Genomic DNA, 57,671 nt, shown 5'->3' with positions numbered 1-57,671 from the left:
GATTCGTTGGCTCCACATGTAAGAACCCGCCAAGATGAAACGTCCGGATAATCCCGAACCGATGACAAAAACCGATTAAATGATAACGATTTTCCAAGGGAACAAGACAGTAGGGATCAATCTGGATGCGTCTTTCTTCATAGGAATTGTAACTATAGTCGGCCAGGATACTGCTTTGCTTCATAATGGCAGCCAATATTTCAGTTAGAAAAGGAGGAAGCTCATCCTGGGGTCCGCTTCTTTCCACCCAGAGCGGTCCTGCTTCTTTATTGGCAGTTTCCATAGTCTCTTCCCTTTCTGCCTTCTGCTTGTAGGCTGCGGCCATTACTTTCTCATAGGCGCTCTCAAAGCCGGGAGGCAGCAAGGGCTTGATATCATCCATCATGTCGCGCAGCTGTGAAAATGCGGCCGATTCTTCATCCGACCAATCCAGAGGATATAGAGCAAAATTTCCTATAAACGTATATCCTTTTCCATGTCCCAAATGGGTTATAGGGATATGCATGGCACTGAGTGCATCCATATCCCGGTATATCGTTCTCTCGCTGTTGCCGCAGCGTTCCGCCAGTTCCCGGGCCAATATTCCAGGCTTGGCTTGTACCAGCGTAATGATGCGCATTAACCGGATCAATCGGTCTGTCATTTTCAGTTCCCCTTGATTTCATGGTAAAATAGACCCATTATTTTTGATAAAATAGTTATATAAGACTATAAATATTGATCTTATAACCGAAATTAATAATTATAATAGAACTATTTTACTATATTACCACATCTATAAATTACACCAGCCGTCAACTAATCCAAGTAAATGTTAATGAAAATTGATCTTATGTATGTACTGGCAGGACTACCATGCAGCCCTATCTTGTAGAAGTCTTCCTCCATACCGGAGTCTCAGCGTCAAGCTGTTTATACACGGTTTCTGCTTCCTTCACAAGCTGCAAATCTCCTGATCTTGCCGCCAGAAGCAGCAGATCATCTGCTTGCCTCCGAAGATGCTCAAGGTCCTTATGTATAAAGCTTTTTGTCTGCTGCCACAGCGTTTCTTCCAGCATTTTTTCGGTCTTAAGCAGTTCCAAGTGCTTTTTCACATGGAAGCAGCATTGTTCAGACAAAACATCTGTATGATTCGAATATTCCATACTCAGTTTTTTCAAGGGTAGCTCGCGAATACGTTCTACAGGAGGCTGCTTATACTGCCACTGTAGCCATAGAGCTTCGTGTAGTCCTGCCGGTTTGGCTGCCATAGCGAATTCTAAGGCGATAAATTTGCGCGATTTGGAATATATTTTCCCAAGACGCAACAGTATCGATCGTCCTTCCCCGGCCTCTGCACTACAGCCATAGCATGTATTGAAGGTCACATGACTCTCCAGCCATATTCTAAGTTCGATCTCACGGGCTACCACCTTCCTGCCTCGCTTACGCGATTCCTCATGCTCTGAAATCCCTTTCCACTCTATGAGCAGAACGACATTTTGGGCTCCGCCGGCTAAAATCCGTTCCTGACTCCATGTAAATATGGGCTGAATACTTGCTTGCATATTTCCACCTCTTTCTTTTTTTGGATCTTCTATTAATGTACCAATATTGGCGGACAACTCCTTGTCATGGAATATATGTTCGGTCCTATAATATCGACAAAAAAGAGGCATTCTCCTGGTAAAACAGAGTGCCTCTTTGTGAATAGTCATTCCTTTGTCTAAATGTGACGAATAATCCCCATAATTTTAGCGATTTGTTGCGTTTCTCCTATTCCGTACCCCATCAAAAAAGAACCCCAGTGCCCATTTCGCACATAACAGCGAGAACACAAAAAACAGGATTGCCCAGGCAATTGCAGGCAGCGGTGTAAGTCTTGCCAGATTGGCTGCATCTCCTGCACGCCCAGGTGTAAATACTGCTGCCGATACCAGAAACAGGGTACCCGTAACGGATTCCTCCAGGGTCAGAAAAGCCAGAAACAAATAATAATATTTACCGGCCTTCGGCCAGACAAACAGCATAATCAAATTCAGCAGGATGAACCCGCTCAGCCATAACATTCCGAAACCACCCCGTACGTACAGGACAAGCATGATCAGGGCAACCGAGGTTGCTATGATCAACCCCCATGTATACCGTCCTATATTATATAAATAGAACAGCAGGAGCGAGAATACAGAAGCCAGCAAGTAACCCGCAAGGGATATGAGAATTGCTTTGCCACCCGCTTCTATGGCTGAATAGGTTACTCCGCTGTGATCCGCGTACAGCTCAATCCGCAGAACACTGCCCGAGAGCACAAGCGTCACCAGCGCATGACCAAATTCATGGAACATAGTATCGAGATTGCGGAACAGGGAGGAGAAGGGTATCCATCGCGTTAGTAGTGCAGAACCTGCTAGAAACAACAGGGTTTTGAGCCATTTATTCATTGCATACAGCCCCTTTCCGTTCAAAGTATACTTTAATTCAAGCGGTTACGATAGAACGTAGATTACGCTATTGTCGTCTCTACAGAAACCAGCAATATTCCGGCAAGAAATAGAAACCATTAGGCGTCTTATACTGTATTACGGATAGTGATGGTTATCCCATAACGCGCGAATATTGTCTTGCTATGCTAAAATAAGAGGGAAGGCTAACCTAATACAGGTGGTGATTCTATTGAAGCAAAAAGTAAAACGCACTTATGCCAAGCTGTTGTCTTCAGCTCTGCTGCTCCTGGGATTGTCAGTCCTCTTTCCCTCTCCTGTGGCAAAAGCTAATTATTTCAATGATATATATAATGGATTGCAGAGTTTCTCAGAACTTCCTGGTGAGGTTAATCAGCTGCAAGAGAGTTACCAGCAAACGACGGAGGAGCTTCAGCAGACCAAAGACCAATTGGACCAGACCCTGCAGCAGATGGCGGAATATCAGACCCAGAACGCGGCTCTGCAGGAGCAGAACCGTCAGCTTAGCCAAGTAGTCAATGAACTGAAAGATGACCGCACCGCGAGGGAAAAGTACTATAACCGGATCAAAAATACGGTGATTACCGGAATTGCGCTCGTACTCGGTTACTTCCTGCTGATCCGGGTGCTGCGGCTGGGCATGCGCCACCGGTCCAGAAAAGGTGACCGCCTGCATTAATGAGTACATGAGGGAGTGTTAACTATGAACGTCGATATTCAGGATGAAGGCGACAGTGGGAGCGGACAAGCCTTAGCCTTCACTGTAGAAGAGAACGAAGAGCTTCATGTACTGCATCCGCAGCAGATTATCGCCTATCAGGGCCCTTCTTCAGGCCGTGCCGACCGGTTCATGGATGTCAAAGGAATGTACCGCAAACGCAAACTGATCCGCTCGGATATGACAGGTCCCTGCCGCTTCGTCGCCGCCTTGCCTCCCGGCTACCGCGTCAAAACCTTCCAATTGGACGGTAAGAGCGATTTGCTCTATGACTTCAGGCATCTGTTCTTCTACAGTAAAGGAATCACTATGCAGACAAGAGTGCTAAGCATGAAGAATATGTTTGTGACCCGCGACATTATCAAGGTCAAATTCTCCGGACCGGGAAGCATCGGTATTCTGACTGAGGGAACAGTATGCGAGGCCGAGTTGCATCCCTTCGATCCTATATATGTAGATGCCGGCAGTATCATCGCTTATCCCGAAAATGCCAAGCTTGAGCTAACGGTCTACGGAAATCACTTAGCCAGCCAACATATGAGCTACCACTGGAAAATGACCGGTCATGGGCCGGTGATGTTTCAGGCTGGACGCCAGAGCCGGCGCTTTGAACGTGACAATAATGAAGATGGCATTATCAAACGCTTTCTGCGTGAAGCTCTGCCTTTCGGTGGAGTGTTCATTAAGTGACCCGATGATATGAGATAATCTGTAACAAAAGAGCGCCCGCGATTGGTATCGCGTGGCGCTCTTTGTATATACAGCTATTATGAGCATAGCAACCTTACTTCTCTTCTCTGTCTTCTGACTTAGCCCAGAAAGGCATTCAGCATCCAGGCGGACTTCTCCACGCTGTTTCTGATTCCAGTAAGCAGGTCGGCAGTGGGCTGATCGCTCAGTTCTTCTGCAGCGGAAATTGCACTCTTCAACTCTTCGGCCACAACTGCAAAGTCCTTAATCAACTGGGCAACCATTTCCTTAGCTGATTCACCGCCAGAGGCTTCCTTAAGCTCAGATAATGCTAAATATTGCGCCATGGTCGATGCCGGTTGTCCACCGATCGCAAGCAGACGTTCTGCAAGATCATCGACATAGGTTGCCGCTTCGGTGTACAGCTCTTCAAATTTGGCATGCAGTGTGAAGAATTGCGTTCCGCTCACATACCAATGATAGTGATGCAGCTTGACTCCCAGCAGTGTCCAGTTTGCGGTTTGGCGGTTCAAGGCAGCGTGCAGTTCAGTCTGGCTTTTAATTTGTGTACTCATTCCAATACCCTCCTATGGCATAATTTTTTATCGTTTGTATTTAGACTCATTCTAAATCTATATATAATTTAACACATTTCAAGACATTATGCAATCAATCCGCAGGAAAGTTCGTTTCTGCTGCCTTGCCTTTGCCGCTGCGGAAGATCGCTCTCATCTCGTCACGCTTGGATTTGGGGCTAAGCACATAGACCGTATCCCCCGGCTCGATAACCGTATTCCCGTGAGGCGTCACGATGCTCTTGTTACGGATGATAGCGGTGAAGAGAATATCCTCAGGCAGCCCCATCTGCGCGATCTGCATACCGGCTATCGGCATATGATTGTCGATGGCAATATGATTGAATTCGGAATCCGTCTTGCCCAGTGCCACCAGTTCCATAAGCGATGGCTGAACTTCGTCTATACCCACCAACTTCAGTCTGGAAGCCAAGGGGGAAATGGTTGTTCCCTGAATGACCGCAGAGGTCAATACGACAAAGAATACCACATTAAAAAATAATTGCCCTTGGGGAAGTCCCGCCAGCAGTGGATAGGTCGCGAGTACAATGGGAACCGCCCCGCGAAGTCCGGCCCAGGAGATCAGTGTCTTCTCACGGAGCGAGAACCTGGAAAACAGCAGGCTCAGGAATACTCCCACCGGTCTCGCAACCAGCATGAGAATAACAGACAACAGCAGACCCTGCCAGGCAATCTCCGCCAGTTCATCTGGAAATACAAGCAGACCCAACAGGGTGAACATCGCGATTTGCATCATCCAGGCAAAGCCGTGATTGAAATTCATAATGGTACGGTGATACATCAGCTCAGAGTTCCCCAGAGTCAGACCCATGACATATACCGCCAGAAGGCCGCTGCTGTGCACCGTCACGGCAAGTCCATAGGTCAGTACAGCAAACCCTATTGCCATAACCGGATAGAGCCCTGTAGAATCCAGATTAATCCGGTTGATCAAATAGACGGCAAGCTTCCCGACAGCAATCCCCATAAGAAGTCCGATCCCCATCTCCCAGATAAAAGAGAGCACAAGGCTCCAGATCGCCGTATCGGGATGCTGAATCCATTCAATCAGGGATACCGTCAAAAAGACAGCCATCGGATCATTACTGCCTGATTCAGCTTCAAGGGTGGAAGTCAGGCGTTTATCAATATTTTTGCCGCCGAGGACGGAGAATACGGCTGCCGCATCGGTTGAGCCTACGATCGCTCCGAACAGAAGACTTTCCGCCCATGGTACATCCAGTACAATTCTTGCGAATATTCCCACAATCGCTGTCGTCAGAAGTACTCCTACGGTTGCCAAAGACAACGCTGGTGCGATAATAGGACGGATGTCTTTCATGCTGGTCTGCATGCCGCCCTCAAACAAAATAACGATCAATGCAAAAATACCTGCCACTTGTGTCAATGAGGCATTGTTGAAGAAAACAAAGCGGCTGAGCACCATTCCGGCAGCGATGAACAGCACAAGCGCCGGCATGCCAAAGCGTGTGGAGAACTTGGTGGAGAGCACCCCTACCAGCATCAGCGCTGCCAGCAATAAAATAATATTGTCCGCAAGGTGAGTCATATTTATGGTACCGTCCTTCCTGTAAACAGCGCGTTTCCTGCTAGCCCTGTCCTAGTATGTACGTTATTACCCCATACCCACTTGATCCAAAGCAATCCTTGCCTTTATTCAGCTTTCCCCATTCACAATAAAAAACCCCAGTGGTTTTATGAATCCACGGAGGTTATTCGGATGATTCTATTCTCTTGAATATACCTGAATTTCTTGAATCGACCAGTAATTCCCGCCCGATCCTGTCTGCAGAATACGGATATATCTGGTTTTGACCGGAGCAAACCCTATTTTGGTCATCTCCAGTTTCCCTTTACCGGTAGCAATCTTTGTCCAGTTCTTTGTATCATCCGAAATAAATAGCTCGTATCCCCGGGGATAATCATAAGAAGATAAGGTATAGTCCAGGTCAATAGCTTCCACCGAGTGCACTTGGCCAAGATCAATCTGAAAATATTCTCCAGATGCCTGGTGTTTGCCGGTATCCCAACGTGTCCGCCTATCTCCATCTATAGCATTTGCAGGATTAGAGGCTTCAGTATTCATATTGGACGACACCTTCCATTCCGAACGGTCCAGAGGGACCAGTCCCGTCGCTGTAATCTGAGTTTTGTCTGACATTACTCCTGAACCTGCCACTCTTACCGCGAACGTATACAGTGTGCCTTCCTTCAGCTTGCTATCCGTATATTCGGTGTCCTTTATACCGGTTGCAACCACTTTCAAATCACCGCCTGAGCCGTCGGCCCGGAGCACTTCATAGTTTGCTCCAGGGGCCTCCAGCCAGCTCAGCTTAACGGACAGCCCTTTAACGGCTGCCGCTTTTAAGCCTTGAGGCGCAACATCGGCTACCTCGGAAGAGGGTTCCAGAATATACTGTACCGCCTCTCCCGGGGCAAGATTTTCTGTGAATTCCAGGACAGGTGTAGCCTTTCTTTCCGATACGTAGCTTCGGGCTTCTTCATAGGTATCGCCATTGCCGAAGCGTTCACCTTCATATATAGTTTTCTTCGGCATCGTCACCTTCACTGTAACGGTTTGGGGAGTCTCCTCGAAGTTAACGAAGTTCACCAATACCTTGTTTGAAGTAGCCTTGCTACCAGCCAAAGGTTCAAGTGTAGAGGTATCTACTGCCCGGACATAGACCAGTTTGTCAGCTAACGTATTCTTATTGGTGATTTCATAGCTTAGCGGTGCACCGTGTGTTGCATAGGCCAGATCCAGGCGTCTCATGATGCTTACCCGTGAATCCTCACCCTTCTTGGTGTAATAGATCTCCGTTTTCGCCGGATCATGCTCTTCCAGATTGAAACCGTATTTGAACAAACTGAAATTCTTGAAAAATGCGGCGTGCTGTACAAACATATCTGCATAACCGATATGGGCGCGCATTATCCTGTCGAACACTGCTGACGTACGTTCAGAGGCTCCATATTGGTATGCATCCACATGAGAGTCGGAGGTTCCGAACTCTGTGGTCAGCATTTTTTTACCAAGTCCATCTACCGCTCCGCCGAAGGTTTTGAGATTCTCGGTAAAGCTGCCTCCGTTGCTGAAAATATAGGACTCCCCGTAGGAATGCCCATTCGTCAGATCGGTGACTTCCTCCAGCTCTCCCCGCTGCTCGGGATCACGTTCCCAGCCGTCCGGGTCGCCGCACTGGCGTACAGTCCCCTTCTGATTGCCGCAGGAATCCTTGTTGAAATCCGGCCAATAAGCCCAGCCCGGAGCTACGGTCTGCAGATGGGGGGCGATAGCCTTGCCGTTAGTATTCAGCCATTCGGCAATAGCCAGGTTCACCGCCTTGGAGCGGTTAAACAGCCCCGGCTCATTATCCACTTCATAATATTGAAAGTACGGGCTGTACTGTTCGAAATAATCGGTCAGCTTCTTCTTCGCCTCATCGGGCAATGAGCCGTCTTGCTTAAGTTTAATATCTCCGGTGTACAGATACAGAGCTACAGCCTGCATATTGTAATCTTTGAGCACCTTATAATAATCCCCCATATTCGAGCAGGAGCGGCCAACATCGCTGGCACAGCTGGTGCGCATGATATTCCCGCTGTAAGCTACTCCAAGCCACTTCATAATATAGGGTAGATGCGTAACCGCACCTTCGTCAAAATAGAACTGCTTATTGTTGACCATCGTGCCGGTCAGTGTGTAGCTGCCGTGAATCGGCTCCTTGATCGGGGACTTGAGGGACTCCAGGCTGAGATTATCCCAGGTCCACCAGTTGTATTTATCCTCCATGTCAGAAGAATAAATCCCGCGTGCAACCTTCAGCTTGAGCTCATTGGTACCAGTCAACAGCTGTTCCTTTGGAATATACAGCTTATAGGATTTTCGGAAAGCATACTTGCTGTCTGTACCGGAAACACCGGCTATCTGAATGATTCCCGATAGCTGGCGGTTGGAGAACACGCTCATCTGTGGAACGGATTTATAAGCGTCAAGAATACTTACGCGAAATAAGACCCCGTTCACCGGGATCTTATCCAGTTGGTAAGTAATCCGCAGTTCGGGATTAGTATCCCCTTTCAACCCTGACGGGATGTTTTGGAGCACAGATGCTTTTAGAGTAGTAGAAGTGGCATTAACCACTTCTTCCACTTTAGCCTTACCATTCTTCGCAAATTCTGCAGCGGACCCATCATGCTGTCCCAGCTCCCAGATCACCGTGCCATCCGGAAGCTTCGGTCCTACATCGCTCGCGGAAGACAGCTTGGTCATGTCTACTTCCACCTCGCCCTTATTCGTCCCGTCGTCTCCGAAGACAGAGACGGATAACAGAAACAAGATGGTCAGTGCTACGAATTTTAGTAGAATATGAAGGGGTTTATGTGTGTGTTTCTTGGGCCTTGTTCTCATTCCCTTGTCCTCGCTTTCTTCCGGGGTGCGTATTCAACTCTGTAAAGGCTGGTCTGTTTCGTCATCAAGGAAAACTAAGGGCACTTGGGGAAATAATTGCACTTTTCTGACTTGGACTCTTCCACATCAGACGGATGCTTGCATCTCCGTGGTTCTCGTAATATTCGACTTTAATGTCGTAGGAGGTTCCAGCTTTAAGCTGAATGCTCCCTTCGCGGCTGACACCGCTTTGCTTCTTCCAACTGTCGATAACCAGCATGCCGCCGATCCATACACGGATGCCATCATCCGAGGAAGCCGTGAAGGTGTATTTTTCACTGTAGGCTGACTTGATTTTGCCGGTCCAGCGAACGGAGAATGTATCCTTATTGATCCCTGCTGCCGGACTATCTCCATGCCAGTTAAAATCCAGCTTCTTGTCATTGCGGGTGAGCACAGGAGTGCCTGAAAGGTCAGCATTATTGAAATATTCACCGGTCAAGCCTTTTTTGGCGATAATATCCACCGGCGTGTTCGTTTTGGTGTTTAATGATTCAATGTATTCCTTCCTGGAAACTGTATACTTATCCGTCATAAAGCTCTTAATTTTCTGGAGGTTGTTATTTTCTGTCAGCATCTTCCCCCATGTCATCGTATATACCCATTTACTCTGGTTTTGAGACAGTATGGCAGGATCAGGAAGCTCGCCGCTCTCCCCTATGCCAATGGGCTTGCCATCGGCCAGATTGAGCAGACTTTCATAGTACGATTGTTTAAAATCATTATTATAAATATCTGCGGCCAGGATATCCACTTTATCCGCTCCCGGGTAGTAGATACTATAAGGATCTGCCCACTCGTTCGGCGCATTCGGATTCCACACCCATAATAAATTATTCAATTTGTGTTTGTTTACCAGACGGTCATAAGTGATGTTCCAGAGCTTGGAATAGTTATCCTTCTGCCCCCACCAGAACCAATTCCCGTTCATCTCGTGATATGGACGCCACAGGACAGGAACCCCTGCATCCCGCAATTCCCCCAGATAGACAGCAATCTCGTCAAGCGAAGCAAGGAGGCTTTTGTATTGAGGAGTGCCCGGAGTTACATAGGCATCGAACTTCTCCTGGCTAAGACTCATGTGCACGTTCGCCCATTCAGGAGTTGTACCAGGAAGATTCTGATGGAATGTCATAGCCACAATACCGCCATTTTCATACCATTCAATGGCGCTGTCCACAACAGCTTGCCGCTGCCTTGCAATAGTCCTCTCCGACTGGTTGTTGATGGCTCCAAGCTCATATCCATGCAATACAGCAAAATCCCCTGCAGCCTTCTTCAGCTGGTTATTATATTCATCCGGACTCTCCAGATAATCATGCTGCCCGGTAATGACACCTTTTCCGCCCAGGCTAACCAGATAATCAAGCAGGCCGGATGCTTCCTTCGAAGCCGCAGGATTCACCGGTGTGACTTCCTCCGCCTCCACAGGAATGACTATACTTCTTTCGACAGCGAGACTCCGTACCTCACTCCAAGGCATCAAAGAAAAGATAACAATAATAGGTAAAACCATAGAAAAAAGCCGGTACTTACGGTAAGTGTTCAATGTAATCTCCTCTCTCCAGCCTTATGCTGTCCATAATGCTTGTTAGATGATCTCCCCTCCAAGGGAAGTACACCATCCTGCGGCATGGCAGACAAATAGCTTAGTAGCCCTGCTATTTAGCAGGGCCATCGGACTTTTAGGATTTTAAAATTGTAACGTCTTAACCAGTATCGGCGTTCGGTGATGAATTCAGCAGTACTTAGGAAGCGGAAGGAAGGAACAGTGCGCTGGCAGGGACCGTCCCCTTGACTTGACTAGGACTTTCCCACATCAGCCGCGCTCTTGCATCCCCTTGATTCTCATAATACTCCACTTTGATATCATATAGTTGCCCGGCCTCCAGGCTTATGCTTCCCATGCGTTCGGTCCCGCTTTGCTTCATCCAGCTGTCAATTACAAGAGTGTTATTGATCCAAACGCGGACACCATCATCTGTTGTTGTGTAAATCTGATAAGTTTCGCTATACAGCGGTTTAATCTTGCCGCTCCATCTTACGGAAAAGTAATCAATGCCAATCGTTGCATCCGGTGTACCCAGCCGCCAGTTGAAATCCACCAAAGCATCGGTGCGTACAAGTGCCGGAGTACCAGTTAACTGCATATTATTGAAATATTCCGCCTGCAGTCCGTTGGCTGCAGGAGCCGCCGCCAAGTCCAACATTGGTACTTGGATGGGTACTGGGGTCGGTGTTGGTGCCGGTGTTGCGACCGGCGTTGGTGCCGGTGTTGCGACCGGCGTTGGTGCCGGTGTTGCGACTGGCGTTGGTGTCGGTGTCGTGACCGGCGTTGGTGTCGGTGTCGCGACCGGCGTTGGTGCCGGTGTCGCGACCGGCGTTGGTGCCGGTGTTGTTGCTTCGGTAAGAGTGAGTGATGCTATACTTGCGGAGGCTACTGAATTATTCACGAACAAAGCACTTGTTGGAACGGTAGCTTTGACTTGACTTGGGCTTTGCCACATCAGACGAATATTCGCATCGCCTGTATTTTCGTAATATTCCACTTTAATATCATAGAGTTGGCCTGCCTTCAAAGCGATCGTTCCGATACGCTCGGTTCCGCTTTGTTTGGTCCAGCTGTCGATTACGGCTGTTCCGTTAACCCAGACCCGGATACCATCATCAGACGTAGTGATAATCTGATAAGTTTCACTATACAAAGGTTTGATCTGCCCGGTCCAGCGGATCGAGAAAGAATCCACTCCAAGCAAGGTGTCAGGTGCTGCCTGACGCCAGTTAAAATTGAGCAAAGCATCGTTACGAACCAAAACAGGTGTACCCGATAGCGTCATGTTTTTGAAGTATTGTCCCTGAAGACCGTTCACAACAGGCGTCTGTGCCGAGTTATCCGGCGCCGGCGCAGCTGTTGGTACAGGCGTTGGGCTCGCTGTTGGTGTTGCGGTCGGTGTAGCCGTTGGTGTCGCGGTCGGTGTTGCGGTTGGTGTAACCGTTGGCGTTGCGGTCGGTGTGGCCGTTGGTGTTGCGGTCGGAGCAACGGTCTGAACGAACCCCGCTTTATATTTATCAAGCGTTACGGTGTAACTGTCACTCATAAAGCTTTTGATAGTATCCGTAGTATTGTTATCATAGAGCATTTTTCCCCAGTTCATCATGTATACCCATTTTTTCTGATAAAGCTGGAGCTTGGCTGTACTTGGCATTTCACCGTTTTCACCGATAGCAATAGGCTTGCCGTTCGCAAGAATTGCCAGGTTGTCATGATACTTGTTCATATAATCATTGTTATATATGTCTGCTGCAAGGATGTCTACCTTATTTGCTCCCGGATAGGTCAGTTCATATGGATCTGACCAAGCATTAGGAGCGTTAGGGTTCCACACCCACAGCAGGTTGTTTAATTGATGAACGCCCACAAAACGCTCATACATAATATTCCAAAGTGCCGTGTAATTGCTCTTCTTCCCCCACCAGAACCAGTCACCGTTCATTTCGTGATAAGGTCTCCACAGTACAGGAACACCTGCGTCCCGCAAACTCTTGAGTGAAATTGCCACTTTATCCAGATCGGCGATCAGGCTGTTATATTCAGCCGTTCCCGGTGTTACATACTTATTGAAGTCTGCTTGGCTGAGCGTCTTCTGCACATTGGACCATAGATAGGAGGTCCCCGGCAGTTGCTCATGGAAGGTCATAGCGACGATACCGCCATTTTTATACCAGTTGATCGCACTGTTCACTACATTTTTACGCTGAGTTGCTGCTGTACTTTCCGACTGGCCGTTGATCACACCAAGTTCAAAACCATGGAGGGCAGCGAATTGTCCGCTGGTTCCCTTCAGTTTGTTACTGTACTCATCCGGGCTCTCCAGGTAGTCATGTTGACCTGTAATAATGCCTTTGCCTGTAATGGCGTACAGATCATTAAGCAGCTTAACGGCTCCTGCTGAAGCACTCGGATTAACCGGCGCTGAAGAGCTCGAAGCAGCTGCAGTGGAAGGTGCAGTCCCCAAACCCAGTGGAACAGCAGTCAAAAACAGGGCAAGCGATAAAATGGTGCACAGTAGACGCGACTTACGGTAAGTAGTCAAAATTCATCTTCCTTTCGGTAGCCAGGCTGCCACTCTTTCGAAGGCCCTATAGCTTTGCGTCCCTATCTTTCGAGTAGGTTTGCCTTTTTCGTATTGGAAGGAATTATCCCTCTTACCGTAAGTATCGTCGCTATTTAATTTTTAGTTTAGAGCATTAATGAATTTTTCTTAATAATTGGTTCTTAATACCTGTTTTGGATTTGTCACCATTGGGTAAATAGATAGTTTAGCCCTAGGTTACACCCTGTCCTATACAGAAACCGGGACGTTTCGGTCGAATTCTACAGCATGTTTCGCGCTGTTATTTTTAAGAAATAAATTGATGAAGTGCAATGTCTTTCCAGTCCAGCGTTATGCGGATATTATCCTCTTCCACCAGCTCTGAGCCGGTCTGTACTTCAATGAACTCCACATCTGTCAGTGCCAGGATTGCATGCTTTGTACCTTCCGGTATGCGCACCACATCTCCCGCTTTCACATTATGCATCTTCTCATTCAGCACAATGCTGGCTTCACCGCTGACGATCGTCCAGATTTCACTGCGTTTATGATGGAGCTGATAGCTGATATTTTTACCTTCGGCGATGAAAATCCGCTTGGTCAGCACCTCGTTGCCCTCATCATATTTCACATAATCAATAACCTTGTAATGACCCCAGCGGCGTTCCTCGTACATCGGTCTTTGTTCAAAAGATTTCAGCACTTCCTTGATCCGCGGGCTTTCTGCTTTGTGAGTGACCAGAATACCATCCGGGCTGGCTGCGATGATTAAATCCTTTGCGCCGATTACTGTAATCGGAATATCCAGTTCGTTGATCAGGCAGGTTCCTTCGGAATCGGCAGTCACGAACCCTTTGCCCACGTGATTGCTGCTCATCTCCTCGGTGAGGGTATTCCAGGTGCCAAGATCCTTCCAGAAGCCGGCGTAAGGCTGAACTACGATGTTCTCCTCTTTTTCCACCACTTCATAGTCAAAACTGATAGAACTCAGCAATTTATATTGCTTCTGCAGCTCCTCATAATTCAAAGGCAAGCCTTTACGCTGCAAAATATCCAGCAGATATCCCAGACGGAAAGCGAATACTCCGCAGTTCCACAGCGCGCCCTTGCTGATCAGCTCCTCAGCCTGTACACGGTCCGGCTTTTCCTGGAAGTGACTCACCTGCAGATAACCGCTTGCCGCAGCTTCGTCGCTGGTAGGTATAATATAGCCGTATTTCTCGGAAGCCAGTTCAGGAACAACGCCCATCAGCGCCAGGTTTGCACCGCTTTCTTCCATGGTTGCTTCAAGCTGAACGACGGTGTCAAAAAAGGAAGCTTCCACATAAGGATCAACCGGCAAAATGGCTACGGTCTCGCTGGGTGACACTCCTGCCACCGAATATAGATAAGCTGCAGTCAATGCGATGGCCGGGAAAGTATCACGACGTTCCGGCTCCACAATGATTGGCACCTCTGAGCCGAGCTGGCTCTGTATCATCTCCACTTGGCTGCGGCCGGTCGCCAGGAAGGAGGATTCTGCCATCCCTGTCTCCTGCAGCTGTCTCCATACACGTTGTACCATGGATTCCGGTTCACCCGCCGGACTTTGCAGTACCTTCAGAAATTGCTTAGAACGTGAGTCATTGGACAGTGGCCAGAGACGTTTACCAGAACCGCCAGATAGAAGTACCAGTTTCATAAGTGAACCCTCCTATTTATGTTTTGTCGCGATAATATCGGATTGTTATTGTGAGCTTCTGTCGTAAAAAGATTAAGACTTAACTGTAACGGGAGTCACTGCAAGGAACATTTGGACTTTCGGCCGCTGTTGTCACCAGATTTCTTCGATTAGACTGCTAAGCGCAGTTGAAATCCGGTGACAAAGGCGGTCGCTTCCGCTCCTACAGTTCCAAAATTCCTCTCCGTTCCTTCCCTTAACAGCTTCCAAAGCTTAATGCATTTGCAGGTGAAGCTCACTGCTAAAGATCAGCTATTGCTGCTTGTATGCACGGCAGTTAAGAGCAAGCAAGAGCAGATCAGATCAAAGGATTAGATCGCTCCGGCTACGCTGGGAGAGTAGCCGCTAAGGCCCCCCATTTGCGGGCGTCCGACGGAATGATATTCGATGCCGGTGCCTTCGATCTGCTCCTTGGAGAAGACGTTACGGCCATCGATCAATACTTGGCGGCGCATGCTGCCTGCAAGCTTATGCAGATCAATGTCCTTGAACATACTCCAGTCGGTCAGCAAGCATACTGCATCACTGCCTTCCGCAGCTTCTTCCGGCAGTGCGCACCAGCGAAGCTGAGGATGATCGTATTGCTGTCTGAAGTTATCCGCAGCAATCGGGTCGTACAGCTTCACTGTGGCACCTTCGGCCACCAGGGCTTCCACGATTTCACGGGCAGGTGCTTCACGTACATCATCGGTGTTCGGTTTAAAAGCCAGACCCCATACACCGATCACTGCACCACGCAAGCTGCCCAGCGATTCATGCAGCTTGGAGATGATCATGAACCGCTGTCCCTTGTTCACTTCAACTACGGATTTCAGCAGCTTGAACTCATAGTCCACGTTGCCCGCAATCTGGATCAGCGCATTGGTATCTTTCGGGAAACAGGAGCCTCCATAACCGATGCCGGCCTGCAGGAACGAGGAGCCGATTCTCCGGTCCATCCCCATGCCTTCCGCCACCAGGGTTACATCAGCTCCCACTTTTTCGCAAATGTTGGCAATCTCATTGATAAAAGAGATCTTAGTTGCCAGAAAAGCATTGGATGCATATTTGATCATTTCCGCACTGCGGATATCCGTTACGAACACATTTTCCGTGAAGCCCTGGTGAAGCTGGCGCATCGTAGGCTCAAGCTCTGGGTTATCAAGTCCGATGATAATCCGGTCAGGATGGAGCGTATCGCGGATGGCCGAGCCTTCACGCAGGAATTCCGGAGCGGAGACGATGTCGAAGGGATGATTCGTGTGGGAGGCGATAATGCCGCGGATTTTTTCGTTCGTGCCAACAGGAACTGTCGACTTGGTCATGATGATTTTATAACCTTCCATCGCTTGGGCGATCTCTATGGCTGCACCTTCGATATATCTCAGATCTGCTTCGCCGCCTGGTAGTGAAGGTGTCCCTACGGCCAGAATGACGATATCGGAGCGTCTTACTGAATCCTGCAGATCGGAGGAGAATGACAGCCTGCCCTCACGCAAGTTCATTTCTATCAGTGCTTCGATACCCGGCTCATAGATAGGAGATTCCATCCGGCGGAGCTTATTGATCTTTTCCTCATCCTTATCTACGCAAATCACATGGTTCCCATTCAGAGTAAAACATACGCCAGATACAAGACCGACATAGCCGGTACCGATTACTGTCAGCTTCATACAATCATCCTCCTTTTAGAAAATTGACGTAGGCCTGTTCCACATACTGCTTGAACTGAACCATAAACGCCTGTTCATCGAATTTACGCGCATGGCCCATAATCTGCCCAATGTCCCACGCATAGGACTCCACTTCATGAATGGCCTTAAGTAAATCATCAACTTCCTGGTGCTGAAAGAATACACCGTTGACATAGGGTACGATGGTATCCAGCGCCCCTCCGGCCTGATAGGCAATCACCGGTCTTCCTGCGGCATTCGCCTCGAGCGGGGTGATACCAAAATCCTCTTCACCGGGAAAAATAAATGCCCGGCACTTCGACATCATCCCCGTAACCTCCGCATCCTCAAGCCGGCCCAGGAACGATACATTGTCTTTGGCCATGCCCTCCAGACGCTTGCGGTCCGGCCCGTCACCGACGATATACAGCTTCAGACCATTGCGGTTGAAAGCTTCCACCGCCAGATCAATCCGTTTGTAGGATACAAGCCGGGATACGATCAGGTAGTAGTCGCCTATAGAGGACGAACTGCTGAAGCGTGCCGTATTAATCGGTGGAAAAATTACATCCGCGTCCCGGTGGTAATAATTCTGAATCCGCTTTTTAACCACGGACGAGTTGGCAACGAACTGGTTTACATTTTTGGAGGTCCGCTGATCCCAATTTTTAAGCCGCTGCATGTATACCTTTAGCAGTCTTTTGAACAATCCGGAATTCGATTGCCGCTCCATGTAAGTGTCATAGTCCCAGGCGAACCGCATCGGAGTATGACAATAGCAAAGATGAAACGTAGACTCGGGTACCTGTATGCTTTTCATAAAAGCACTGCTGGAACTCAGGACGATATCATACCCGCGAAAGTCCAAATCACGGATGGCCATGGGATAAAGCGGCAGCACCCCTTTAAAATTGGTCTTCACTCCCGGAATTTTTTGCAGCCAGGAGGCCCGGATATCCGCGTCTTTGAGGTTGTCGGTCAGCCGGCTTCCGTTAAAAACCGTCGTGAAGATCGGAGCATCCGGATACATGTGGTGGAATACCTCCACTACTCTTTCCGCCCCGCCCATTTGGATTAAGTAATCGTGCGCTATCGCAATTTTCATGTGAATCATCCTCAAAGTTTTATGGAGCAGCATCATCAAGTAGTGAACGCATGGATGTATTAGTTCCTGATCGAGCTACAAGCTTTTGTCTTACATTAGGTCAGGTCGCCGCCAGCAAACCTTTGTAGTAATCGACGATATCCTTGACTGTATTCTCAATGACAAAATGCTCTTTCACCCGTTTCATTCCACTATCCGCCATCCGTCTTCGCTCTTCGGGATGGTTCAGCATCCAGGTGATGGAGTCTGCAAGTACGACTGGGTCTCCAGGCTGGATCAGCAGTCCCGTTACACCGGGAACTACGATCTCTACCGGTCCGCCTTCATTGGAGGCAATGACCGGAAGTCCAGCCGCCATACCTTCGACAATCACCTGTCCAAACGGTTCAGGCGTAATCGAGGTGTGAATCAGCAGATCGGCTTTATTCATTAGGCCTTGTATATCTTCCACATGACCCAGCAGGCTGACATTGGTCAATTGATCCTGCTGCATCTTCTGAATTAACTCATTTTTGTATTCTTCTTCACCGAACAAGGCATCTCCGGCAAGCCAGAATTTCACCCGGCTATCGTTCTTAAACGCTTTGGCTGCTTCCAGGACGATATGCTGGCCTTTCCAGTTCGCAAGCCGTCCTACCAGCAGAACATTGAAGTCCTTCTGGTCCCGTATGCCGATGCCTTCGCCAATCGCTTTGGCAAAAGCGGAGTAGACAACCAGTGTCTTTTTGGTACGGGGCAGTTCCAGTGCATTCAGCGTAGATTGTGAATTCGCTATGACACCGTTCGGCAAGAGGCGTGACATCAGCCGAATGGCCTTAGCGACAACCGGCTTAAGATAAGGAGCGCCGATATGATCCCGGATATGCCAGATCAGCGGCACGCCCGCTTTCTTGGCGGCAACGGCTCCGTAGAACGCTGATTTGAGTGAATTTGTATGCACACAATCCACTTTTTCCTGTTTGAGAATAGGAGCCAGCTTGCGTCCATAAGACAGCAGTCCAAGTGCGGCTGCAGGTGCTCCGAGGTTGACGGCATTGCGTCCGCGGCTGCGGATGTTCTCATCCAGCGGAATGACACGTACATCAATACCTTTTTCACGGAGACGTTCGGCAAGTGTTCCCTCTTCGGCGAGGATCACAAGCGGTTCAATCTGTTCACCGATATTGGTGAGAATGTTGAACAGTGCGACCTCTCCTCCGCTCCATTTGGCGGTGTGATCAATATAAGCGACTTTTAGCATCCTGCTGCCACACCCTTTCCCAAGGTTTGAAGGAATACGGATTCTACTTGGTCGCCTACATGCTGCCAGGTATACTTCTCTAATACGTGATTTCTGCATTCATCACGGCCAGGCAGCAGCTTACGGTTACTCAGCATGTGAATCATACCTTCTGCCATATCATCACTGGTCGACCCTTTGAACAAGAGTTCCGGACGGAATCCCATCAGAATTTCTTTATTGCCTCCTACCGGAGTTGCCATTACAGGAAGCCCGGAAGAAAGGGCCTCGACGGTGATCAGTCCGAATCCTTCCAGTGCCTGGGATGGAACCACGAACATGTCTGCTGCCTGATAATAGGAGGCCAGCTCATGATCGGGGATATAGCCAAGCAGCCTTACTTTGTTGCCAAGTCCGTAGTCAGAGATTTTCTCTTCCAGCTCCCCGCGCAGCGGGCCTTTACCGCCAATCAGCAGAATCGCGTTCGGGAAACGCTCGGCTACCTGCTTCCAGGCCTCCAGCAGCTGCAACAGTCCCATCCGGTTCATCAGCCGTCTCACTGTCAATACAGTGGTTGCTCCCTCCGGCAGATTCAGCCCCCGCCGGACTGCCAGACGATTGGTAGCGGGAATAAAACGTTCCACATTAGCCGCTCCCGGGATCACTGTGATCTTATGCAGCGGCACCCCGTGCAGGCTGTGCAGCATGTCGCGGAAGTATTCGCTGAGTACGATAAATCTGTCCGCAAGCTTATACGCTTTATGTTCAATCGATTTCGCTATGGTTGTTTTGACCCGGTGTTTGATCCCCTGACCTTCGATCTTCATCTCTTCATTCCATGGACCATGGAAGGTCATAACCACGGGAATGCCGCGTTTCTTCGCTTCGATTGCCGGCCCGATTCCGTAAGGTGCAAAGTGGGAATAGAGTATATCTATACGTCCACTGCCATTTCCCATCAGATCTGCCGCCTTGCGCTGGAACGCTTCCTTACGCTTCCAAATGGTTTGTTTGGGGTCACCGGCGTTGTGGATAATCAGCTCTTTGGCTGTGGTAGGCGTCTCTTGACTGCAGATCAGCGCATGCACATTATTGCGTGAAGAGAGCTGCTCACAGACGGATTTGAAATACGTGTTAAGTCCGCCTGGCTGTAAAGAGGGCCAGCTAAGGCCGGTAGTCATAATGTTCAATCCGTCACTGTACGGCATAGCTTCTCTCCCCTTTTTTCTCTTTTTCCGCCTGACCCAGTGCATTGTGCCGGGCCAGCTTGCCGGAGCTGTTCAATTCGTAATGCTTGAAGCCGACCATGAATTCATACATCACCCAGAATATGGATACCGCAAACCCTGAAATTCCTTTTTTGTACAGACCGTGCAGGAAATACTTCTGTAAAAAGCGAGCCGGGGGGCGAATCAGCAAGCGGCTGATCTTAAAGGGCTTGCCGGCGGCATAAGCCGTTTGGGCTTCCAGATCGGTATATTTGTTAAAGCGGGCAACATGGTCATTGATGCTGCGGAAGCCCTGATGCCAGAGCGTTCCATTCAACTTGACCGTCTTGTCCTCCGGTACCTCTGGTATTTCATGCACCAGACTGTTGCGGATGGCATATGCCTTGCGGTTGTATAGACGCACCAGATATTCACCCTTATCCAGCCACTTGCCCAGAAAATCACCAATCCGGTACAGCGAGAAGGCGATTTCCCGATCTGTAAGACCCGGCTTGCGGTCCAGAATGTCCTGCGCCAGCTCATCACTGACCACTTCGTCGGTATCAATCAGGAAGACCCAATCATGGACGGCGCGTTCCACTCCGAATTCCCTTTGTTTCGCGTATCCGGGCCATGGGTTAACGAACACCCGGCAGTCTAAGCTTTCGGCGAGTTGCACCGTCCCGTCTTTGCTCCCTCCGTCGATTACAACCACCTCATCGGCGAATAGTCGGCAGGACTGAATTGCTTTGGATATTCGAACTTCGTCATCCTGAGCAATGATGACAGCCGATATCGGGTAACTGCCCGGGCCGCCAAGCACGCTTTTCACTGAATCCATGAAGGTATCCTCCTTTTTCAGTCCAGTGTTTGTCGTCAATTCGAGAAATGTTTGGGCTTTCGACCGCTGTTGTTCTCTGATTTCTTTGATGGAACCGCTGGTTGCGGTTGAAATCAGAGAACAAAGGCGGACACTTTGTTTCTACAGCTCCAAAATTTCTCTACTTTCCTCTCACACTGTCCTTTTTTCTTTTAAGCAAAAACACTGCTCGCATCGTGCCTCTGCTCGCTCAACCGTTTAAATGCTTTATCTGCTTTAATTGCTTAGGTATCCATAGGTTTTTTGCGGATATAAGAATTCATCGTTGTCTTCATCCACTGAATGTCATCCCCGTTAATGATAAGGCGGGGCAGTTTGACCTTCAGGTTGTATCTGATATTCAGGATAATGAACAAGAACCGCAGCACCGCCGATGAGAGCATCGCCACACCAGCCCCGAACAATCCGAATTTCGGCACCAGCAGGAACAGCAGCGGGATGACCAGTATCAGTCCGACCCCTTGCAGGATCGATACGAACTTCGGTTTGCCGAGTGCCATGAACGCCTGGGCCAGGATCAATGTGCCTCCGCTGATCGTAACTTCCAGCAGAAGCAGCCGGAACACCGTCAGCGCAGTGTTGAAATCCTTCCCATACAGCAGCGGAATCACGAATGGTGCTACCAGCATCAGGAACAGTGAACCCAGAAGGGTGAATGTTGTGCTGATCCGAAAAGCCTTGAAGGTAAGAGAAATGGCCTCATCCTTGGACAGCTCGGAAGCTTTTGGAAAGAGCACCACGGTGATCGAGTTCGAGAAGAAGTTGACCATCCGGGAGAGGCTTACCGCTACCGCATACAACCCCAGATCGGCTGGCCGTAGCAGCCCGGCGATAATGATCTGGTCGATATAGAAGGAGAACTGTCCGAGCAAATCATTGCCGTAGGAACCCAGTCCGTAAGTAAACAATCTTTTGAAATTCTTGTAAGCATCCTTCATCTTCACCCTGTAAGTACGGAGCAGTGTAATCGTCATGTAGATGAAGACTGGCACCGAAGGCAACAGATACGCCAAAGCCGTTGTAAAAGGATTCATCGAATGGGTGAGAATCAGAATTCCGATGGCCACCAGTGTCAGCAGCGGAAGCAGATACCGCATCCAGTTGAAGGTCTTGTAATCTCCTCTGAACTGAAAGGCTGCATTGTTGATCTGTGAGACTACGATCAGCGGACACAGGATCATCGACCATTGTGCAAACAGTACGACATTCGGGCTGAAGGATTTCAGCCAATATGGAAGAATAATGATGCCGACAATCATGGCTAATGTGCCGAATGCTAGAGCGATTAGCAGGGCCACCCGATAGAGTACCCCCGCCTCATCCGGATTCTTTTTGGCGTTATAGATCAGTGCCGATGGAATACCGAAGCTCATGCTGAACGCCAGAAACTGTGACCAGTTCACCATAGCAGTCTGTTCGCCGCGTCCTGTCGGCCCAAGGTAGCGGGCGGTCAGCACACCAGTCAGCATATTAACCAGCAGGATCAGTACGCTGACGAACATGGTCTTTACAGCAGCAGAGCTATTGTCCTTGCTCTTGGTAAACCGCCGAAGCGAGGACCAGACCGTGCTAGTGGGAAGTGATTTTGCGTTCAATGGCTGCATGTGGTGTTCCCTTCTTTCTGCTATCAATAATCTCTTTGGCCCCAAGTCCGAGCCCGATCAACATCCAGATCAGGTAGCCCTTGAGTCCGGGAAAACCGTTGTCCGATACCAGACTGACCACTGCCCCCATCCATGCTGCCAACGATAACCGGGCATAAGGCTGAAGACTGTCTCTGCTGGTCACTCTGACTACAATTTGTTTAATCACTGCGCCAAGCGCACCGAAGAAGAATAAGGCACCCAGAACTCCGAAGGTAAGCAGCAAGGCGATCACACCGTTATCCATGTTCCCGTATTCCCCCAGCTCTCCGCCGTTGCCAATCTTGGTCCCCTGGCCTACACTGCCTATGCCTTGGCCGACCGGATTGGACGCTACCATCGGAAGCATGTTCTGCCATAGACTCAGGCGTTCATTATAGGAGTGATCTTCCTGCACAGAGGTCAATGTCTCCATACGGGCGACCAGTCCTTCTGCACCTGGAAGCTTAGGGACAATCCAGAACAATGCGGCAGCGACGAAGACCAGTTGGAGTAACGCCTTCCACTTGCCCTTTGACGGGGAGGAAGCGATGTATACCAGCAGCATAACCAGCATCACCAGCCAGGCGGAACGCACCAGCGTGGTGAGAAGGCAGATGACAACAAGCATAACGCCGATCCAGCGCAACGTTCCCTGCCATCTTTTCTCCAGAATCATCGGTACCAGGGCAAATACCAGGAAGGTCGCCGCAGGTCCGGGAGAATTCAGTGTGGAGAAAACCCGGATTTCCAACGGATACGGTGTACCAATGGACATCATGTCGGCATGGTTCATCCAGAAGGCATCCCATGGCGGAACGGTCAAATACTGGACGATTCCGTATATGGCTACAAGAACTGCAAGGTTGGCAAAAGCATACAGCAACCGGTCAATATCCTTCGGGCTAAAGCGGGTTACGGCGAAGAACGGAATCAGCAGCAAGGGCACGATATAATTCGCAAGGTCGTACACCGAGCCTATACCGTTCTTCGCGAGGCCAATCAGCGCTCCGTAAGCCAGTGCCACCGAGAATAACAGGATGATCCGGGTGGAGGATTTGCGCATGCGGTGAATCTCTCCCAGCACCGGAATCGCCAGGGTAGCACCCGTCAGCAGCGGCGCCAGACTGAGCAGTGATACAGAATGGTAGACTCCTTCCGACCAATCAGCGATCCGCCGCAGCTCTGGAGCTACCGCCCAGACCAGCAAGGTATAGGCGATAAGCGCCTTCGGCTTCAACAATGCCAGCAGGAAGGCCGGAAACAGGATTCCCGCCAGGATAATCCCCTGAAGACTATTGGAAGAACTGAGCTTCGCACTGGCAAATCCGATCATCAGCGGAAGCCCAAGACATATACCGCAGATCAGCAGCAGCATTCCTGCTGACTTCATGGACGGAAGACTTAAGTTCATTCGAGCCTGCCTCCCTTTGCTTTGTCCCGTTTACGCAGCTCTTTGAGCAGCAGAACCAGGAATTGGGCATCATCGACAAGATATCTTTTCCAGAGCCGCCCCGGTTCCTGGCTAAGTCTCCAGAACCACTCGAGCCCTGTTTTCTGCATGAAATCCGGCGCCCTCTTCACTGATCCTGACAGGAAGTCAAAGGTGGCTCCTACGCCAATAGAGATCGGTGCCCGGTAAGAATTGTAATGCCGGTAAATCCATTTCTCCTGCTTCGGCGCTCCCACGCCTACGAACACAATATCCGGCTGACTTTCCGTCAGCATTTCGATAATACGTTGGTTCTCTTCATCGTTGTGCTCAAAGCCGTAGGAAGGAGAATAGCAGCCGACAATATTCATGTCAGGATAGGCCGCTTTTAGATTCTTGGTTGCCTGCTCCGGAACGCCTTGCGCTGAACCCAGGAAGAACAGCCGGTACTTCCTTTGTTCAAAGGCATTGCCGAGGCGGCTGAAAAGGTCTGCTCCCGATACCTTTTGCTTCAGCGGCTTGCCCAGCATTTTTGAGGCCCAGATAAGCGGCATTCCGTCTGCTACTACAGCACCTGCTTCGGAATATACTGTCTGGAACTCTTTGTCTTTGCGAAGCTTGATGACATGATCGACGTTGCAGGTCAGGATGTACGATTGTGACCGTTCCTGAATAGTCTTATCAATGTAATCAAGCAGATCCATGAAATCATAGTTATCGAAATTGACATCGAACATGTTCACTTGGTTCATCGTATCACTTCTTTTTGTGGGGAATCGGCCTGCTGTGAAGATCGATACAGGCAGTTCAGGTACCAACAGAATGGAATAATCGATTGGACCGTCGACAGCGTGTTATCAGAAAACGAATAAATCATAAACCCTGCTATGAAGAACAGATAATATGGTTTGACTGGCCGTGCCAAAGCTCTGTACACCAGAGTAAATACAGCCAACAATGAAATGAGGAGCAGTATGGCTCCGATATACCCTCCATCAAAGTAAAAGCGGATATATTCGTTGTGGGGAACCACGAATCCTTTGTACAGTGTTCCGTCATTCGCCACTGTAACGGCTCCAAGTCCTCTGCCCGACCACGGAGAATCTGCCGCCTTGTTCAGGAAGTATTCCCAGGCTTCTGCGCGTCCCGATAAGTCAACCGTCGTCTCCGTCGAGCGTTCGAAGGAACGCTTCTTGATGTTGTCGAGTTGCAGATATACTGCTGAGAAGATCAGAATAACCGAGCACAGGAGCGGAATCAGAAATTGTGTTCTGCCCTTCAGGTACTGCTTCGAAATATCGTAGAAATAATACAGAGCCATTAACACCAGTGCCAATATCGGTCCGCGTGTCCCGGTGCCAATGAGAATCAGGAAGTTCAATGCCAGCATGGTATAGAAAAAGCGTGCATGCTGCGGACTCCGTTTGATCTCAATGAAGGCAATTCCCACGCCTATGAAGGCCAGCATCGCAAGATGTGCAGGGATGTTCGCTCCCTGAATCCGTACAGCACCGGTGAACTCCACATCAAGGAATGCGTGAAGATGTGCAACTTGCAGTACGATTCCAGCCAGCACGCTGATCAGTGGAAGCGAAGCAATAATGCGGATTTGCCGTTCGGCCACTTCCTTCTTCCAGTTAATCAAGAGAAAAACAAAAGGAAGGGATAAGCCGATAAATGCCTTCACCGCAATGGATCCGCTCATCTCAGGCAGCCAAATGGAGGTGCCAAAGGTGATGAAGAGCAGTCCCACCATCGCCCAAAGGGGCGGGCTGAGACGGAACTTCAGTCCGTTCACCAGAATGCAGGGTACCAGCAGCATCAGGATCACCAGCTTGTAAAGCGAGAGAATTTCTACGCCGAACATGCTGCCGGGATACAGAAAGTTGATGGAGACCGCTGTCGTCAGCAGGACGAAATAGCTGATGAGTTCAGGACGAGAGATCGAGACAACCAGCAATATAATCAGGAGAACGGCTGCTATCGCTATTACTGGCTGATAGATGACCGCTGTTCCTAAGAACAGGGCGGACATGAGATAGAGCATTCCGTATGGTACAGCATTTATTTTGGAGCCCCACTCAAAATTCGTCATTGTCTCCCTCACCCCGCTGCGGATTCCCTCTTCCGGTTCCAGATCATATGAAGAGTTCCGCGAATACTCTCCAGCCGGCATTTGTTCAGGAGTCTTCTTCCCTGGCTTCTGGAGAGGATCGAATCAGCCATCACATAGATAACTTTGGCGGCCGTCTTACCCAGCAGGAGCAGATTTCCTTTCACACCATCGCTTTTCATCGCGTTGGATATGCCTTGGCTGTAATATCTTTTCATAATCCAATCTTCAGTCAAACGGTTGGCTGGTACGAAATGATCGACAGCCATCTCTGGATGATAAAGAATCGAATGTCCTTGACTTTCAATCTGATTGAACAGCCAGGTCTCTTCACCGGAAAGAAGTGAATCTCCTTTTCTTCCGAGCTCCAGAGGAAACAGGCTAATGTCGAAGGCCACCTTGCGCATCGCCATATTGGCGCCGCAGGGATGCAGCCGTTTCGGATATTCCTTAATGCGATTGCCCAAATCAACGATAGTGTAAGGCAGCTCGAACGGCTTGATCAGCCAATCCGGACGTTTACTCTCAAAGATGGGAGCAATCTTGCCACCCATGGCCATGACCTCGGGCTTTTGCGCAAACGTACTTTCAATTGTCGTTATCCAATTCTGGCAAGGAATCGCATCATCATCCAGAAAAGCGATGAGCGGCGATTTGGAAGCCAGAATCCCTGTATTCCGGGCCGCCGATAATCCTTGTACCGGCTCCAGAATGTAACGGATATCCATATCTGTACCTTCTGTATCCATAAACCGCTTGACTACAGTTGCCGTATCATCCTTGGAGCTGTTATCCACCACAATGACTTCGGCCTGATCCAGATTCTCCAGCGGTAATAGCGACTGAAGCGTCTTAAGCAGTAAAGCGGATCTGTTGTAGGTACAGATGATTATGGAAATCTTAGGAACGTCTCCGTATACAAGCATCGGCATTCACCCAATTTCCATTTTATTAATACGCATCTTTGGAGCCGAGCAGCATCAGGCCAGTCTTGAAGATAATCTTGAGATCCAGCATGGTGCTGCGGATATGAATATAGGTCAGATCCAACTGAACCATTTCATCAAATCCAACACTGTTTCTCGCATTTACCTGCCAATAACCTGTGCAGCCTGGCGTAACCATCAACCGCTGCTTATCATATTCCGTGTACTGGGCAACCTCTTCCACTAGTGGAGGACGGGGGCCGACGAGGCTCATATGTCCCATCAGCACATTCCAGAGTTGAGGCAATTCATCAATGCTGGTCTTGCGCAGGAATCTACCTATACGGGTGATACGGGGATCGTTCTTGATCTTGAACATTGCACCGCTGACCTCGTTATAGGCCATTAGATTTGCTTTCAGTTCCTCGGCATTGGAGACCATGGATCTGAACTTATACATCGGAAACAGCTTCTCGCCCTTGCCAACCCGGTTCTGACGGAAGAATACTTTTCCTTTCGGGTCTTCCAGCTTAATCAGGATTGCTACCACTATGAATAGCGGCAGCAGCACGAGAAGGCCAAGAGCGGAGAAAAAAATGTCAATAATCCGCTTCATCACCAGATAGGAATCCATTTCTTTACTTCCTTCTTTGGCATGTAGCATGTAAAGTTTCGGCAGGACGGCCTCATAGTCTTCCGGCAGTTTTTGCATGCTCATTTCTCCTCATTCCTCCTAAAAGTTTGCTCTTTTCAAAAAGTATAAACCTGGTTTTTAGCTATTCAGCGTTAATCCCTCTTTACTGAGCCACTCTGCCATTGCATCCATCACCGGATACCGCAGATCCTCGCTTTGCAGTGCAAATTCAAGGGTAGTCAAAATATATCCCAGTCGTTCGCCGACATCGTATCTCGTACCATCAAAGTTATAAGCGTATACGCGCTCGCTCTGATTCAGCTTCTGAATAGCATCTGTCAGCTGAATTTCGCCGCCTGCGCCTTTTTCCTGAAGATCCAGGTATTTAAAGATCTTTGGAGTGAACACATAACGTCCCATAATCGCCAGATTGGAAGGTGCGGTGCCAAGCGCAGGTTTTTCGACAAAATTATTAACCCGGTACAATCGTCCATCCTGCAAATCGGGTTCAATAATGCCGTAACGGTTGGTGAATTCATCAGGAATCTCCTGAACCCCGATTACCGAATTCTGCGTTTCCTCGTATTGATCGATGAGTTGCTTCAAGCAGGGTACTTTGCCGGTTACGATGTCGTCACCAAGCATGACTCCGAAGGGCTCGTCTCCGATAAACCGTCTGGCGCACCATACTGCATGGCCCAGGCCTTTAGGTTCTTTTTGGCGAATGTAGTGAATTTCCACTTTGGATGAACGCTGAACTTCTTTCAGCAGCTCCAGCTTGCCGTCTTCCAGCAGTCTGGACTCCAGTTCAAAAGCGTTATCGAAGTGATCCTCAATCGCGCGTTTTCCCTTACCTGTAACAATAATGATGTCTTCGATACCGGAAGCAATCGCTTCTTCCACAATGTACTGAATAGTGGGTTTGTTAATGATCGGTAGCATTTCCTTAGGCATTGCTTTCGTCGCAGGAAGGAAGCGCGTTCCTAGTCCTGCTGCAGGGATAATTACTTTCTTTACCTTCTTCATCCGCACTTACCTCCTAAAAAGTTTTGTAAGTATTAGCTCCACTCATTTTCTCTTTAGAACAAAACCCGCTTGGAAGTACTATCTGGTCTGATTCATAGCAATTCCGAGAATCTTCACGCCTGTCTGCTCCATTAGGACTTTCAGCTTCTTAAGCGACTCGCGTTTGCTCTTGCCGTGTCTGGCGACGATAATCAATCCATCTGCCAGGGGAGCCAGGATACGCGCATCACTGTATTCTACCGCCTGCGGCGAATCCAGCAGCACCAGATCAAAGCTTGCCTTCAAATCCTCTAGCAGAGCAGCCATTCGCTCACTGCCCAGAAGATCCGGCGGGCTCACATTGGTAATACCGGCAGGAATTACAGCCAGATTAGCCAGATTGCCATAAACGGCAATATCCTTTGCTTCTTCCTTGCCCCCGAGGTATGCGGCAAGCCCTTGGCTGCCCTCTACCTCAAACACGTTGTGCAGTCCCGGATGTCTCAGGTTGCAATCAACCACAGCCACTTTCTTGCCGTCTTGTACAAAAGAAACTGCAAGGTTCGACAATATCGTTGTTTTTCCTTCTCCGCCTTCGGCAGAGGTGAAGAGCAGCACTTGCCCTCCGTTGCCTTTCAGAAGACCAAGCTGGCGGATGTACGTGCGCAGCGAGCGGAAGGATTCAGAGATATGTGAGGAAGGATTGATGTCTGCAATCAGACTCTTATTCAGCCGTAACATAAGCACCCTCCCCTACTCTTGCTTTAGCATTTGCTGCCTTTCCTAAATCGCGTTTGCGGATCACAGGAATGCTGGCGATAACCGGAAGTCCGAGATCGAACTCTGCTTCCTTCTCTGTCCGGAGTGTGCTGTTGAGAGTCTCCATCAGCAGAATAATTCCGATAGCTGCCATCAGTGAAACTACAAAACTAATGATGATGTTCATTGTCGCTCCACCATTAACAGGTCCAGGAACATCTGCCGGATCAGCCGGAGTCAGGAATGTTACGTTGTCCAGATTCATCAGTGCCGGCAAATTGCGGATGAATGTCTGCGAAACCGCGTTAACGATCATAGCGGCTTTGGCGTAGTTCTCATCCTGCACGCTCAGGTTGATCACCTGGCTCTTTTCCGAAGATTTGATCTGCAGCTTGCCAGCCAATTGCTGTTCTGTCAGATTGAATTCCGGATGTTCTGCTACTACACTCTTCATAATCGTGGGCGACTTCATAATTTCCTTATAGCTCTCGATGAGGTTGAGACTGAAGTTCAGATTATTAAGGTTGTTGCTCTCGGGGACATTCGCGGCGTTGTTGACGAGCAGCTGTCCGGAGGCTGAGTAGACAGGCACGACGAAGTTCTGGCTGACATAATAGGTAGTGGCGCATGAGATGAGTACAAACAGCGTGATCAACCATAACCTTTTCTTAATCAGGTTAATGTAATCCAAAATCGTCTTTTCCACAGTAACCCTCCTTCCGCATTCGTTACATTCTGAAAGCAATCATGAAAGTTTCAGATATCTTGCTTTTATTCTATCAATCCTAGGGAATCCCCACATGGGTCATACCATCACTTTAATCTTCACTTTCGTGTGAGAGGCTTTGCTACAAAAGAGGGGGCGCATGGTAGACTTTAGTAGTATATGACTTGAAAATCCTTACAAGCCGTGGCACTAATAGCTACGTATATAGGCGTTTAGCAGACTTCTGGGCAGGTAACATCCTGTCCAGGTTATATTCAGGTAATGTTCAGGCGGCTCTGCTAATGTAAAATGAATGCAAAATTTGTGAAAACCCTTCCAAAAGAAAACAAAAAAACACGGACAAGGATGTCCGTGTATCTAACATATTTTTAATAAAATGGAAGTTAATCGTATGACATTTCATATTTGGTGAGCCCCACCGCGTTTGCATACAATGCTGCTTGTGTCCGGTCAGCTACTTGGAGCTTCGCCAGAATCTGGCTAACATGCTTCTTCACCGTGAACTCACTGATGAACAGCCTGGAAGCGATCTCCCGGTTGCTGGCACCCTGGCCAAGCTCAATGAGCACTTCTTTTTCTTTGGGAGTTAATTCATCTGTCGGACTGTTGCCGTTCATCCGCATCTTATCTTCCATCAGTCCGGGGTCATAATACTTTCGGCCTTTATGAACCAGCTGAATGGCAAACAGCAGTTCCTCAGGCAAAGCTTCTTTGAGCACGTACCCGTCAACCAGCACTTCTTCCGCCTTCAGGAAATCCTCCCGGCTTGCCGAAGAGGTTAACAGGATGAATTTGCTGCTCATCCCGCGTGAACGCGCTGCTTTGATGACATCCAGACCTGATTCATCGGCCAGCTTAAGATCAATAAGCACAAGATCAGGCTGTGTCTCTTCTATGATCAGAAGCGCTTCTTGGCCATTCGTTGCTTCGCCGGCAAAATGCAGATTCGCCTGCATAGAAATGACCGCCGCAAGTCCTCTTCTAACCAATGGATGATCATCAACAATGACGATTTTCACTTGAACGACCTCCTGCCTAAAGTTTATGCATTTTTCAGTTCAGCCACGCCGACAGGTATCGAAATTAAAATTCTGGTGCCTGCATTCTCACTGCTGGACAACTGGAAGTCACCGCCTAGGGACTGTGCCAGATACTGCATATTCTTCATGCCTAATCCGCCGGAATTATCCTCGGATTCGGTCCAGAGCAGATCAGTATCGAAACCAACGCCATCGTCGCTTATCGATAGTCTGATCCATTTCGGCTTCAGTGACAGTTCGACATCCACCCGGCTGGCAGCACCATGACGTATGGCATTGCCTGTCGCTTCGGATATAATCCGGAAGAGCGCCTTGTGGTAAGGATAAGGAAGACTGAAATCATCCCCCGTTATTTTTAATTCAATTTCCACATCATTCAGCCTGGATAAGCTTTTCAAATGTGATCTGACCATGCCCAGCCATGTGGGACCGCCGCTCTTTTTGGAGCTGAGGCTGTAGATCGTAATGCGCAGCTCCTTGGCAACCTTGGTTGCCGAATCATGGATCAGTTCAATTTGCTCCTCCAGCTCGGATTCGGACATCTTCCGCCACGTCTGCTTCAGAGAATGAGTGGCATAGACAATGCCAAAAAGGCTCTGCGATACACTATCATGCATTTCATCGGCAATCCGGTTCTGCTCATTGGTGATGATCAGCCGGTTCTCAATCACGCCCAGCTCATGGCGTTCAAGAATAATGGCGCTCAGCTCCGAGAGGAACATTAGCTGCTGGATATACCATCTGCGGCCTTCCAGGCCCTCCGATGCTTCCAGCTTGACGCCAATCATGCCCACAAAACGTGTACTCATTCTCACGGGCATAAGCAGAAAGTCTCCGAGTCCGGGTAGGCTTTTGAATACCGGTTCGCGCTGCAGTCTCCATTCATGTTCGTGCTTCTCCAGCTCTGCGAACAGGTACCATTCTTCCTCCTGCTGCCAGCCGGTCTGGCGACTCTCAGGGGCAGGCTCCCCACTCTTTTTTGCAAACCAAAACAAGGCTTTGTCCAGCTTAGTAAGCTTTACCACATAATCCGTAATGACTTGCCCGATGTTCATGAAATCATGCTGACTTGAAGTCTCCACAATGTGATAGAGCGATTTAATGTGCTCCATGGTTTCGTTCGTCCGTGCGTTTGCCGCTTCCCGCTGCCGCTTCATCCGATTGACCATTTGCATAATTATAACCGTAAGTACCATGACTAGAAACAGGTTGCCGTTATCAAGCACTGCTTCTGCAAAAGTTTTGCCGGAAGTGTTCATAAAAAAGTAACAAAATGCGGCAAATATGCCAAAATAACCAAGCAACAGGCTCCAACTGAAATAAAAAGATAGAGAACCTGCAGCGATGAGAACCGGATTAAGAACGTATAGTTTAAAAGGACTGTCATACCCGCCAGTAAACAACGTCAGTACAATCATTCCAGCGATCTCTATGCTCACTGCAAGCATAAGAACGCGCGGCCATTTACGAAGCCTCCGATAATAAACAGTGAATATTTGGGCAAATAATAATAACAAGATGATTAATAGGGATTTAGAAAAGACGGAAGGCCCCGTATGGTCAAGGAGGTACATCAGTGATGTGAGGGACAAAGAAATCGTTCTGTAAAGTGCAATCATTCTGTCTTCCGCGGTTGCTTTAATTTTCATCCCACCACCCTATTCTCCAGTTTGTGGAAAATGCGAGCTTATTTAAGCTTTGTTTAAAAGCATCATACATGAGAAAAATCACAATAACAAGTTCCCCTTTTTGCTGATAACGTTTACAATTGGGGATTTTTGCGTAAAATAGGGCTTTTTTTTTCATAGGATTATCAAATCCCATCCTTCTTTTCTAATGATAGCGATTACAATAATTACCAGACTCCTCCTGAATCTCCGCAGACCAAATAAAACAGCCTGCCCCTAAAAAGGGACTGGCTGTTTCGGAAGCAAAAATCTATGGTTGTCGTAATCTTTCCAGGCATTCGCAGTCTATTCGGCTACCGCTGGCAAGGCTTTGGGCAACTTGGATGAATTACAAATGCAAATCTGATAGCGTTGTTCGCCAACGATATGATACCCGGTGGACAAAATACGTACAGTGTGGTTTGGTGTATCCACCTTATGGAGACTGCGGCAACTGATGCAGTAAAATTCTCTCATGGCTTCATCTCCGGCATAGTCTATAAGAACTATCGTGATTCTGCTAATTTCACCTAAATAATAACATCCTATTTTTGCCGGTGTCAATGAAAAAACCGCAAATTCCGACACACTTAGATCAATTAAAGTAGAATTTTGTCGGTAATTATAGACTTTTGCGGCAAATGAGTGGGGACACTCCCATATATTTCTTAAATAACCTTGAAAAATAAAAACAATCGCCATAATGCAGCATCCCGGCTATCGCTTTGACCTGGAGGGAGGTGTTAAGCAGCAGATGCTTCGCTTCTGCCATTTTGAGCCGGTGAATATACTCATGCAGAGGGTACCCGCTGCTTCGCCGCACAAGCCGGCGGAGTGTGGACATCGAAATATGGTGTCTGGCGGCAATGTCCCGAAGATCTGGCTTACCGTAGATGCAGGAGTTCAAGTCTTCGCGGATTTGGGGCATAATGTCAGCCTCCCGTGTCCAGGAAAAACCTTGAGTGATTAGGGAGCACTCCAGCAATATCCCCTCCAGCATGGCTGCCGCCCTGTCGGCATCCGCCGGAACACCGCCCTCCATCAGTCTGAGCACCTGTTCAAAAATGGAAGAAAGCCCCGAGAACGCAGCCGCCTCAAATACTCTCCCCCCCTCGATAAGTCCTGCCTCCAGCCATTCAGTCACACGTGTACCCGTGAAATTAATATAATATTCATCCCAGCTTCCTCCCGCCTGAGGCCCGAAGCAGTAATTACAGCCAGGACGGAAGAAGAACAGGCTGCCGGCACGTACCTGCTGTATCTTGCCATCGTTCTCCATAAAGGTTCCGTTCCCGGATAATATATATACAAGTGCCCAATGCTCGAATACTGCGTTTGAACGAAACAATATCCTTCCCGGCAGATGACCCGTTTGGCCTATCTGTATCGTCTTCAGCCTAAGCCTGGAAGACTCTACTCTGGGATCAATAATCCTTATGGGGTATGGACTGATCATATAATCCATGACCTCGAACATCATGTGCATTCCTCCCTGTATCCAGGAGTGATATGGTTATTCTGAAGATGATCATATTCTACATGAACAAGAGGTGTTCACGCTATGTCTGAAAATCATCCATTGCTGCTGTTTCCGAAGCCACAGGTGTTGAACGTGTCAGACGGCCGTTTCAAGCATCCTCCCGCAGGAAGCATAGTTCTAGCGGCTGAAGCAAAAGATTCCGTCCTCCCTGCCGCGCGCCGGCTTCAGCACATCGTGTCGCAGACTCTTCAGATCAGCCTTTCCCTGTCTGTAGGCACACATTCAGCCACATGTTCGGTCTATCACTTTAGTTATAGTCCCCTGCTGCCTGCACAGGGCTATGAAATCCGCGTCGATGAGAGTGGAATTGCTGTCATCTATGGTTCTCCTCAAGGAGCCTTTTATGCTACAGCCACGCTAAAACAAATTTTGCAGCATTACGGTAGGAGCATCCCTTACTTGCAGATTACCGACCAGCCGGACTTTGCCGCCCGGGGACTGATGATCGATATCAGCCGCAACAAAATCCCCAAGCTCGAAACCCTTTACCACATCATAGATTTCATGGCGGATGTGAAGCTGAACCAGCTGCAGTTATATATAGAAGGTTCTCCATTTGCCTATGAGTCTTTTCCACACGTCTGGGAGCTCGAGACCCCCATCACCGGCGAGGAAATTCTGCTGCTGGATGCCTATTGCAAGGAACGTTATATCGAGCTGGTTCCGAATCAAAACAGCTTCGGGCACATGGAGGGGTGGCTGACCCGTCCGGAGTTCAACGCCCTTGCCGAAACCCCTGAAGGCTTCATGCTTCCAGAGCATATGTATGATAGTGAAATGTACCCTGAGGGGCTGTTTATGCACCCGGGTACCTTCCATACTGAGGATCCTGAAGTCCTTGAACTGCTTGGCACCATGTATGATGATCTCCTCCCCTACTTCTCATCGGAGCACTTCAATGTAGGCTGTGATGAGACGTATGAACTAGGTCTTGGCAAAAGCAAAGTATCGGCCGAGGCCATAGGCAAAGGTCAGCTCTATTTATCTTTCCTGCTGAAAATTCATCAACTTGTCCAGAAGCGCGGCAAAACCATGCAATTTTGGGGAGATATTATCATCCAGCACCCTGAGCTCATTCCCCAGCTGCCCAAAGATATCATTGCCATGGAATGGGGCTACAGCGCAGCTCATCCGTTTGAAGCAGATACGCTGAAATTCCGGGAAGCCGGAATCCCATTCTATGTATGCCCCGGAACCAGCTCCTGGAATTCACTCACAGGCCGCAGCGATAACATGCTGGCCAATCTGCGCAGCGCCGCGGTGCATGGCAAGAATAACGGAGCTATCGGCTACCTGATTACCGACTGGGGAGATTTTGGACATTGGCAGCACCTGCCGGTCAGCTATGCCGGATTTGCCTACGGTGCAGCAGTAGCCTGGAATGTAGAGAACAATCTGGAGGCCGATGTTGCAGCTTACCTGAACACAGCCGTGTTTCATGACCGTTCGGGCACAATCGGGCGGCTGCTGCTCGATCTGGGCAACTATTACAAGTATGAGTCTGGCGTAGTCCGTCCAAATGATACGGAAATGTCCATGCTGTTGCGCTCCCCACTGCATCAGATACAGCTTGTCAGCAAGTTAACGGATGAACACCTTGATCAGTTGGAGCAATATATAGAAGGAATCGACTTACAGCTCGACCAGCTGGAGCTGGGATGCGGCGATGCCCGTCTTGTTCTGGAGGAGCTTCAGAATGGTATTCATTTTGTACAGCATGCGGTACAGCTGGCCCGGATTAAGAAACAACTGGCAAAGGGGGATAAGCTCTTGGACCCGGCGCTGATCCAGCGGCAGATCAAAGACCTCGACCTCCTGCTTCACCACTACCGCCAGCTGTGGATCCAGCGCAACCGGCCCGGCGGCTTAGAGCAGAGTGTCTCGAAGCTGGTCCGGCTGCGCTCCGAATATATAACACTGGCTAAAGAGCTTTAAAATCCAACTGGTAAAAAGCCAAAAGCTGCCCGTTTGCATCTCAATATGCGAACAGGCAGCTTTATTAATTACAACGGCATTTCTGCTGTTGTTGGTTCTTCATCCCGCTCGGCCGCGCAGCCTTATTCCGCCGCCCAGGGCTGACGCTGCGACACTACCGTCTCGCCGCTATCGGCGGCCTGTTCCAGCAGCAGCGCCAAATATTGGTCCTGGCTTCCTTCGGCCAGGCTATAGAAGGATGGCCCGCCTTGGATGTAATGCTGCATCCGGGCAAGACTCTCAGCGATGGCAAGCTCATCGTCCGACAGGCGCGCAGGTCCAAAGGGATTGTTATACACCCATTCTCCATCTGCCATAATCCCCTTGAGATAAAAGCCCTCCAGATTGCCGCCATGTCCCGCATCGATCCTGCGCAGTGTGCTGTACAGGGGTGTATCATAGTCCTGCAGCCAGGATATGTCCTGATCCCTTATTTCACCACGATCCCCGCGAACCAGTACACGGTTACCGCGAATCCAGGAAAAATACTGGTCACCGGTGAAATCGAATACGCCCAGCTTGTCTCCATAGTCCAGCGTTGCCAGAGTCTGGACAGTCTGCACCGGCACTTCCGCGGAAGGAGGGCCGCTGCGCTGCGGTCCTTGAATAATCGGGGATCGGAAATTCTGCGCACGGATGCTGACATCCTCAAAGCCGATACCGAGCAAGTGCCGGATTAGACTGATTCCATGGTAACCATGCGCCGCGGATACCTGAGCCTGGCTGATGGTTCCTAGCCTTCCCGATGCAGCCAGTCTAATTCTTGCCGCATGCATCGGCTGGAACAAATATTGCTCGGCAATCTGGATCTTTGCAGAGCTGCCTACACGATTCCACAGTTCCTGAAGCTGCTTCAGATCAGAAGCGGGAGGCGTCTCAGCGAGCACTGGAATTCCAGCCTCCGCCAATCGGATCACATATGCTGTGCTGATATCCTTTTTCAAGCTCGCAACAGTAAATGAGTAAGCTCCAGACGCGATATATTCCTCAATGGTGGTATATACGCTTACGCCCCAAGCTCTGCTAAGTGCTGCAGCCTTTTCCTTATTCCGGACAAACATAGCCCCGACCGCAAACCGCTCCGGCAGTGCTCTGGCGATCCGCAAATAAAACTCCGCACGCCAGCCCCCGCCCACCAGTCCAAATACAATTTTATCCACACCCTATTCCCCTTCCACTTCATAATTCTGTTCGTGCGCAGTACAACTATTCTTCCCTTCTCCCCCTCTGTTCCTCCATATCGTTCCAACGTAGTTCTTCATATTGATTCTCCAGCATTTCCCGCTCTCGCCGCTCCAATAAATCCCGGTTATGGCTCTCCCTAAGGCTTGCTTCGTCCTCGTAGATCCGCCAGAGATCAGAGAACAGATAATCTTTAACTTCTACGATGATCCCGTCCATCCTCCCGCCTTGCCAGAGTAATCCGGCAGAGGTGCGAAGCACCGTACGTCCATCTGGAGTAGCTGCTTTTTGTCCAAGGCGGATATGCATTAGCATTTGCCCAAACGTGTACCATGCCATATTATAATTCCCCCCTCGAATTTTAATTGAAAAGACCTGACGGGAAGACTATAATCATCTCGAAAACCATTTTTTACCTATGGTTAATACATAGATTTACACACAAAAAACTGATAAAAGGAGACCAATTATGGATTGGCTGCATGATTTCGATGAAGATCTCCGTTTAGTGTTTCAAGACTGCAGCAACATTATTTCAGGCTTCCCTGAACCGCTTCGAACACAAGGATTGTCCTATCTCGATCAGTTTAACGTTTTCAGTGCAGGAAGTCACAAAAATTATATCTGTTATCTGCTGCCCTTCTGGCTAAGGGACGGCTACGGTCTTACCGATGACGAAGTCCGGCAGCTGTCGGCCGGCAATGTTTTCTGCATGCTGTATTTCTTCATTCAGGATGATTTGATCGACAGCAGCCTGGACCGTGCAGCCGGGAAGCTGCCGCTTGCGAATCTGCTGTATGTTGAATTCCTCAACAGATACAGGCCCTTATTCCCGGCGGACTCGCTCTTCTGGCTCTGCTTCAACCGGTATATCCTGGAGTGGGCGGAGAGCATGGCCGGTGAGGCGCATGGAGATTATTTCCGGAATGACCGCCTGAAGATTTCTCACAAGGCCAGCCCTCTGAAGCTTACCAGCACAGCGATTCTGCTGTATTCCGGTAATGCCCCTTTGATTACAGAAGCGGAGGAGGTGCTCCACACTGCGCTGCTTACTCTGCAAATGCTGGACGACTACGAGGATTGGGAGCAGGATCTTGACGGCGGAAGCTACAACTGCCTGTTGTCACTGGCAAGCGGACATTTCAACCTACAGAGGGAAGCGCTTACAAAAGAGCAAGTCAAAGAATATATCTTCACCACAGGGGGACTGGCCGAATATGCCGGGACAGCAGTGTCCAATCACAGGAAGCTTGAACAATGCCGACTGAACGTCCCCCATCTCCTATCCTTCCACCAGATGATGGTCAAGAATCTACAACACATCGCAGCAACCATTGAGGCGGAGAAAAAGCTTTTACAACAAGGGGGTCTCTCCTATTGGTTATCCAAACATATAAATCTGTAAATAGGAAATAGGATATAGAATAATAGACTGGGCTATGCTATACTAATCAGGAAAATATAACCATTTTGGAAGGGTGATTATTTTGTCAGAAGCAGTTCTCCGAAATCAAGTGATTCAAAAGGCATGGGAAGATCCGGGTTTCAAGCAAAGATTACTCACTGATCCGAAAGCAGCCCTCCAAGAAGCGCTAGGCATTCAACTTCCCGATGATATTACTCTCAAGACCGTTGAAGAAGGATCCAACGAATTCTATCTGGTTATCCCACCAAGCCCGGCATCCGGCGTAATGAAAACGGACTTCACCACACTTAGCACCTGGTAATCCTATACAAGCTCAGTTTCATAGGAGCCAGAACCATCCGGCGCTTCTGCCAAGGGCAGAATAGTAATGGATTCGGTTCCGGCTCCTTTTGTGCTTATGAAGCGTACCTCGCCCCCCATCGCCTCAATAATCCGGAACGTCACCATGAGTCCTAGTCCTGTTCCCTTAGTCTTGTTAGAAGAGAAATAAGGCTCTCCCAACCGGCTCAGAACCCATGGATCCATCCCCGACCCGTTATCCTTGATATGAATGAATACTTTATCCTCTTTGGCATAGGCCATAATATGAATGCTACCATCTTCGCCCAGCGACTCAATACTGTTCTTGATAATATTGATGAATGCCTGCTTGAACTTGGAGGAGTTGCCCTTTACCCATAAATGGTCGGCGACCTCAAGCAGCATCTTGCCACCGTTCAAATGACATAGCGGCAGCAGAATGCTCTCGATATGCTTACATTCATCCCGGACACTGAGCAGTGAGATCTTCTCGAATTCCGGTTTGGCAAAGGTGAGAAAATCCGTAATGATATTGGACGCGCGGTCCAGCTCGCTAAGGGCCATGAATAAATATCTTCGCTCGTCACCGCTCGACTTTTCACTTAGAAGCTGCAGAAACCCTCTTGTCACCTGCAGGGGGTTGCGCACCTCATGGGCCACCGATGCAGCCAGCTCGCTGATAATCTCCATTTTTTCGGACCTCTGCAATTCGTTGTTGAACAGCTCCAGCTCCCGTGAATATTTGACAACCTGCTGATGGTTCAAAGCGAGACGGCGCCCCAGGATGATGATCAAAGAGAGAATGAACACCACCAGCGCCCACTTCCAATAGAATAGATCATAATTGCCTTGCTGGATATAGTACCAGATCAGCTCACCCGCCCCGGTTAAGGCAGCAACACCAAATCCAATAGCGAAGGTGATTGCATCCTTGTTGCCCCTCAGAGAGAACAGGATAACGCAGGCGATCAGCAGGATGAATTGCAGAATCATGATAATACCGATGAGGGTGGCCGATACAAAATAATAAAACTCCACCAGCCGGTTGCCCGACAGATAATTAGCAATCATGCAGGCAATGCAGAATATGGAATAGACCACCTGGAATTTACGGAATCGGCGGATGATACCATGCTTGCCGCTGCCAAAAATTTTCTCAAATAAAAAGGTCAATGCAGGCAGCAGCGACAGCAGTGCTAGATCGAAGAACACGACGCTAAGCGGGCCTAAATACCTGAAGAAGGTGTACGTAAAAGGAGAATATGTGATCGATAGAACCCCGGTAGAGGCAATAACTATAGACAGCGCAGCGGCAATAGGGAAATATTCCTTGTTCAAGTAAAACGCGCAGACAAAAAGAACGATAGCCACGAATAAAAAAGCGCCGCCCAAGACTATGTCGACCAATCCATTTTTTGAATAGTCCTTAATTAGGATACTGTGCTCACCCAGCAGCGCCTTGTCTTTAATTCCGATACGATCCTGCAGGGTCTCTGTCCATATGTATAAGGTTTTTCCGTTATCTGAGGCACTGAGAGGGATAAGCAATGAATAATTGTCATGAATGTAGTTGCGGTCGCCCTCGAAGACAAGACGTTCCCCAACATACACCTTTACATGCAGCGCGTATAATGTATCAATGTAGACCGCAGGTGAAGTATATTGATTCGCCGGCAATGCTATACGCGTCCATGCGGAGGAAATACCACTGGGAAGCTCTGGTGTACCTTGCAGTGCATGGACCTCGATCCATCCTTGTCCGTCCGTAAGCGGAACCTCCCGGCCTGACTCCCCATCCGGGCTTCCCCATTTCATCTGCCAGCTGGTGATTTCTGTGGAGCTGTAATGACCTTCTGCGGATGCCTGAAGCACACTACAAGCCATACAAAGTACGAATAGAACTACCGATAGATGTAGAATTCTAGTGAGCAAGCGCATGCGAGCACCTCAGAAGTAAATTTCAGAAACTATTGTTCTGTTATTGTTAGTACTTCGCCCCATCCACAGCCCATCCCTTCAAAATAATCGGAATTCACCAAAATAATTCCTATTTTTCTATAGACGATGGTAATTTAACAATCACTCGGGTGCCTTCACCTTTCCTACTCTGAAACTGAATGGAACCGTTCATGGCTTCAATAATCCGGAATGTCACCATCAATCCAAGCCCGGTCCCCTTCTTCTTATTGGAATAATACGGTTCGCCCAGATGAGCCAGCTCGCTCACCTTCATCCCTTCCCCGTTATCCTGCACACTGATGATGATATTCTCTCCGGACCTCCAGGCAGCAATAGTAATCAGTCCATTCTCCTCAAGGGATTCAATGGCGTTTTTGATCAGATTGATAAAAGCTTGTTTGAACTTGGAAGTGCTACCTAGCACCTGAAGTCCATTCTGAAGCTGCAGCTCGATAGCCCCCCCTTGCAGGTTAGCCAGCGGTAACAGAATGCCCGAGATATGGCGAAGTGCCTCGGCTACCTCAAAGCGGTCCAAGGTGTCAGGCCCAGGCTTGGCAAAGGTCAGAAAGTCAGTAATGATGAGCGAAGCCCTGTCCAGCTCTTCCACAGCCAACTGCAGATACTCCTTCTCCTTCTTGCCGGAACGTTCCCCCAGTATCTGCAAAAATCCACGGGTAACCTGGAGGGGGTTCCTTACCTCATGGGCCACCGAAGCCGCAAGTTCGCTGATGATCTCCATTTTCTCCGACCGCTGCAGATCATCATTGAATCGCTCCATCTCCCGGGAATATTCCAGCACCTGTTCATGATTCCTGGCGAACCTTCTGCCCAGAATGACAATAAGCGAAAGAATAAAAACAATAACGCCCCACTTCCACCATTGCAGATGATAGCTGCCTTTAACATAGTACATAACCAGCTCCATCACAGACAAAAGAGCAAACACAGAGAAACCGATCGAGAAGATAACCGCATCGCTGTTCCCTTGGAATGCAGCCCGGACTGCAACGTACAGCAAATAGACAACTTGTATCATCATTATCAGGCCCAAGATATCTACGGTGAACACTCTATAGATTCCGTCCAGCCGGTAATCCAGCAGAGCGTTGACACACAGAAACAGTAGTCCAAATAAGGAATAACCTATCTGAAATTGACGCAGCCGCTTAGTCAAGCCACGCCGGCCTGATCCGAAAATCTGCTCAAAATAAAATGTAAAAGACGGCAGCAGTGTCAATAACGCCACATCGAAGCAATGATCCAGCCAATGGCCCGGAGTGTGTAATATGACTGGCAGAAAAGGCGAATAGGTAATGAACAGTATGCCAAAACAAACAATGACCAGAACCAGAAAGAAACCGCCCTTGAAGAAATCCAGCTTCAAAAACATCAGACAAACCAGCAGGGCTGCCCCCATAAATAAAAAGGCAACACCTATCACGAGATCTGCCAAATCCTGCTTCACATAAAAAGCCAGCAGCTTGCTGTAGCTCCCTGCTCTAATTTCCCCTTCGAACCCAAAATCCTGACCGTGACCGCTACTCCACAGATAGATCCGGGAAGTTCCCTCTGCACCAGACAAAGGGATCAGTACCTTACTCCCGCTAAAGTCCACTAAATTCCGGGAATCATAGATTAGCTTATTATCCATATAAGCTTTGAGGTTACTTCCATATACTTTATCAATCAAAAGGGCCGGATTCGCCCCTGTCTCCGGGAGAGAAAAACGAAGCCAGACAGCTGACACCCCCGCAGGGGCTGCGGGTCTTACGGATGGGCCAGCTATGGAGATCCACTCACTGTCAGGGGATGCCGCTGCTTCGGCAGGATTAGACACCGTTGAGGATTCCCATTTCAGCTGCCAGCCGGACAAGGGGGTTTCCGGCCGGCCGCTCCACTGAGAGGCGATGCCCATAGGCACTATAGCAATCAGCAGCAGCAGTGTGAGAATAGCTGCCGCTGCCTTGGTTGATGGCAACTTCATTATGGCACCTCAATAAATCTTTAGTTGGATTTATACAGTACATTCGATTCTTATTTTCGACAACGTTCGCGGCATCCCTGCCTAATATTGCAAAAAAACATCGAAAAAAGACGATAAATTACACCTGACTAAGCGGAATGCTCAGGAACTATGATGGTTAATTCTGCTTCAGATTGATTATATTAAGCATAGGCTGCTCAAGGCATAGAGATTCGCCGCCGTAGATTGGGGTATAGAAATACTATAAGGAGGAGGAAATGCCATGGACCACAAGGAAAAACCCTCCGCCAGCAGACCACCCGCTGATGAGGACTTGGTAACTGAACGGGATATTGATAATGAATCCGGCCTGTTCCAGGAAGGAAGCTATCCGGACGCTCTGCCTGAAGAAGATCAGGAAGCTGCCGTTAATGAAGCCAAGAACAATCACGCCAAAAGGAGCTGAACGGCTATGGGTAATGAATTTAATAAGACTGAAGCCGATTTTGTATATGAACGTTATAATAAAATGAGAGAAGTATCCGCAGAACAGGACATTCCACTGGAGGAACTGCCGGTCCAGGAGAAACCTGTCGATTGGGATGGAGTTGTAGACGACGGCTCCGATCCGGCTCTTGTCGGTGATCCGCTTCTAGCAGCCGATATTGACCTTAATACTCCGGAACCGGCACTAGGCCGCAGAGCGGACAGAGTCACCAGCCTAACTTCTCCGCCACCCTCCGAGCGGGATGAAGTTCTGGAATCAGATGCCGTATTCGCTGCTGAAGCAGCCGGATTATCCGGAACTGCCATTGACTATGCGGACGATGAAGAGCTTATGGATGACGAGGAAGAAGAACTGCCGCTGGAGGATGTCCCCGATGCCGATGATATCGAGCCTGGGACAGCCATCGATCCGGTCTCCCCGCCAATCGATGTTATGCCAGGTACAGATGTTCTGAATGGCTCCAACGGTGAAGAAGAATAACCTTGTTATTTTTCGCATTGACTTTTAAACATGATGTCCTTAATATTGGTTGTAATTCTATACGGCGATGGAGTTCGCCATTAACCGTCTCTAGAGACTAATGACTCCTACCAGCGGTCACTTCGCTGGTAGGAGTCTGTTTGATTTTAGGGAATCCATATTATAGTTGTGGCATCATCATTTAATGGGGGCTAGTAAGATGAGAGAAGTGTATTTGCGGTGGCAGAAGCTTATAGAGAGGAGCAGTTATCTGGCCCTTTGGGGGACCTTTATGAAATGGATTGTACTTGGCGGCATTGTCGGTATACTGTCCGGTACAGCCTCAGCCTTTTTCCTGAAAAGTCTGGATGCAGTGACAGAGATACGCTTGAATCATGCCTGGCTGCTGTATTTGCTGCCGCTGGGCGGAGCTCTGGTAAGCTATCTGTACATGCGTTATGGTAAAAACAGCAGTAAAGGTAATAATCTGATCCTGGAGCAGATTCAGCAAGGAAATGAGGCGATTCCACTGCGGATGGCTCCCTTAGTTCTGTTCGGAACACTCGTTACCCACCTGTTCGGGGGTTCTGCGGGACGGGAAGGAACAGCTGTGCAGATGGGCGGAAGTCTGGCAGAAGCCTTCGGCAAGCTGATTCGAATCAATTCCCTTGACCGGCAGATTCTGCTCATGTGCGGGATCAGCGGGGGGTTTGGCTCTATTTTTGGAACACCCTTGGCGGGAACACTGTTTGGTCTGGAGGTTATCGCCATCGGCCTAATCAGTCATAAGGCCCTTCTCCCCTGCTTCACAGCAAGCTTTGTCGGAGATATTGTGACTACCCGTCTGTGGAACGTTCATCACATTCATTATCAGGTGGATGTTTTTCCCGCGCTTTCCTTGGTTGTACTGCTCAAGGTCATCCTGGCCTCCGTTCTGTTCGGACTTGCCAGCATCGCGTTCAGCGAGCTGACCCATTATCTGAAAAGAACCTTCACCCTGCTAGTGAAAAATCCTATGCTCAAAAGCGCGCTTGGCGGGTTCATCATCATTGCCCTGGTCTATATAGCCGGCACGAGAGATTATCTTGGTCTGGGGATTCCCTTGATTCAGGATTCGTTCCAGACGGATGTTGCTCCCTTCGCCTTTCTATGGAAGCTGATTTTCACCTCATTCACCTTGGGAACCGGATTTCAGGGGGGAGAAGTCACTCCGCTCTTTGCCATAGGGGCCACCCTGGGCAACAGCTTGGCCGGGTTCCTTCATCTATATGCGCCTTTTTTGGCCTCACTCGGGTTCATCGCAGTCTTCTGCGGAGCAACCAATACGCCGATTGCCTGCTTCCTTATGGGAATTGAGCTGTTCGGTTCGGGCGGAGCGGTCTATATGTTCATTGCTTGCCTGGTGAGCTTCCTGTTCTCCGGACATTCCGGCATCTATACCTCTCAGCAGATTGGAATATCCAAAAGTGAGTGGGTCCGCATTCCCGAAGGTACCACACTGGGAACCGTCAAGCAGCTGCGCCAGGCAAGTAAAAACGGCCACGATGGTCGTTAAGACATCACGCTGAAGAGTTACCTTAAGGCAGACGGTCTGTCAACTGCTTGTCTTATCCATTGTCCAGTACCGCCATTTGTCCGGTGCCATGGGTGGCTGCGACTTTTGCCTCTAGCTTGCGGGTTTTGACAAGGACCGCCGCCAAGAGGAGCATTACACCGTTAATGACAAATATCCAGCGGATTGGAAGAAATGCCCCCAGCAGTCCGCCGATTATCGGTCCGGCCATGGTTGCCAGCTGGGTAGCTGCCTGATTCAGACCGAAGGCCCGGCCGCGGAAGCCAGGGTCAATTACCTGCACAATCATCGCGTTCACTGAAGGAAGTACACCGGCATAGAACAAGCCGTAAGCAAATCGCAGGATGGCAAACTCTACATAACCTGATACAAAATACTGCAGAATATTGCCGACGCCTCCGCCGACCAGGCCGATGAACAGAATGAATCCAAAGCCCTTCCGGCTGCCGATACGCCCCCACTGGGGAGCCATAATTACCGTGGCAATCCCTACAGCAGAGAAGACAATGCCCGAGCTTAGGGAGGCGCTATTCCTTGAAACCCCCATGTCGAGCAGATAGATCGGCAGCAACGGTTCCAGGATCATCACAGAAAAGGTCGCCAGCCCTGCCAACAGCAGCAGCGTCATAAACGCGGGATTCGCCCGCGCCTCCCGGATATCATCACGTACATGTGATCTCGGTGCCGACCGGTCATAATTCTCTTCCTTCGCAAAAAAGGTGGCGATTAGCGCCGATACCAGCACAATCACCGCCGAGAACAGAAATGCGCTGCGGTTGCTGGAATAATAGCTGACTACGCCGCCGATAAGCGGGCCAATAATGCTCCCGGTAGCCCCGGCTGTAGACATAATACTGAGCGCATAACCTGTCTTGTCTTCCGGTGTATTGGTGGCGACCATCGCAATGGCTGCCGGAACAAAACCCGCCAAGAGTCCCTGAAATATACGCACGATAATAAACACATATGGATCATGCACGAAAAAATTGATCAAATACAGCGCCGCCAGGCTGAAGCCCGACCGGATCAGCATCGGCTTGCGCCCGTATTTGTCAGCGAGCGACCCCCAGTAAGGTGAAATCAGTGCACTGGCGAGAAAGGTAATACCAAAGCTGACCCCTGACCAGATCTCCAGATGATTTGTAACACCCAGCTGGTCGCTCAAAAAGATCGAGAGGAACGGAATCGAGATCGAATATGCTGTACTGCAAAAAAACACTCCTACCCAAAGCACGATCAGGTTCCGCTTCCATGAAAAATGCATGCTGCACACGTCCCTTCTGAGTATTCTTGGAGGCATCATCCATACATTGTAACTCTCCTGTCAGAGATGTGCCAACCAAAGCCGTCCCTTCACTTTGCAAGAAGCAGGATAATCGGGGTATGATAGAATAGATGAACTACGATATTTATAGATCAAAGGAGCGATTGAGAACGTGAAGCGTACAAGAAGAAATCCCGTCATCCTGCTGCTGATGATGAGCCTACTGCTGGTGATTGCCGCAGGCTGCGGTAACAAACCAACAAATAATAACGGTACGGCAAATAGCAGCAATGCATCAGGTAATACATCGAGTAATACAGCGAGCCCAGCTCCCCAAGAGAGCGCTGCGGCACCGACTGAGGGTGTGCCTTCGGCAACAGCCAGCCATCCGGTGGTCACGATAGAGATGGATAACGGCGGCATCATTAAGGCCGAGCTGTACCCTGAGGTTGCTCCCAATACCGTCAACAACTTCATCTCTTTGATTCAAAAAGGCTTCTATGACGGAACGATCTTTCATCGCGTCATTCCAGGTTTCATGATTCAGGGCGGAGATCCAGATGGCACAGGCATGGGCGGGCCAGGCTACGGCATCGCAGGTGAATTCACAGCGAATGGCTTCACCAACAACCTGGCGCACACGCAGGGCGTATTGTCCATGGCAAGAAGCCAGGATATGAACTCCGGCGGCTCGCAGTTCTTCATTATGGCTGCGGCATATCCAAGTCTGGACGGCCAATATGCCGCTTTCGGCAAGGTTACCGAAGGTCAGGATGTCGTAGATGCCATTGTGAATTTACCACGGGACAGCTCAGACCGTCCGGAACAACCACCGGTCATGAAGAAAGTCACCGTTGATACACTTGGCGTGACTTATCCGGAACCGCAAAAGGTTCAGTAGACATTTTTCCGGCTGTATCAACCCACGTACATCCGGCCACACAGGCAAAAAGCCTCTTTTCCCATGACGGAAAAGAGGCTTTTTATTATATCTATAGCTGCTATCTTCTGCTGAGAACATGGTGGCTGTCACGCAGGAAGGTACTGCGGCTATTCCGCAGCAGGTTGATGCGCTCCTGTGCCAGATGATCTGCGGCCGCATAAGCAGGTATTCCACTGGTAGAGGAAATCTCCAGTACCCGGGTTATACTGTCATAGATTTTGGCAATCTGCTTGAAGGCACGTTCCTTGTTATATCCGTTCAGCTCATCCGCCACATTGATTACACCGCCCGCATTAATGACATAGTCAGGAGCGTATACGATCCCCATGGCATGCAAGGCATCCCCATGACGCGGTTCCTTCAGCTGATTGTTGGCAGCACCCGCAACAACCTTTGCCTGAAGAAGCGGAATCGAGTCATCATTGATCGTTGCGCCGAGTGCGCAAGGCGCATATATATCGCTTTTGATAGAGATAATGTCGGCAGGATCAACCGCTTTGGCCCCATAAGCTTCTACCGCCCGGTTCACCGCTTCCTTGTTAATATCGGTTACAATCAGCTGTGCACCTTCCTCATGCAAATACTTACACAGCGTGAAGGATACATTGCCGACACCTTGCACTGCAATGATCTTGCCTTCCAGAGAATCGCTGCCAAAGGCTGCCTTCGCCGCTGCCTTCATCCCTTGGTACACGCCAAAGGCTGTAGCCGGGGACGGATTGCCTGAAGAACCGTAAGTTGCTGAAATCCCGGTCACATAATCCGTTTCCTGATGAATGATGTCCATGTCCGCTTCTGTAGTGCCCACATCCTCGGCTGTAATATAGCGGCCGTTCAACCCTTGTATGTATCTGCCGAAGGCACGGAACATCGCCTCGTTTTTGTCTTTTTTGGGGTCACCGATGATTACTGTCTTGCCGCCGCCCAGATTGAGCCCGGCTACAGCATTCTTGTAGGTCATGCCTTTGGACAGCCGGAGCGCATCTACAATTGCGTCCTCCTCCGAAGCATAGGTCCACATTCTTGTTCCACCCAGTGCGGGACCCAGTGTGGTGTCATGAATGGCGATAATAGCTTTTAGTCCCGACGCCTTGTCCTGACAAAACAATAGTTCCTCGTAATCGTCCCGCTCCATTGCTGCAAACAATTCCATTGGTCTCATTTCTCCTATCTCCACTTTTCTTCATGTTATGTTTCATAACAAAGCTAGTACTTTTAGAGAATAATGTCAATATATTTTATCTTATTCATCTCAAAAAGCCCCCAAATACCGTTCACATCCGACATTGACTTCACTTCAAATGTCAGGCACAAGGGGACTTTACTCTTAGAATGAGCTTATTCCCAGTACTGATCCGGACGATATTCGATTTCCGACTGCACGGCTATCTTCAGACACCCGGAAGAGCTGTCATAGTTCACCGGATTGTCCCCGACATAATACCAATGTTTGATGGTAGGACCATCTTCCGGTTCTTCGAAACGGAAAACATTCAGCTCGCTCTTCAGATCCACAACCGCCTGCCCTTTCTCGGCAGATACCCCACACAGGGTGATTAGGGTCAGGCTGCCCTGCTGATCAAAGGTGTAGGACACTCCTTCTGTGCTGCTAACCAGCATACGCCCGGTTACGGAATGTTTAACAAGTACTCTTTCCTGTTCCATTAGCATTCCCTCCTTATGCGAATATGCAGATATTAGGGCAGGTCAATCAGCATTACAAAAGCATCTTCCCCAGCCACAAGGCTCAGTTCGCTGACCTCTTCGATCCGCGCCGAGTCGCCGGAGTGACGCAGGACATTCCCATCAAGCTCCAGCTGTCCCTCTATTAAATAGACATACATCCGCCGTCCGGGCTCCTGCTGATAATTCAGCTGCTCCCCCGCTTTCACCCGGCCCAGATAGATTGTCATATCTTGGGCGATCTCCGCAACCTCTTCTGAGCTTACTGACGATACTACTGGCAGCAGTGTTCCCTCAAGCTTCGCGGGATCAAAACGGCTGGTACCGTAGGAAGGTGCTGTACCGCGGGTACGCGGCATGAACCATAATTGAAGCAGCCTTACCGGTTCCGATTCCGAAGGATTATGTTCTGTATGAATAGCCCCCGTACCAGCTGACATCCTCTGGATGCCGCCAAAAGTCGTCTCCACTACGTTGCCAAGGTTGTCCTCGTGACGGAGGGTGCCGGATAGCACGATGGAGACAATCTCCATATCGCTATGCGGATGAGCGCCAAAACCTCTTCCGGGAGCGATGATATCATCATTGCAGACGCGCATGGGCCCGAAAGCCGTATTGGCAGGATCATAATAATCACCGAACGAAAAGCTGTGCATCCCTTTCAGCCAGCCATGGTCAAAATGATGGGCGGATTCCGCCGGGTATACTCGAATCATGTGATCCCCTCCTGAGAAGTTCATGGGTTAATCCAGTCCATTCTAGTGTAGCAGAAAGCGCTGGAAACCAAAAATAAGCAGCACAACCCATAAGCTTCTGATCAGCAAAAACAGGTACCCTCCTTATTCAAGGAAGATACCTGTTCTCCTAAAAAATATATTCCAGAGCTAGGAATTCCGGCTTATGCCTGGAATCCATTCCAGTGAGTGACCTCTTCCAGAGGCAGGCGTCCGGTTGGGCGTCCTTCCACTGCAGCTTTGCCCAGCGCAATCAGCATCACCGGCACATAGCGGTCAGAGATCTGGAACAGTTCCTTCAGTCCGGCAGGATCAAATCCGCCCATCGGCACTGTGTCATACCCTCTGGCTTTCGCTGCCAGCATCAGCTGCATGGATACCAGTCCGCCGTCTACCAGGGCAATATCCTCCAGCTTATCCTTCGGCATGCTGGAGTAGCCTTCACGACTGCGTTTGGCCATCGCTGTGGCAACATCCTCAGGCATAAGCCCGGTAGCACTAGCATGACCATAGATCGCTTCCGCATTGCTGTAAGCTTCCGTATCGCCAAGTACAACAATCATGGCCGAAGAATCGGTGGTCTGCGCCTGATTATAGGCGATGGGCAACAGCTTCGATTTGAGCTCCTGATCCGTAACGACGATGAACCGCCATGGCTGAAGATTGGAGGAAGAAGGTGCCAGAATTGCCTCGGCAAGAAGCTCCTTGATTTCCTCATCGGATATTTTCCAGGAAGAATCATATTTCCGCACCGAACGCCGTTCCCGAATGACCTTGCTGAATTCCTGTTCTACTTTCAGTTCTGATGCCAATTTAATTCCTCCTCTTCCTATCTCTATTTTGTCGTGAAGTATTTAACTGTGACTTAATAAGCACAGTATAAGTCATAAAAAATCCGTTTGTCAACATTCCGTTCGACGTACCAGTTCCGCCAGAGTATACTTTTGCAGAATAGCTACCGCACTCTGATCCATCTCTTCCATAATATCTCCGCATACATTCTTCATCCGCACCCCAAAAGTATTCTCGCACATCGCCTCATTCACCATATTGCTGCGCAGGCACCCGGCCTCCATGGCGTTATAGACTTCCGCCAGTGTCAGTTCTTCCGGGGACCGGTTCAGCATGTATCCACCATCCCGCCCTTCACGGGTTACCAGGATCTGTTCCTTGGTCAGCTTGGCCAGAGCTTTCCGTAGAACTGTCGGTTCTGAAGACAGATGCCCGGCGATTTCACAACTGGAACAGGAACTGCCTTCTTTGCGGGCCATAATCACCAATGCCTGCAGAACCAGACCGAACGATTTATATTGAAGCGCTCCGCTGTTTCTTGTTTTAGTCATATTCCTCCGCTCCTTTATATTTCGCTGTAAACTTAAGTATAGAGTGTCCGCCCCCTTTTGGCAAAATGATTCACCTTCTGCTGTAATTACAGCCCGTTAAATAGTGGAAATCTGCATTTCAGACACGATGGACCAGCTTTTGGACGAGCTGTCTTTGACGTAAACTTGTATCATATAATTCCCTTTCTCCTTAAACGCATAAGAGTATTCCGCAGATTTGAACCAGAAGCTTTCCTTCTTCTCCTTGATAGCCTGGTTATCGATTGTAGCAGTCTTGTTCAGAGGATCTGTGATCGTAATTTTCAGATCGGAAATTTCTGTCCGGAGATGATCTACCTGCACGAGGACGGAAAAGGTGCTGCTCTCCTCACTTCTTACCTTGCCAAAGATCTTCCCCTGATCATCCAGCAGCACCATGTTCACATTGGGCTTATAGATTCGCACCTCTTTGGCGGATTCATCCCAGAACATCAACGCATGCAGGTTCTCGGGGAGCTGCTCCATGGACAGATAAGGCTCTCCTTCGGACAACAACCCCGATTGCTTCTGCAGCACATTGTTCAGGTAAACCGCGATATCCGATTTGCCCGAAGCCGCATACAGCAGGGTGCCACCAGATATCACCGTCAGGCATAGTGTTGAAAAAACAAGCTTTTTCATAGTCCCCATACGTTCTCCCCCTCTGATTTGTTCCCTGCTGATTATACCTTCCAAACGGGAATAAGTTTCTAGGAAAATCCTATATATACAAAAACCGGCTGTGCACCTCCTGTAAAGAAGGCACACAGCCGGGCTGTGTCATACATATATCACTTTATTGCGGAATAGAACCGTTTACCGCACCTGCCTTTTTTACAGCTTGGCAATGGTCTCGGTCAGAACTGGAACGATCTGTGATTTGCGGGAAACAACACCCTTCAGAACAGCTTTGTTGTCATCCAGCTTCACATTGTAAGCCTGCTCAACGGCACCAGCCACACGGCCCAGAGCCAAACCTACGGAATCATTGTTCAGGATATCCGTTACGACGAACAGGAAGAGGTCCAGGCCTTTGTCATCAATGATGGCCGTCAGGGCTGTTTCGAGCTCAGCTTGCTTGGAGAGCACATCGTTAACATCCACTGCGTTCACCTGGGCAATCTCCACTTTGTATTCACCCATTTTGAATTCCTTGGCATCCAGGGAGATCAGTTGGGCGATACTCTTGTCGCTTAGATCGGCACCCGCCTTGAGCATCGCAAGTCCGTAGCTGTCAGCGTCAACACCGGCGATGGCAGCCAGCTCGCGTGCAGCTGCTACATCCTGCTCGGTGCAGGTTGGCGATTTGAAAAGCAGGGAGTCGGAAATGATTGCGGACAGCATGAGACCGGCGATATCCTTCGGAATAGCTACTCCGTTTTCTTTGTACAGCTTGTTAAGAATAGTTGCTGTGCAGCCTACCGGTTCAGCACGGTAGTAGAGCGGATGAGCGGTCTCAAAATTAGCGATCCGGTGGTGGTCAATTACCTCAACCACACGGACCTGATCGATATCATTCGCACTTTGCTGGCGTTCATTATGGTCAACCAGAATGACCTGTTTAGCTTCGCCGGCCACATTCTCCACCAGACGGGGTGCCTGCACACCGAATTGGTCAAGTGCATATTTAGTTTCGCCGCTGACTTCGCCAAGACGGACCGCCTCGGCATCCCAGCCCAGTTCCTTCTTCAATGCCGCATAAGCGATAGCCGAGCAGATCGTATCCGTATCCGGATTTTTGTGTCCAAAGATCAAAGTTTTTTCCATTTCCAATCTCCTTACTATGTTTTTTGTGAGAATAATATACCATACATTGATAGGTGCCCGCCAGATTGCGGACAAGAACCTGAAATTCATTACCCTTTTTATATACTCATGTCCCGTAAATCCATCAATCCGGAATTCCCTTCCTCGTCTTGGGCAGCGGCTCAGGCACCTCTAATCCGTCCAGCGGCTCATTGTCCGAGAACAGATCCGGATTGCTGCGAAGCATACGGCTTAGAATATCCGTTGTTTCCACTGTTCCGCAGATCATTACAGGCGCATCTCCAAAACCGCCTCTGCGCAGTGCCCCGCCTTGCTCAAGCACCCCCTCTACCTTCCAGAAATGCTGCGACCAGGAGAGTCCGCAATGCCTGCGTGAAGGGACGGGAAGCTCTTTCCCGCCGGGTGTAACCGTGAACAGCTGCTCATGATCATCCGTCATTCTGCCGGGAATATCGAGCCATTCTTCGATCCCGTGGATAAATGTGTTCCGCCGCAAATCTACACCAAGCAGCATAATGTCTGCCTTACGGTCCAGAAGTTTGCCATAGACAGAGCCGCGGGCGCAAGGCGTATCCCAGCGTTCATCCCCGGCGGTGAATGCGGCCGCATCCTTACCTAGCGCTGCTACGGAATGGGTCGGATGCCACGAGCGGACAACATCCGGGCGTCTCCGGAAGAGCTCCGGCAGAATACCGACGCAGGAGGGAGAATCCAGGACGGAGAACCGCGGATTGTCTGCATTAATATAAGACCAGGTATGCGTGGGGAGAACCAATAGTCCTTCTCTCATATATTCAGAGAGAACATCCAGTACCGTGTCCGCCCCTCCCTGTACTTCCCCGATACTCTTCAGCGAAGAATGGACGAGGAGTGTTCCCTGCGGATCAATCCCCATTTTCCCCAGCTGCTCCATTAAACTTATTGGTGTATGTATCATATTGCTCTCCTTTGCAGATAAGAAGATACAGCTTCATCGTCTCCAGAACGAGGCAGCTTCCTTGCTCTCCATAAATTGAATCAAATAAATTCACACTTGCCAATTACGCGTATTACTATTAAAATGTAAGTAACTTAAAAATAATTATATACTTTATATCATGTTTATAAATCCCATGTCATCAGTACTTCAAATTCCATAACTTACAGGAGGAACTATCATGAGTTTAACACTAAAAGGACTTCACCATGTATCTGCTCTAACAGCCAGAGCCCCGGAAAATTTCAAATTCTATACCGAGGTGCTTGGACTTCGTCTGATCAAAAAGACAGTCAACCAGGATGACATCTCCGTCTACCATTTGTTCTACGGGGATGAAGTGGGTAACCCTGGAACAGAGGTCACCTTCTTCGAGATTCCGAACGCAGGACGCAACCGCGACGGTAACAACAGCATTTCCGCGCTGTCGCTCCGGGTACCGGATGATAAGTCACTTGTTTATTGGACCCGGAGGTTCGAAGAGTTCCAGGTGGAACATGACGAGATCACAGATCGCGGAGGACGCCAGACGCTATCCTTCCGGGATCACGAGGGACAGCGCCTGATTCTTGTATCGGATGAACATAATCAGGGTGTTGCAGGCGGCAAGCCTTGGGCGAAAAGTCCGGTTCCGGCTGCATACGCCATTCTCGGTCTGGGGCCGGTTCATTTGACTGTTGAGACGGCAGAGCTTTCTGCAAAGGTGCTTGTGGAGCTGCTCGGATTCCGCCGCAAAGGCAGCTATCCTTCCCAAGTTGCCGGACAACCGGATGTCATTGTATATGAAACCGGCGAAGGCGGTTCCGGGTCGGAGATCCATTTGGAAGAACGCAAGGATCTGCCTCAGGAACGGCTCGGACGCGGCGGTGTTCATCACGTAGCCTTCCGCGTAGACAACGCTGAAGAGCTGAACGAGTGGATCGAACGGATCGGCAGCTACCAGCTCCCGAACTCGGGTTTCGTGGACCGTTTCTATTTCCGCTCCCTGTACTTCCGTGAACCGAGTGGAATCCTGTTCGAGCTGGCAACCGACGGCCCCGGTTTTGCCACAGATGAGGATATTGAGCATCTGGGCGAATCCCTGGCTCTGCCGCCTTTCCTTGAGCCAAAACGCGAGCAGATTGAAGCTCACCTGAAGCCGCTGGATACACGGCAGCAGGGATAATTCAACAGAAACAGCTGCGCCCTTCAGAAGGCGCAGCTGTTTTAGCGAATAAGCGTCCTCCTAATCAGCTCTCCGAAAAAGTAATGGTGAAGATATTGAAGCCCGGACGCGCGGTTGAAGCTTTGCCAGTGATGGACAACGGGCTTGTCCCACCCAATCTGCCTGAGATTCGGACCGTCGTGGCGCTTACGGTCTGGGAAGCATTCTCCAGCCTTTTAATCCGCACATATTCACCGTATACAAACCCCATCATTTCCAGAGTCTCCTGTGTAGAATAGGTAAAAGCCACCTTCTTCACCCCGTCTGCATCCGTATCCAGTGTAGTCGCAATCAGAGCATCTGGGGGTATCGGGAAATCCTTCGGCAAGTTCAGAGGCCGCATGGTGCTCTCCACCGGAGTTGTAGCCGTGCCGTCCGTTCCAGAGTTGCCGCCCGTCTCGGCGCCGCTGCCAATTCTCACTTTGTAGTTCGCAGCATCATAAGTTATCGGTACATTCAGGGCACCGGCGATCGAGCGAATCGGCAAATAAGTAATTCCTTGGTAAGTGATCGGCGTCAGGGTTTTACCGTTTCCGTCCTTCAGCCAGTAAGGGGTGCCATCCACCACAAATCCAATACTGTGATTCAGATAGGCTTTGATCGACTCCAGCTTAGCTCCAGCATAGACACCTGCCGATCCGGTGATCATCATGCCTGCGGCGACGGTGGTAATCAGCCATTTTTTGTTCATCTAGATCCTCTCCCCGTATAGATTTGGCGATAGAGTATGAGTATTGTATCTTAATATATTTAACACATGGAAAAGTTTTCAACCTCAGAACTACATCATCCGGGATTAACGTATAATCTTCAGAAGCTCAGACAGTTCCCGGATCTCATAGGTCGGTTGTATGCCCGGATCGCCTGCTTTGCCCAGCGGATTGAACCAGCATGTGTCGATACCATATCCCATTCCGCCTTGAATATCAGAGGTCAGCGAATCCCCAACAATCAGCACTTTGCTCCGGTCAGAGATCCCCAGCTTATTAAAAGCATAATCAAAAATTCCCGCTTCCGGCTTCTGGTAACCCGTCTCCTCGGAGATAATAATCTGCTCAAAGGTATTGTTCAGCGGCGAACCCTGAATTCTAGATAATTGTACATCCTTGATCCCATTGGTAATAATCGCAAGTCTGCATCCGGCCAGTTCCTGACACAGCTCCACTGCCCCCTGAATCAGGTATGTCCCCTCACCCAGAAACTTTAAATACGCTTCACTGAATGCCTCAGGACTGAGTTCGAGCTTATGTGCGGCAAACAGCCGGTTGAACCGTTCGACCCGCAGCACGGCAGATGTGGTCCGTCCTTGTTCCAGATCCTTCCACAGCGCTTTGTTAATCTCCTGGTAACTTGCAGCATAATCCTCAGCACCGGTAGGCAGGCCAAAATGGACAAAAGCATTGTACAGCGCCTTGCTCTCAGCCATTCCGTAGTCAAACAGGGTATCATCGGCATCAAATAAAATAACATCATATTTCATATTTCCATATTCCCTCCAAGTTTCGCGTCTCGTCGACAACCACCAGCCATCTGCGATATAATTCAGAGAGGCTTTTTCAAAAAAAGTAATGGCGGTGATTATCATTTTATACGTTCTAGCGTTTCTGGTGTCCTTTTGCATCGTGTATTTGCTTATTCCTCCGCTTGGCAGGCTTGCATTCAGGCTTGATTTTGTGGACAAGCCCCGGCAGGATGTGGAACGCAAAATACATAGGGAGCCCATTCCGCTGACAGCCAGCTATGCGATATTCATCGGATTTTTCATTACCTATCTGCTGTTTACCCGTGATCTCTCGCTCGGTACACTCGCCTTGTTCATTGGCGGTGTGCTCCTGCTGACTATAGGCACCATCGATGACTGGTACAAAACCAAAGGCAAGGATTTCCCTGCGCTGCCAAAGTTCATTGTTCAGATCGCGGCTGCGATTCTGGTCTTTCTGTCGGGCAACGCCTTCACAGGATTCTTTAATCCCTTCTCCGGGGATTATATCTCGCTGCCGGTTATCCTGCAATTTGTGCTTACTATTCTCTGGATCTTCGGCGTGACTACTGTCATTAATTTCTCAGACGGCATGGACGGTCTGGCCGGTGGCCTGACGGCCATTTCCGCGGTAACCCTATTTGTGGTTGCTTTGGCCAAAGGGCAGTCCGCCTCAG

Annotated in this window: 54 protein-coding genes and 2 riboswitches (2 of these 56 cut by a window edge); of the genes, 11 read left to right on the top strand and 43 right to left on the bottom strand. The window is 49.3% G+C overall.

The annotated features are described in order from the left end of the window. From ACAN54_RS11795 to ACAN54_RS11785, 3 genes are all read right to left on the bottom strand, one after another. Positions 1 to 643, bottom strand: partial view of a helix-turn-helix transcriptional regulator gene (locus ACAN54_RS11795; protein ID WP_379154465.1) — the 5' portion only. Its footprint begins 323 nt before the window's first position; only the first 643 of its 966 coding nucleotides appear in the window; the start codon lies at positions 641 to 643; its stop codon lies off the left edge, out of view. A 220-nt stretch (positions 644 to 863) separates the two neighbouring features. After that, positions 864 to 1,547 (bottom strand): hypothetical protein, encoded by a 684-nt coding sequence (locus tag ACAN54_RS11790; protein ID WP_379154462.1) that lies wholly within the window; start codon positions 1,545 to 1,547, stop codon positions 864 to 866. 186 nt (positions 1,548 to 1,733) lie between these two features. Further along, positions 1,734 to 2,420: a M50 family metallopeptidase gene (locus ACAN54_RS11785; RefSeq protein ID WP_379154459.1), complete on the bottom strand. Its 687-nt coding sequence runs from the start codon at positions 2,418 to 2,420 to the stop codon at positions 1,734 to 1,736. Positions 2,421 to 2,652: 232 nt separating this feature from the next. On the opposite strand from ACAN54_RS11785, the gene ACAN54_RS11780 reads away from it, so the two are divergent. Further along, positions 2,653 to 3,120, top strand: a complete 468-nt coding sequence (locus ACAN54_RS11780; protein WP_379154456.1) for a hypothetical protein — start codon at positions 2,653 to 2,655, stop codon at positions 3,118 to 3,120. Positions 3,121 to 3,144: 24 nt separating this feature from the next. After that, positions 3,145 to 3,849 (top strand): AIM24 family protein, encoded by a 705-nt coding sequence (locus ACAN54_RS11775; protein WP_379154453.1) that lies wholly within the window; start codon positions 3,145 to 3,147, stop codon positions 3,847 to 3,849. A gap of 119 nt (positions 3,850 to 3,968) precedes the next feature. On the opposite strand, the gene ACAN54_RS11770 is transcribed toward ACAN54_RS11775, so the two are convergent. The 25 genes from ACAN54_RS11770 to ACAN54_RS11650 all read right to left on the bottom strand — a co-directional run bounded on the left by ACAN54_RS11770 (position 3,969) and on the right by ACAN54_RS11650 (position 34,175). Continuing rightward, positions 3,969 to 4,424, bottom strand: a complete 456-nt coding sequence (locus ACAN54_RS11770; RefSeq protein WP_379154450.1) for a Dps family protein — start codon at positions 4,422 to 4,424, stop codon at positions 3,969 to 3,971. Between the two features lie 94 nt (positions 4,425 to 4,518). After that, positions 4,519 to 5,994, bottom strand: coding sequence for a potassium/proton antiporter (locus ACAN54_RS11765; RefSeq protein ID WP_379154447.1), 1,476 nt, complete (start codon positions 5,992 to 5,994; stop codon positions 4,519 to 4,521). A gap of 177 nt (positions 5,995 to 6,171) precedes the next feature. Continuing rightward, the gene (locus ACAN54_RS11760; RefSeq protein WP_379154444.1) at positions 6,172 to 8,856 is read right to left on the bottom strand and encodes a discoidin domain-containing protein; all 2,685 of its coding nucleotides are present in this window, start codon (positions 8,854 to 8,856) and stop codon (positions 6,172 to 6,174) included. Positions 8,857 to 8,920: 64 nt separating this feature from the next. Beyond that, on the bottom strand, positions 8,921 to 10,444 hold the full coding sequence (locus ACAN54_RS11755) for a glycosyl hydrolase (RefSeq protein ID WP_379154441.1): 1,524 nt from the start codon (positions 10,442 to 10,444) through the stop codon (positions 8,921 to 8,923). Between the two features lie 199 nt (positions 10,445 to 10,643). After that, a complete protein-coding gene (locus ACAN54_RS11750) occupies positions 10,644 to 12,989 on the bottom strand; it encodes a PA14 domain-containing protein (protein WP_379154438.1) in 2,346 nt (781 codons plus the stop codon). Between the two features lie 13 nt (positions 12,990 to 13,002). Continuing rightward, a riboswitch (cyclic di-GMP riboswitch) is annotated at positions 13,003 to 13,083 on the bottom strand. 213 nt (positions 13,084 to 13,296) lie between these two features. Beyond that, the gene (locus ACAN54_RS11745) at positions 13,297 to 14,670 is read right to left on the bottom strand and encodes a sugar phosphate nucleotidyltransferase (protein WP_379154435.1); all 1,374 of its coding nucleotides are present in this window, start codon (positions 14,668 to 14,670) and stop codon (positions 13,297 to 13,299) included. A gap of 350 nt (positions 14,671 to 15,020) precedes the next feature. Beyond that, positions 15,021 to 16,361 carry a UDP-glucose dehydrogenase family protein gene (locus ACAN54_RS11740; RefSeq protein WP_379154432.1) on the bottom strand — a complete coding sequence of 447 codons (1,341 nt, stop codon included), beginning with the start codon at positions 16,359 to 16,361 and terminating at the stop codon, positions 15,021 to 15,023. Between the two features lie 4 nt (positions 16,362 to 16,365). Further along, entirely contained in the window at positions 16,366 to 17,466 is a 1,101-nt protein-coding gene (locus ACAN54_RS11735; RefSeq protein ID WP_379155843.1) for a glycosyltransferase, read from the bottom strand. A gap of 100 nt (positions 17,467 to 17,566) precedes the next feature. After that, positions 17,567 to 18,706 carry a glycosyltransferase family 4 protein gene (locus ACAN54_RS11730; RefSeq protein WP_379154429.1) on the bottom strand — a complete coding sequence of 380 codons (1,140 nt, stop codon included), beginning with the start codon at positions 18,704 to 18,706 and terminating at the stop codon, positions 17,567 to 17,569. Beyond that, positions 18,700 to 19,893: a glycosyltransferase family 4 protein gene (locus tag ACAN54_RS11725; protein ID WP_379154425.1), complete on the bottom strand. Its 1,194-nt coding sequence runs from the start codon at positions 19,891 to 19,893 to the stop codon at positions 18,700 to 18,702. Before ACAN54_RS11725 ends, ACAN54_RS11730 begins: the two co-directional genes overlap by 7 nt. Next, entirely contained in the window at positions 19,880 to 20,734 is an 855-nt protein-coding gene (locus ACAN54_RS11720) for a glycosyltransferase family 2 protein (protein WP_379154421.1), read from the bottom strand. The genes ACAN54_RS11725 and ACAN54_RS11720 overlap by 14 nt, the downstream gene beginning before the upstream one ends. Positions 20,735 to 20,997: 263 nt before the next feature. After that, a complete protein-coding gene (locus ACAN54_RS11715; protein ID WP_379154418.1) occupies positions 20,998 to 22,377 on the bottom strand; it encodes an oligosaccharide flippase family protein in 1,380 nt (459 codons plus the stop codon). Next, positions 22,343 to 23,809 (bottom strand): O-antigen ligase family protein, encoded by a 1,467-nt coding sequence (locus tag ACAN54_RS11710; protein WP_379154415.1) that lies wholly within the window; start codon positions 23,807 to 23,809, stop codon positions 22,343 to 22,345. The genes ACAN54_RS11715 and ACAN54_RS11710 overlap by 35 nt, the downstream gene beginning before the upstream one ends. Continuing rightward, complete coding sequence (locus tag ACAN54_RS11705) at positions 23,806 to 24,579, bottom strand: WecB/TagA/CpsF family glycosyltransferase (RefSeq protein ID WP_379154412.1); 774 nt, start codon at positions 24,577 to 24,579, stop codon at positions 23,806 to 23,808. Before ACAN54_RS11705 ends, ACAN54_RS11710 begins: the two co-directional genes overlap by 4 nt. Continuing rightward, complete coding sequence (locus tag ACAN54_RS11700) at positions 24,576 to 25,922, bottom strand: O-antigen ligase family protein (protein WP_379154409.1); 1,347 nt, start codon at positions 25,920 to 25,922, stop codon at positions 24,576 to 24,578. Before ACAN54_RS11700 ends, ACAN54_RS11705 begins: the two co-directional genes overlap by 4 nt. Positions 25,923 to 25,930: 8 nt before the next feature. Continuing rightward, positions 25,931 to 26,872: a glycosyltransferase gene (locus tag ACAN54_RS11695; RefSeq protein ID WP_379154407.1), complete on the bottom strand. Its 942-nt coding sequence runs from the start codon at positions 26,870 to 26,872 to the stop codon at positions 25,931 to 25,933. A gap of 19 nt (positions 26,873 to 26,891) precedes the next feature. Next, positions 26,892 to 27,584, bottom strand: coding sequence for a sugar transferase (locus ACAN54_RS11690; RefSeq protein ID WP_379154405.1), 693 nt, complete (start codon positions 27,582 to 27,584; stop codon positions 26,892 to 26,894). Between the two features lie 54 nt (positions 27,585 to 27,638). Further along, positions 27,639 to 28,526, bottom strand: coding sequence for a UTP--glucose-1-phosphate uridylyltransferase GalU (gene galU, locus ACAN54_RS11685; RefSeq protein WP_379154403.1), 888 nt, complete (start codon positions 28,524 to 28,526; stop codon positions 27,639 to 27,641). Between the two features lie 78 nt (positions 28,527 to 28,604). Beyond that, positions 28,605 to 29,246: a CpsD/CapB family tyrosine-protein kinase gene (locus tag ACAN54_RS11680; protein ID WP_379154401.1), complete on the bottom strand. Its 642-nt coding sequence runs from the start codon at positions 29,244 to 29,246 to the stop codon at positions 28,605 to 28,607. After that, entirely contained in the window at positions 29,230 to 29,970 is a 741-nt protein-coding gene (locus ACAN54_RS11675) for a YveK family protein (RefSeq protein WP_379154399.1), read from the bottom strand. Before ACAN54_RS11675 ends, ACAN54_RS11680 begins: the two co-directional genes overlap by 17 nt. A gap of 404 nt (positions 29,971 to 30,374) precedes the next feature. Beyond that, the gene (locus ACAN54_RS11670; RefSeq protein WP_379154397.1) at positions 30,375 to 31,010 is read right to left on the bottom strand and encodes a response regulator; all 636 of its coding nucleotides are present in this window, start codon (positions 31,008 to 31,010) and stop codon (positions 30,375 to 30,377) included. Between the two features lie 23 nt (positions 31,011 to 31,033). Next, the gene (locus ACAN54_RS11665) at positions 31,034 to 32,479 is read right to left on the bottom strand and encodes a sensor histidine kinase (RefSeq protein WP_379154395.1); all 1,446 of its coding nucleotides are present in this window, start codon (positions 32,477 to 32,479) and stop codon (positions 31,034 to 31,036) included. 190 nt (positions 32,480 to 32,669) lie between these two features. Next, positions 32,670 to 32,855 carry a hypothetical protein gene (locus tag ACAN54_RS11660; protein WP_379154393.1) on the bottom strand — a complete coding sequence of 62 codons (186 nt, stop codon included), beginning with the start codon at positions 32,853 to 32,855 and terminating at the stop codon, positions 32,670 to 32,672. Between the two features lie 149 nt (positions 32,856 to 33,004). Beyond that, complete coding sequence (locus ACAN54_RS11655) at positions 33,005 to 33,175, bottom strand: hypothetical protein (protein ID WP_379154391.1); 171 nt, start codon at positions 33,173 to 33,175, stop codon at positions 33,005 to 33,007. Positions 33,176 to 33,320: 145 nt separating this feature from the next. Then, on the bottom strand, positions 33,321 to 34,175 hold the full coding sequence (locus ACAN54_RS11650) for an AraC family transcriptional regulator (protein WP_379154389.1): 855 nt from the start codon (positions 34,173 to 34,175) through the stop codon (positions 33,321 to 33,323). An 84-nt stretch (positions 34,176 to 34,259) separates the two neighbouring features. Between ACAN54_RS11650 and ACAN54_RS11645 the strand changes: the two genes are divergently transcribed. Next, complete coding sequence (locus ACAN54_RS11645) at positions 34,260 to 36,173, top strand: beta-N-acetylhexosaminidase (protein ID WP_379154387.1); 1,914 nt, start codon at positions 34,260 to 34,262, stop codon at positions 36,171 to 36,173. 122 nt (positions 36,174 to 36,295) lie between these two features. Here the strand turns inward: ACAN54_RS11645 and ACAN54_RS11640 are convergent, their stop codons facing one another. Then, on the bottom strand, positions 36,296 to 37,372 hold the full coding sequence (locus ACAN54_RS11640) for a Gfo/Idh/MocA family protein (RefSeq protein ID WP_379154384.1): 1,077 nt from the start codon (positions 37,370 to 37,372) through the stop codon (positions 36,296 to 36,298). Positions 37,373 to 37,418: 46 nt separating this feature from the next. After that, complete coding sequence (locus ACAN54_RS11635; RefSeq protein WP_379154382.1) at positions 37,419 to 37,733, bottom strand: hypothetical protein; 315 nt, start codon at positions 37,731 to 37,733, stop codon at positions 37,419 to 37,421. A gap of 130 nt (positions 37,734 to 37,863) precedes the next feature. Between ACAN54_RS11635 and ACAN54_RS11630 the strand changes: the two genes are divergently transcribed. Both ACAN54_RS11630 and ACAN54_RS11625 read left to right on the top strand, forming a co-directional pair. Then, entirely contained in the window at positions 37,864 to 38,799 is a 936-nt protein-coding gene (locus ACAN54_RS11630) for a hypothetical protein (RefSeq protein WP_379154380.1), read from the top strand. Between the two features lie 82 nt (positions 38,800 to 38,881). Then, positions 38,882 to 39,121: an NHLP leader peptide family RiPP precursor gene (locus tag ACAN54_RS11625; protein ID WP_379154378.1), complete on the top strand. Its 240-nt coding sequence runs from the start codon at positions 38,882 to 38,884 to the stop codon at positions 39,119 to 39,121. A gap of 2 nt (positions 39,122 to 39,123) precedes the next feature. On the opposite strand, the gene ACAN54_RS11620 is transcribed toward ACAN54_RS11625, so the two are convergent. Together ACAN54_RS11620 and ACAN54_RS11615 are read right to left on the bottom strand one after the other, a co-directional pair. Next, positions 39,124 to 41,004 (bottom strand): ATP-binding protein, encoded by a 1,881-nt coding sequence (locus ACAN54_RS11620; protein WP_379154376.1) that lies wholly within the window; start codon positions 41,002 to 41,004, stop codon positions 39,124 to 39,126. A 163-nt stretch (positions 41,005 to 41,167) separates the two neighbouring features. Then, positions 41,168 to 43,063 carry an ATP-binding protein gene (locus ACAN54_RS11615; RefSeq protein ID WP_379154374.1) on the bottom strand — a complete coding sequence of 632 codons (1,896 nt, stop codon included), beginning with the start codon at positions 43,061 to 43,063 and terminating at the stop codon, positions 41,168 to 41,170. A gap of 262 nt (positions 43,064 to 43,325) precedes the next feature. Between ACAN54_RS11615 and ACAN54_RS11610 the strand changes: the two genes are divergently transcribed. The 3 genes from ACAN54_RS11610 (at position 43,326) to ACAN54_RS11600 (ending at position 45,564) form a co-directional block, all read left to right on the top strand. Then, entirely contained in the window at positions 43,326 to 43,508 is a 183-nt protein-coding gene (locus ACAN54_RS11610) for a hypothetical protein (protein WP_379154372.1), read from the top strand. Positions 43,509 to 43,514: 6 nt separating this feature from the next. Beyond that, entirely contained in the window at positions 43,515 to 44,030 is a 516-nt protein-coding gene (locus tag ACAN54_RS11605) for a hypothetical protein (RefSeq protein ID WP_379154370.1), read from the top strand. Positions 44,031 to 44,084: 54 nt separating this feature from the next. After that, positions 44,085 to 44,147, top strand: a riboswitch (Fluoride riboswitch). 82 nt (positions 44,148 to 44,229) lie between these two features. Beyond that, on the top strand, positions 44,230 to 45,564 hold the full coding sequence (locus tag ACAN54_RS11600; RefSeq protein WP_379154368.1) for a voltage-gated chloride channel family protein: 1,335 nt from the start codon (positions 44,230 to 44,232) through the stop codon (positions 45,562 to 45,564). 52 nt (positions 45,565 to 45,616) lie between these two features. On the opposite strand, the gene ACAN54_RS11595 is transcribed toward ACAN54_RS11600, so the two are convergent. After that, complete coding sequence (locus tag ACAN54_RS11595) at positions 45,617 to 46,846, bottom strand: MFS transporter (protein ID WP_379154366.1); 1,230 nt, start codon at positions 46,844 to 46,846, stop codon at positions 45,617 to 45,619. A 211-nt stretch (positions 46,847 to 47,057) separates the two neighbouring features. On the opposite strand from ACAN54_RS11595, the gene ACAN54_RS11590 reads away from it, so the two are divergent. Then, entirely contained in the window at positions 47,058 to 47,747 is a 690-nt protein-coding gene (locus tag ACAN54_RS11590; RefSeq protein ID WP_379155840.1) for a peptidylprolyl isomerase, read from the top strand. A gap of 100 nt (positions 47,748 to 47,847) precedes the next feature. Here ACAN54_RS11590 and ACAN54_RS11585 read toward each other — a convergent pair whose 3' ends face one another. The 8 genes from ACAN54_RS11585 to ACAN54_RS11550 all read right to left on the bottom strand — a co-directional run bounded on the left by ACAN54_RS11585 (position 47,848) and on the right by ACAN54_RS11550 (position 54,271). Further along, entirely contained in the window at positions 47,848 to 48,942 is a 1,095-nt protein-coding gene (locus tag ACAN54_RS11585) for a Glu/Leu/Phe/Val family dehydrogenase (protein WP_379155837.1), read from the bottom strand. Positions 48,943 to 49,127: 185 nt separating this feature from the next. Then, on the bottom strand, positions 49,128 to 49,454 hold the full coding sequence (locus ACAN54_RS11580; RefSeq protein WP_379154364.1) for a hypothetical protein: 327 nt from the start codon (positions 49,452 to 49,454) through the stop codon (positions 49,128 to 49,130). 32 nt (positions 49,455 to 49,486) lie between these two features. Next, positions 49,487 to 50,188: a pirin family protein gene (locus ACAN54_RS11575; protein WP_379154362.1), complete on the bottom strand. Its 702-nt coding sequence runs from the start codon at positions 50,186 to 50,188 to the stop codon at positions 49,487 to 49,489. Between the two features lie 182 nt (positions 50,189 to 50,370). Then, positions 50,371 to 51,018, bottom strand: a complete 648-nt coding sequence (locus ACAN54_RS11570; protein WP_379154360.1) for a nitroreductase family protein — start codon at positions 51,016 to 51,018, stop codon at positions 50,371 to 50,373. 90 nt (positions 51,019 to 51,108) lie between these two features. Then, positions 51,109 to 51,549 (bottom strand): RrF2 family transcriptional regulator, encoded by a 441-nt coding sequence (locus ACAN54_RS11565; RefSeq protein WP_379154358.1) that lies wholly within the window; start codon positions 51,547 to 51,549, stop codon positions 51,109 to 51,111. Positions 51,550 to 51,645: 96 nt separating this feature from the next. Beyond that, positions 51,646 to 52,218 carry a hypothetical protein gene (locus ACAN54_RS11560; RefSeq protein ID WP_379154356.1) on the bottom strand — a complete coding sequence of 191 codons (573 nt, stop codon included), beginning with the start codon at positions 52,216 to 52,218 and terminating at the stop codon, positions 51,646 to 51,648. 183 nt (positions 52,219 to 52,401) lie between these two features. Next, positions 52,402 to 53,334 carry a manganese-dependent inorganic pyrophosphatase gene (locus ACAN54_RS11555; protein WP_379154354.1) on the bottom strand — a complete coding sequence of 311 codons (933 nt, stop codon included), beginning with the start codon at positions 53,332 to 53,334 and terminating at the stop codon, positions 52,402 to 52,404. A 124-nt stretch (positions 53,335 to 53,458) separates the two neighbouring features. Further along, positions 53,459 to 54,271 (bottom strand): AAC(3) family N-acetyltransferase, encoded by an 813-nt coding sequence (locus ACAN54_RS11550; RefSeq protein ID WP_379154352.1) that lies wholly within the window; start codon positions 54,269 to 54,271, stop codon positions 53,459 to 53,461. A 220-nt stretch (positions 54,272 to 54,491) separates the two neighbouring features. Between ACAN54_RS11550 and ACAN54_RS11545 the strand changes: the two genes are divergently transcribed. Continuing rightward, on the top strand, positions 54,492 to 55,475 hold the full coding sequence (locus ACAN54_RS11545; protein ID WP_379154350.1) for a ring-cleaving dioxygenase: 984 nt from the start codon (positions 54,492 to 54,494) through the stop codon (positions 55,473 to 55,475). Between the two features lie 64 nt (positions 55,476 to 55,539). Here ACAN54_RS11545 and ACAN54_RS11540 read toward each other — a convergent pair whose 3' ends face one another. Both ACAN54_RS11540 and ACAN54_RS11535 read right to left on the bottom strand, forming a co-directional pair. Next, the gene (locus ACAN54_RS11540; RefSeq protein WP_379154348.1) at positions 55,540 to 56,205 is read right to left on the bottom strand and encodes a stalk domain-containing protein; all 666 of its coding nucleotides are present in this window, start codon (positions 56,203 to 56,205) and stop codon (positions 55,540 to 55,542) included. A gap of 105 nt (positions 56,206 to 56,310) precedes the next feature. Beyond that, the gene (locus tag ACAN54_RS11535; RefSeq protein WP_379155834.1) at positions 56,311 to 56,994 is read right to left on the bottom strand and encodes a YjjG family noncanonical pyrimidine nucleotidase; all 684 of its coding nucleotides are present in this window, start codon (positions 56,992 to 56,994) and stop codon (positions 56,311 to 56,313) included. A gap of 88 nt (positions 56,995 to 57,082) precedes the next feature. Between ACAN54_RS11535 and ACAN54_RS11530 the strand changes: the two genes are divergently transcribed. Beyond that, positions 57,083 to 57,671, top strand: partial view of an MraY family glycosyltransferase gene (locus tag ACAN54_RS11530; RefSeq protein WP_379154346.1) — the 5' portion only. It continues 386 nt past the right edge of the window; only the first 589 of its 975 coding nucleotides appear in the window; the start codon lies at positions 57,083 to 57,085; its stop codon lies beyond the right edge, outside the window.

This window comes from Paenibacillus diazotrophicus (assembly GCF_042610465.1).
Note: the sequence above shows the minus strand (reverse complement) of the source record. Positions and strands in the feature narration are given on the sequence as shown.

Coding starts and splice junctions, on each gene's coding strand:
- ACAN54_RS11790 (WP_379154462.1), bottom strand. CDS start 1,547: ATGCAAGCAAGTATTCAGCCCATATTTACATGGAGTCAGGAACGGATT.
- ACAN54_RS11785 (WP_379154459.1), bottom strand. CDS start 2,420: ATGAATAAATGGCTCAAAACCCTGTTGTTTCTAGCAGGTTCTGCACTA.
- ACAN54_RS11775 (WP_379154453.1), top strand. CDS start 3,145: ATGAACGTCGATATTCAGGATGAAGGCGACAGTGGGAGCGGACAAGCC.
- ACAN54_RS11770 (WP_379154450.1), bottom strand. CDS start 4,424: ATGAGTACACAAATTAAAAGCCAGACTGAACTGCACGCTGCCTTGAAC.
- ACAN54_RS11765 (WP_379154447.1), bottom strand. CDS start 5,994: ATGACTCACCTTGCGGACAATATTATTTTATTGCTGGCAGCGCTGATG.
- ACAN54_RS11760 (WP_379154444.1), bottom strand. CDS start 8,856: ATGAGAACAAGGCCCAAGAAACACACACATAAACCCCTTCATATTCTA.
- ACAN54_RS11745 (WP_379154435.1), bottom strand. CDS start 14,670: ATGAAACTGGTACTTCTATCTGGCGGTTCTGGTAAACGTCTCTGGCCA.
- ACAN54_RS11740 (WP_379154432.1), bottom strand. CDS start 16,361: ATGAAGCTGACAGTAATCGGTACCGGCTATGTCGGTCTTGTATCTGGC.
- ACAN54_RS11735 (WP_379155843.1), bottom strand. CDS start 17,466: ATGAAAATTGCGATAGCGCACGATTACTTAATCCAAATGGGCGGGGCG.
- ACAN54_RS11730 (WP_379154429.1), bottom strand. CDS start 18,706: ATGCTAAAAGTCGCTTATATTGATCACACCGCCAAATGGAGCGGAGGA.
- ACAN54_RS11725 (WP_379154425.1), bottom strand. CDS start 19,893: ATGCCGTACAGTGACGGATTGAACATTATGACTACCGGCCTTAGCTGG.
- ACAN54_RS11720 (WP_379154421.1), bottom strand. CDS start 20,734: ATGGATTCAGTGAAAAGCGTGCTTGGCGGCCCGGGCAGTTACCCGATA.
- ACAN54_RS11715 (WP_379154418.1), bottom strand. CDS start 22,377: ATGCAGCCATTGAACGCAAAATCACTTCCCACTAGCACGGTCTGGTCC.
- ACAN54_RS11710 (WP_379154415.1), bottom strand. CDS start 23,809: ATGAACTTAAGTCTTCCGTCCATGAAGTCAGCAGGAATGCTGCTGCTG.
- ACAN54_RS11705 (WP_379154412.1), bottom strand. CDS start 24,579: ATGAACCAAGTGAACATGTTCGATGTCAATTTCGATAACTATGATTTC.
- ACAN54_RS11700 (WP_379154409.1), bottom strand. CDS start 25,922: ATGACGAATTTTGAGTGGGGCTCCAAAATAAATGCTGTACCATACGGA.
- ACAN54_RS11695 (WP_379154407.1), bottom strand. CDS start 26,872: ATGCCGATGCTTGTATACGGAGACGTTCCTAAGATTTCCATAATCATC.
- ACAN54_RS11690 (WP_379154405.1), bottom strand. CDS start 27,584: ATGAGCATGCAAAAACTGCCGGAAGACTATGAGGCCGTCCTGCCGAAA.
- galU (WP_379154403.1), bottom strand. CDS start 28,526: ATGAAGAAGGTAAAGAAAGTAATTATCCCTGCAGCAGGACTAGGAACG.
- ACAN54_RS11680 (WP_379154401.1), bottom strand. CDS start 29,246: ATGTTACGGCTGAATAAGAGTCTGATTGCAGACATCAATCCTTCCTCA.
- ACAN54_RS11665 (WP_379154395.1), bottom strand. CDS start 32,479: ATGCTTGCAGTGAGCATAGAGATCGCTGGAATGATTGTACTGACGTTG.
- ACAN54_RS11660 (WP_379154393.1), bottom strand. CDS start 32,855: ATGGGATTTGATAATCCTATGAAAAAAAAAGCCCTATTTTACGCAAAA.
- ACAN54_RS11655 (WP_379154391.1), bottom strand. CDS start 33,175: ATGAGAGAATTTTACTGCATCAGTTGCCGCAGTCTCCATAAGGTGGAT.
- ACAN54_RS11650 (WP_379154389.1), bottom strand. CDS start 34,175: ATGTTCGAGGTCATGGATTATATGATCAGTCCATACCCCATAAGGATT.
- ACAN54_RS11645 (WP_379154387.1), top strand. CDS start 34,260: ATGTCTGAAAATCATCCATTGCTGCTGTTTCCGAAGCCACAGGTGTTG.
- ACAN54_RS11635 (WP_379154382.1), bottom strand. CDS start 37,733: ATGGCATGGTACACGTTTGGGCAAATGCTAATGCATATCCGCCTTGGA.
- ACAN54_RS11630 (WP_379154380.1), top strand. CDS start 37,864: ATGGATTGGCTGCATGATTTCGATGAAGATCTCCGTTTAGTGTTTCAA.
- ACAN54_RS11620 (WP_379154376.1), bottom strand. CDS start 41,004: ATGGCTTGTAGTGTGCTTCAGGCATCCGCAGAAGGTCATTACAGCTCC.
- ACAN54_RS11615 (WP_379154374.1), bottom strand. CDS start 43,063: ATGAAGTTGCCATCAACCAAGGCAGCGGCAGCTATTCTCACACTGCTG.
- ACAN54_RS11610 (WP_379154372.1), top strand. CDS start 43,326: ATGGACCACAAGGAAAAACCCTCCGCCAGCAGACCACCCGCTGATGAG.
- ACAN54_RS11605 (WP_379154370.1), top strand. CDS start 43,515: ATGGGTAATGAATTTAATAAGACTGAAGCCGATTTTGTATATGAACGT.
- ACAN54_RS11600 (WP_379154368.1), top strand. CDS start 44,230: ATGAGAGAAGTGTATTTGCGGTGGCAGAAGCTTATAGAGAGGAGCAGT.
- ACAN54_RS11595 (WP_379154366.1), bottom strand. CDS start 46,846: ATGCATTTTTCATGGAAGCGGAACCTGATCGTGCTTTGGGTAGGAGTG.
- ACAN54_RS11590 (WP_379155840.1), top strand. CDS start 47,058: ATGATGAGCCTACTGCTGGTGATTGCCGCAGGCTGCGGTAACAAACCA.
- ACAN54_RS11585 (WP_379155837.1), bottom strand. CDS start 48,942: ATGGAATTGTTTGCAGCAATGGAGCGGGACGATTACGAGGAACTATTG.
- ACAN54_RS11580 (WP_379154364.1), bottom strand. CDS start 49,454: ATGGAACAGGAAAGAGTACTTGTTAAACATTCCGTAACCGGGCGTATG.
- ACAN54_RS11575 (WP_379154362.1), bottom strand. CDS start 50,188: ATGATTCGAGTATACCCGGCGGAATCCGCCCATCATTTTGACCATGGC.
- ACAN54_RS11565 (WP_379154358.1), bottom strand. CDS start 51,549: ATGACTAAAACAAGAAACAGCGGAGCGCTTCAATATAAATCGTTCGGT.
- ACAN54_RS11560 (WP_379154356.1), bottom strand. CDS start 52,218: ATGGGGACTATGAAAAAGCTTGTTTTTTCAACACTATGCCTGACGGTG.
- ACAN54_RS11555 (WP_379154354.1), bottom strand. CDS start 53,334: ATGGAAAAAACTTTGATCTTTGGACACAAAAATCCGGATACGGATACG.
- ACAN54_RS11550 (WP_379154352.1), bottom strand. CDS start 54,271: ATGATACATACACCAATAAGTTTAATGGAGCAGCTGGGGAAAATGGGG.
- ACAN54_RS11545 (WP_379154350.1), top strand. CDS start 54,492: ATGAGTTTAACACTAAAAGGACTTCACCATGTATCTGCTCTAACAGCC.
- ACAN54_RS11540 (WP_379154348.1), bottom strand. CDS start 56,205: ATGAACAAAAAATGGCTGATTACCACCGTCGCCGCAGGCATGATGATC.
- ACAN54_RS11535 (WP_379155834.1), bottom strand. CDS start 56,994: ATGAAATATGATGTTATTTTATTTGATGCCGATGATACCCTGTTTGAC.